Genomic DNA, 42059 nt, shown 5'->3' with positions numbered 1-42059 from the left:
GCCCGTCGGGGGCCGTCCCCTCCTCAAAACAGGCACGCAATACACCGAGCACCCCGCCACCACGCACCCACACCATTTCGCAACAGCCCGGAAATCGCTGTTCTACAGCGGATTGTGCGGGATTACACCGGTCGTCCGAAACTCGGCAATAGCGTGCACTGCCGGCGGTTGATCAGCCGCCCGGAATGCCAGCGGCCCGTTGATCTTTCGCGGTGAGGCGCTGGTCGGTTCGGTCGGCGGCATGTCTACAGGATTGCAGCTTGGACCCGGTCGACTACGTCGATGGATTCGGCAGCGTCGGAGACGTGATCGGCTTCACGGCAAACGATCCCGACACCGAGCACCGACAGACCTACTTCGCATACCTCGACTGGGGCCTACTGCAGTCGGTCGAACCAGCACCGGATTGGTACCCCCGCAGGCATTGACTCGGTCCATACAACCGTTCGGGACAGGTTGGCTGTTTCAGCCGGTGGCGAATGGGGATTCGACGAACTCGACCGGACCGAACTCGTCGGAGGCTTGCTCGCGCGCCCCGGCAATACTGTGGTGGCAGGTGTCGGTGATGACATTCCACTCCCCGTCGCAATAGAACAAGTACACCTCAGGGCTCGCGTCGTACCGCGCTATCGCCAGTCCTACGAAGTCATTGACGACGAGACCGTCCACCTCGTGCCTTGTGCGTCCAGATGGTGTCGCACCGCGGATGTCTGCTGTTGCCAGCACGCGTGCGCCATCGAGAAATCGCGGTACGTCCGTCACGAACCGAATTGTGCACCTACGCCGACCGCTCGCGCTTGTCGCCCTCGCATTGAAGACGTGCACTGAAATCAGTTTCGGATGTTCTGCACCGCAACAGGTTCCGGCCGCCAGTGCCTCGCGCGGGCCGGTTCAGTCAGCGCGGTATGCGGCACTTGCGGACGTTCCGTCGACGCCAACGGACCGAGGTCATCTCGGCGCCGTTGATCTTCGAGTCGCGGCGGTTGGCGGCTTCGAACCGTGCGGGGAGCGGCGCCAGAAGCGGACGTTTCGGCTGGCATGAGCGTGTACCGCCGGCGAATGACCGGATCGTCGAAGTCGGGCCTACGAATCCTTTGTACTGGGTGCTACGAATCCTTTGTGAGGTGCCCGCCCGGCGCCAGTGCTTCGGGGCGTGATCGTCTTCTGGGAGTTCACGTCGGCCCTTGCGGGCGTGCGCGCGTCTCCGGCACGCAGCGGTTTCGCAGGGGGTGACCACATCGGGACAAGGTTCGGATGAGGAGCTGAGGGAATGCGCATCGTGGTTGATCTGAATCGGTGTCAGGGGTATGCGCAGTGCGTTCCGCTGGCACCGGATGTGCTCGAAATGCTGGGTGAGGAGGCGCTGGCGTATGACCCCAACCCTGATGACACGCAGCGCCAGCGCGTCTCGAGAGCGGCGGCGGCGTGCCCGGTCCAGGCGATCGTCGTGGAGACCTATACACCCGACGGGCCGGAGCCTGTTACTCCCGACGGGCCGGAGCCGGTGGCATGAGCACCGCGTCGCTGGCCGCGGACCTGGTCAGGGCGTTTCGGGCCGAGGGTCGGATCGTGATCGTGGGGGCGTCGCTGGCCGGGCTTCGCGCCGCGGAGGCTTTGCGGGACAAGGGCTTCCACGGGTCTTTGACCCTGGTCGGTGACGAGACCCACGAACCGTACGACCGCCCGCCGTTGTCCAAGCAAGTCCTCGAGGGCTGGGTTCGCGCCGATCACACCAAGCTTCCCCGTATGCGGGCCATCGACGCGCAGTGGCGGCTGGGTGTGGCCGCGACCGGTTTGGACCGGGTGAACAAACAAGTCTTGCTGGCCACCGGAGACACGGTGCCCTATGACCGGCTGCTCATCGCCACCGGCGTTCGGGCACGGCCGTGGTTCAACCCGGCCGAGGGGGCCCTGCAGGGGGTGTTCACGGTGCGCACCTGCGATGACGCGGCCCGGCTGCAGGCAGCACTGCATTCGAGCCCGAAGCGGGTTCTCGTCGTCGGCTCGGGGTTTGTCGGCTCCGAGATGGCTTCGGTGTGCTGCAAGCTGGGGTTGCCGGTGACCGTCGCCGAGCGCGGAGGCGGGCCGCTGGTGGGGCCGCTGGGCGGGGTGATCGGCGACATCGCCGCCCGGATGCAGCGCGGCGCCGGCGTGGACCTGCGCACCGGCGTGTCCGTGGAAGCCCTCGACGGCGATGCCGGCGGGCATGTGCGCCGGGCCCGGCTGTCGGATGGGACCACGCTCGATGTCGATGTGGTGGTGGCGTCGTTGGGGTCGATCCGCAACGTCGAGTGGCTGGCAGGTGCCGGGTTGGCCGCTGGTTTCTGGGGAGTCGGCTGCGATGCGGGCTGTCGCGCGTTCGACATCAACGGGGTGGTGACCGACAACATCTTCGTGGCCGGGGACGTCGCGCGTCAGCCACACGTGCTGTACGGGTATCAGTTCATTTCGATGGAGCACTGGGACAACGCGGTGTGCGGGGCGCAGGTCGCCGCGAACAACATGATCAACCTGGAGACCGAGCGGCGACCGCACTTGCCGCTGCCCTCGTTCTGGTCGGGCCAATTCGGGGTGAACATCAAGGGTGTGGGGGTGTGCTCGTTCGGCGATGAGATCGTGTTCACCCAGGGGTCTCCCGAGGATTATCGCTTCGCCGCGGCCTACGGCCACCGCGGCCGCATCGTCGGGGCGGTGACGTTCAACCATGGCAAGTGGCTGCCGTACTACGCGGCGATGATCGAGCGCTCGGCACCGTTCCCACCACCGCCGCCGGGCTACGACCAAGCGCCTGACCCAGCACCGATGCCGGCCCGCTTCCCCGATCCACGAGTACTGACCGAGATTCCCGATGTGGTGCTGACCGGTCACGACCCCACCTCACGAGGCGCCGAGTTCCACTGACCAAGGGAGCCAGCATGACCGCAGCGAGCGCCTGGGCGGAGGCGATGAAATACGAACACCGCGCCGACCCGTACCCGTTCTTCGACCAACTGCGCCAGACCCCCGTGGCGCGAGTTGCCGACAACCTGTACGTGGTGACCGGGTATGAGGAACTACTGACGCTGGCGCACGACCCCCGGGTCAGCTCCGATATCAGCCGCAGCCCGCTGGGAGCCACCCTGACGTCAGGCGCCGACTCGGAGCCCGGTGCCGAGGACATGCAGGCCTACGGTCGCCGGCCGAGCATCATCGTCTCCGATCCCCCCGAGCACGATCGGGCGCGCCGGCAGGTGATGCGCCACTTCATCTCACCGCATTCACCCGATGTCATCCCCGGCATGGAGCCCGACATCGTGCGACTGTGCAACCAACTGCTCGACGGCATCGAGGCCAGCGGCAGGACCAGGCTGGATGTGGTCGACGATTACGCCTACCCGGTGCCGGTGATGGTGATCTGCAAGATCCTCGGGGTCCCGCTCGCAGACGAACCCATGTTCCATGCCTGGATCCGCGACATGTTGACCGGCATAGATCTGGGCCCGGATGCGACCACCGAGCAGGGCAGGGCCCGCGCCGAGAAGTCCCGCGCAAGCCGTGACGCGCTCATGGACTACCTGGCCGGCCTGATCGAGCAGCTCCAACGCGAGCCCGGGCAGGGATTGTTGTCCAAACTGATTCACGACCAGGGCCCCGATGGTCCGATGCCTGCCGAACAGGTGTTGTCCAATGCGGTGCTGCTGCTGGTCGCCGGTCATGACTCGACGGTCAACACCATCACCAACTGTGTGATGACGCTGCTGCGCAACCCCGGGTCCTACGACCAGGTCCGCAGCCGACCGGAGCTGCTCCCACGCGCGATCGAAGAGGTCCAGCGGCTGCAGGCGGCGGTGCAGTTCTTCCCCAGCCGCAGCGCCACCGCCGATATCGACATCGCAGGCACCGTCATCCCGAAAGGGGCCTCGGTGCACCTGGTCTACGCCGCCGCCAACCGCGACCCGAACCGCTTTGCCAACCCGAACCGCTTCGACCTCCACCGCCCCGACAACGAACACTTCGGCTGGGGCAGCGGCATCCACACCTGCCTGGGCGGCCCGCTCGCACGACTGGAAGTCAACCTGGCGCTGGAAACCTTCCTACGCCGCGTCGCCACACCCCGCCTGGTCGTCGACCCGCCACCCTATCGGCGAAGCCAAATCTTCCGCGGCCCCCAGCACCTGCTCATCGACTTCGACCACATCACCGACTGAGCAGCCCCACGACCGACCGTTTGCTCACGCCTCGAGTGAGCAAACGGTTGCGACGGTTATATCTACTCGGCAATCTCGGTTCGTTCGAACCACTCGTACACAGGCAGCCGCCCCTCGACGGTATCTGTGAACCTTGGGGTGCTTTTGTAATGTTCGTAGCCGGCACGACGCTCGATCTTCACCTCGAAACCGGGCGGCGTGATCGGGACGATTCGCGTGGGCATGTCATCTGGTCCGCCTTCGATGAAACACTTCGTCGACATCATGCGCTCCTTTCGTTGATTGACCAGCTCAGCGGCATTCTATCGATCAATTAACGGCAGAAGTGGGGCAACGGAATACTGCCTATGCACATCCTCCATTCGACATGAGCGCGCACTGCCGGCGCCGAGAATTCATCGGAGCCCGGCAGGAGCGAGAGTGGTTGCAGGCCAACCACTCTGGATTGCACACGGACCGGGTTCTGTTCTGTGCCAAGGAAACGACCTACAAGGCGTGGTTTCCGCTAACGAAGCGCTGGCTCGGATTCGAGGATGCGCACATCGCCTTCACTGTCGATGCGGTGGGCAGCGGCCGTGCCTGCGGATCATCCGGAAACTCTATGCGGCACTACCAAACCACTTGACACAAAACGACTTACGTTGATGTGCGTGCGTTGATATTGCGGTGAGAGGCGGTGTCGCCTATCTCGCCGATGGTGTGAGCACGATTCTCCCGAACACCTCGCCAGCTTCCATTTTCTGGTGCGCCAGCACAGCTTGTTCCAGTGAAAGCGTCTCGTGCACAACCGCTTCCAGCTCGCCGCTGGCCGCGGCGGCGAACAGTTCGGCGGTCGCGGCGCGTCGGTCGGGTGCGGGCACGGTGTCGGCGCTGAAGGTCGCGAACGACATCGACTTCCTGAAGGCCACGACCATCTCCGGGAGGGGGACGAGCGTCTCGGCCGAGGCGACGGCGCGCTCGGTGTAGCCGCCGTCCTCACCGGTGAACGCCCACACGCGCTGACCGATCCACGCCGTGTCGACACCCTCGCCGACCTCGGTCACGGTGCCCGCGACCTCTTGGCCAGGGATGCGACCGGGCGTGGCTCCGTAGGCGGCCAGCGCGCCACTTCGGATCAGGGCGTCGACACCGCCGACACCGATCGCCTCGGTCGTGATCGACACCTGCCCGGCGGCCGGATTCGGGTCGGGGAGCTCGACCACCGCGAGGACTTCGGGACCTCCGAACGCTGGGACCATCACTGCATGCATTGGTTTCTCCGTGCTCTGTTCGATCGGACAGACCAACGGACCGTAACGGACGCCCCTGTCCGTTTAGCTAAAGTGAGAGTGGTGACCGCTCGTTTGCCTCACACCCTGCGCTCCGACGCCCGCGACAACCGCGAACGCATCCTCGACGCGGCTCGCGCGGTATTCGTCACCGACGGCCTGGAGGTGCCGATGCGGACCATCGCCCGCCGCGCCGAGGTCGGCCCCGCCACCCTCTACCGCCATTTCCCGACCAAACAGATGCTGGTCGCCGAGGCGTTCACCGATCAGATGCTCGCCTGCCAGACCCTCGTGGACGAAGGGCTCGCCGACCCCGATCCCTGGCACGGCTTCTGCCTCACCCTCGAGAAACTCTGTGAGCTGCAAGCACGCGACCACGGCTTCACCGCAGCCTTCATGTCCACCTACCCACACGCCATGGACTTCACCGCGATCCGCACCGCCGCGCTCACAGGCGCCGCCGAACTGATCCGCCGCGCCAAGGACACCGGCCGCCTACGCCCCGACATCGTCCTGGACGACCTCGTCCTCATGATCATGGCCAACAACGGCATCCAGGCCAGCACACCGGCAGCACGAATCGCGGCCTCCCGCCGCTTCGCCGCCCTCATGATCCAAGCGTTCCGAACTTCGCCCACGTCTGCATCGCTGCCACCAGCGCCACGATTGATGCCCGCGATGCCCGGACCCAAATCCGACAGGTGAATCACAGGACGACCGAAGGGCAACGCCCGGTCGTCGGCAGTTGCGTACGTTCCGTCAGCCCCGGATCGGCACGGCCAGTTGATCTTTGCCTGCCCCGTAACCCATCACAAGCACTCGATGAGGTGTTGCGATGACCGCCCGAACCCGCAGGCAGTTCCGGACGTTCCGCGCGGACGCTAACGGCCCGAGATAGCCTCGGGCCGTTGATCTTCGGACTGTTGTCCGCTACTTGACCGAGCTGGCCAACTGATCGGCATAGGGGGCAGTGAATTTTCCGACAATGGGAAGCTCCGCGCGGACACCGCCGGTGTTGTTCGCCTGGACCATGGCCATGATCCAGACGACGACCGCGAAGACCGCGACTGCGAGTCCGGCGAGGCTGAAGATGATCCCCACGACTCCGAGGAGCGAGCCGACGATGCTCAGCACGATGTTGACCACCGAGACCGCCCCGAAGAAGACGATCGATTGCGAGGCATGGAATTTCACATCGGGATCATTCTTTCCCACAAATAGGAAGATGATTCCGGTGAGCCACCCCAGCGCGTACGACAGGATCGCACTGGTCTTTTTGTCCAAGCCGGCGGACTGCGGTTGGTTCGCGGGAGGTTGAGAAGATGTCATGGGGTAAGTAGACGCCGCGCGCGCCTCCTACCGATCCCAACTTTCTGCACGAACCCACAGGTCGCGGGCCGGCCGACGACTGGGATCCCGGACGTGGTTCTCTTGACGGGATGACTGCCGACGAGCTCGAAACGCCTGGGCAACAGCTCATTACACAATCGAGCACCGAAAGGCCGCAGAGTAGCCAAGTCGGTCTCCGAGCAAGGAGCGCTGCACGGTCATCGTCATGCAGCGGTGTGTTCGGTCGGCCTCGAATCGATACGGCCACCTGAAGGTCGCCTGCCCCGCGCCGGCCGGTTCGATCAGCGCGGGATGCGGCTAATATCGTGCGCCGGGGTGATTGGGTAGACCCCCGCCCCCGGTCTACAGCGCACGGCCATGTATCGCGCCGCTGCGGACGCAACATCTGCCCGGGATTCGGGTATGAGGCGCTGTCGGTGAGGGGTGTCGGGACCTGCTGGCAGAGTGGGCGGCGAGGTGGCAGCGGCTGATTCGAGGGAGGTCTGCGCGGCGTGGGAAGACGGGTTCTGGTGACCGGCTCACGGTCATGGGGGGACCGGCGCGTCATTCGGGATGCGTTGGCCGAGGTGTGGGATCCGGATGCCGTTCTCGTGTCGGGGGCTTGTCCGACCGGTGCCGACGCGCTGTGCGAGGCGTGCTGGACTCATTGGGGTGGGCAGGTTGAACGGCATCCGGCGGATTGGAAGCAGTTCGGTCGGAGCGCGGGCTTTCAGCGGAACGCAGAGTTGGTGCAGTTGGGCGCCGATGTGTGCCTGGCCTTCATTCGCGACGGTTCGGCCGGTGCCAGCCATACTGCCGATTTGGCGCAACGAGCTGGCATCCCGACGCGCATCTTCCGGTCCGGGATCGTGCCCGAGGGTGTTGGGCGCTGACGGTGGCGGCGGGTCCACTCGATGATGGTTACGGGGTTTCCAAACCCTGGGTCGCTGGATCGATGTCAACGGCTACCGCTCGACCGGCTACCCCAGGGAAACCAACCTGGAATGCCCCGCGAACCTCGACGACTGGGTTACCGAGTTTCAGGAACCGGTCGTCAAGAACCAGAGCACCACCTGACCAACCCAAAACTCCGGCCCCGGTCGGCCTAGGTGCCATGCGGGCGCCACAAAGATCCCGCCCACAGCCAACGCGTCCGGGCAATCCTGATCTACCTGGAACAGCGAACCACCACCGGTATCCCAAGGGAATGACCCAGCCGTCTATAACTGGAGGTCAGTTCCCGGTCTCGCCCGGTACGAGCGACGAGATCTCCAGCAGGTGGACATCGGTGTTGGTACAGGCGCTTATCTCCCAGGTCAGGAAGAACGACTCCGTGTTGTCCGGCGGGTAGATTCGCAGGCCGGCGGCAGTGACCTTGTGGCACTTGTCGCCGTAATTCCCGGCATCGGTGATGCGGAGTACGGCGGAGGCCTTCTCGTTGATCCCCAGGGTGACCGTCGGCTTCGGCTTGTCTCGATCGGCAGGGGCTCCGATCGGGTCGCCGGTGCGGCTGTTGGCGAACGAGACTCCGGGGAATCCGGTCAGGGTGCAGGGATGCATTCCGGCGTTCGTGAAGATGAGCGGGGTGTACGCGCTACCCGCTGCTCCGTCGGACCGGCCCTTGGACAGCTTCAGATCGGCAGCGCGGCACAGCGCGGGGCCGGTCGGCCTACCGCCGGTGTCTGCGGAAGTGGTGGTGCCCGGGGCAGGTGTGCCGCCGTCGGATGCGGTGGCTGTCGCAGTTGCGGTTTCGGACACGGTGACAGTCGACGGGGAGGCACCGGTGTTGTCGGGCCCACATCCCGCCAGTGCCAGTGTGCCGACCGCGAGCAGCGCTGCGGTGGTGGTCTTCAGGGCTGTCATCGGTCCCTCCACATCTGATCACAACCACCACAACGTGATTCGGATCGCCTATACCGTCAGCACCGCGAATGACGTTGCTGTACCTGGCTATCGGATGATGCGCCCGCGAACGTAACACCGTGTCAGCGAAATAGGGACGCAAGCCGGCTCAATTGCTGGGTCCTACTTGTCGGCTGGCGCGTACACCAGCTCGAGGATTCCGGACGGGAAGGCCGTGCTTTTCACCAAGCGCAAATTCACGGGCTGATCCAGCTCGGGGAACAGCGGCGCGCCCTTGCCCGTGGCGGCGGGCAGCACCCACAGCCGGTACTCGTCGACCACGCCGAGCTTGATCAGGGAGTGCATGAACTCGGTGCCGCCGACGGCGACGAGGTCCTTGCCGGGCTCGGCCTTGAGCTTGGCGATCTCCTCGGTCGTGTCACCGCTGGCGATCCGGGTCTCGGGCCAGTCATCGGCGGATTTCAGGGTGCGGGAGAACACGACCTTGGGGATCTCGTTCATGGCCTCGGCGGACGGGTGGTCGGAGGTGGGCCAGTATCCGGCCATGATCTCGTAGCTGTTGCGGCCCATGAGGAAGGCCCCAGCCTCCCACAGCTGGTTGACAAAGTACTGCTCCTGCTCGGGGTCGTCGACGCTCATCATGACGTCCCGGATTCCGTTGTCCGCGTCAGCGCTTTTACCGTCGAGCGAGACGTAAAAACCCAGAATCAACTTCCGCATGCCAGTGCCTCCATGTGTTTTCGGTATGTCCAGAGGTATCGACGATGGATCCACCCGATATTCATCGGTGCCGCCAAGATCGTGTACACGCCCGTGCAAACGCCCCGAACTCGGCAGAAGGGGATGCCCTGGGCCGCAGCCGGTCTCGCTGCCGGCCCTCCAACAGCGCGGGAAGCGGTATAGAGCGATTCCGCCGACTCAGGATGCCTCCCAGCCGGGCGGTTACAGGGCGAGCATGGCGGCAGCGACCTGGTCGGCCGCGGCGTTGCGCAGGGCGGTGCCCATGTCGTCGAGGACGAGCAGTCGCGCCCCAGGGATTTCGGCGGCGAGGACCCCGCCGTTGCCGACCGGGAAGAACGGATCGGCGCGACCGTGCACCACGAGCGTGGGCACGTCGAGCTCACCGAGCCGCTCCCGCCAGCGCGGGGCGCAGTCGATCCGGGAGAACACCATTCCGAGCTGGTTCGCCTGATGCACCGCGGGATCGCTCGACGCCGTTCGATCCCAGATTCGGGCCGCCGTCGCCTGCGCTTCCTCCGGATCGTTGCCCAGCGGCTCGGCCCCGGAGGCGGCGAACGCCGCGACAGCGTCCCGGTCGGTCCAGTCCGGCAGCGGGCGGGAGAACAGCGCGCCCATGACCGCGAGGTCGTGTTCCGGCAGGTCCTCGTCCACCGGGCCCGGCGCCACCGGCCGAGTGCCGGCGAGGGTCAGGGCGGAGAACACGTCCGGGTGGTCCAGCGCGGCGACCTGAGCGACCATCCCACCGACGCCGACTCCACCGAGATGGGCGGTCCCGGCGCCGAGCACCTCGACCAGCGCGGCCGCGTCGGCCACGAGATCCCGTAGGTCGTATGCCGGATTCTCCGGGTCGAGGGTCGTCGACGCGCCGGAGTCGCGCAGGTCGTAGCGGACCACGCGCCGCCCGCCCGACGCGAGCCGCTCGCACAGCGCGTCGGGCCAGGACAACATCGTTGTGCCGCCGGCCAGCAGGACCAGCGGATCGTCCTCGCGCCCGAAGCTCTCGATACCCAGATCCACACCATTCGCCCGCACCGACGTCATGCCATCCCGAAACGGTCTCGTCATGCCTGGACTCCTCTCTGTCGGTATATATCCAGAGATATCGACGACGCATTCACCCGAAAGTCATCGGTGCAGCCGAAATCGTGTACACCGCTGCGGATGCCCTGTAATCCGCAGTTGCGGACGTTCGGTCGACGTCAGATGGGCATGGCCGGTTGATCTTCCGCCGCCCATGCTGGCCGGTTCGGTCAGCGCGGTATGCGGCATTCAGTGCGTTCGGCGGTTGGGGCCATGGAGGCGGGGAGGGCGTGACATATGATCTGATCATTGCGCAGGAGGGAGCCCGATGGAGAGCCCGATCGAGGTGGTGCGCAGGTTCTGCGCGGCGTGGTCCGACGATGCCGGGGTCAGTGACCTCGCCGCATTCTTCACAGACGACGCGGTCTACCACAACATCCCGATGGCACCGGTCACTGGCAGGGAAGCGATCGCCGACTACATCGCCTCGTTCATCCGCCCTGGCCCGCCAGGCATCATGGGCATCGACTTCCGCATCGTCAACATCGCAGCCAGTGGTCCGGTCGTGATGACCGAGCGCGTGGACGTCTTCACGCTCCCCGACAGGTCTTTCGAGCTCCCGGTCATGGGGACCTTCGAGGTCAGGGACGGCAGGATCAGCGCCTGGCGAGATTATTTCGACCTGAACCAGTTCACCAGCCGGATGGGATGACTCCGGTCGGCTGCCCGAACTTCGTCGGCTTTTCGGCGATTACTACCGAGACCCCGAAGTGCCGCGTGTAGCAAAGGATTACTGCGGACAAACGTCCCGCGTTCGGCTAGCTGGAGACTGGTGTCAGGGTCGGGTCGCGGCCAGGATTTGATCCAACAACGACGCGAATCAGCAGGCCCGGGAGGGTAATCGGGGACGACTCCTGTGGCGCTCAGGGTGTCGTCGATCGCGGCCGGGAAGGGGTGCTCGGGCGCCAGCCGGTAGTCCACCGAAAAGGCACGGAAACCGGTGCGGGTCACCAGGTTCGCGGTCAGTGACATCACCGTCGGGTGAGCCGTAGATGAAGCCGCCACCATGGAAGTACAGGATGGTCCCGGGCGCGCGGGCTCGATCGGTTCGGCGAGCACGGCAGGCCGGGTGCCGAGTGCCATTGTTCGGGTACGTATCTCGGTCGGCACGTTCATCCGGGCCATCAGCGCTCGGAATCCCGCGCGGATTTCCTCGACCGATTCTCCCAGCGGCTGACCGAGTTGTTCGGCAGCACCATCACGGGTTCTTCTTTATCGGCTGTCGCGCAAGCCCTTTCGCAGCTTCGTGACAGGCTCGAGCGCGAACAGGTCGGTCTGCCCGCAGGTTGATCGGCTGCCGCTGGGCGGCCGGCCGGTGAGGTGCAGGTCAGTTCTGCGGGGCGGGTTGAGGCTGTGGATCGGCCCATTTGGAGGTGCCCGGTGCGGCCTGCCAGGTATTCAGCAGGTCGATGCCCGCGGCGATCAACGTCGGGCCGCCCGCCACCAGGCCACCGATGATTCCGCCTGCCGGTACCCCGGCAACACCGCCGGGGATGCAGCCGATCGCGATGCTGGCGACGCAACCGACGACGAAACCGATTATCCCGCCGACCAATGCGCCGACTTGACCGGCGACCGACAGCTTGCTGCTGAATTCGTTCAACGCTCGCTGGTCCTCTGTGGGCGAGGCAATTGGTTCGAGCGCGAGCTGCTGGTTGGAGATCTGTACTCCTTCAGGCCTTTTCGGTGTGATCTCCAGAACGGTGTCGTCGTTCTTCGTGACCGCTTTGACCGGAACCCGAACGTCCCCGATTCGGTAATCGAGCGGCATCGACAGTACCGTCGCACCGCTATCGTCCTTGATGTTGGCCACCTGGGTCTTCGGAGCGTCGGACGTCGCGCCGTCCTGCTCGCTCAGCGCGAACCTCGCGCCCCGCAACGTGGCGACGACGGTCTTGTCGACCACTTTGAGTGAGTACTTGATCCCAGGATCGGCCGGGGCGGCTGGCTCGGCATGCACGGTCCCCAGGTCGGCGGTCAGCGCGCCGGCAACCAGTACGGCGGCCACGGTGATGCTGCGGAATTTCATTCGATGTCCCAATCCATCGTCGGGTTGCCCACACAACCGTCGCCATGCGAGACATCTTGTCTCCCAATGGAATTCCGCCACAATCAGTAGCGGGAGCGGTGCGGTCAACGGCAATCCTGACCAGGCTAGAACGGGTTGTAGCCGGAAGGGGGCGCTGATGATCCCCGATAGAGCACGCGATGATCATTTAGTGATGCGGTGACGGATTGCCGACGATGATTTCTGGTTTGGTCCGAAGCCAAAGCGGCTCGGTGACAGTGTGATCGGAGAAGTCGACCCGAAGCCGGAGGCTCAGCCTCGAACACACCGGTCATTGGATAAGCGACCCTTTTCGATCGGCTCGCGCTTCAGGGATCGTTCGGCCGCTCCTCCAGTCTGTGAACGTGTTCTGCTGACCTTGCACCGTGGCTCACGGTGGCATGCGAGACTCTCTGCATGGCCAAGGCTTCTGCTCTTCCGCCAGGGTTTCATTCAGTGACACCACGCATGGTGGTCGATGACCAGCTTGCCGCGGTCGAGTTCCTGCGGACGGTGTTCGAAGCAGTCGGCGACGTCGAGCCGAATCGACCGACCGAGGTCCGGATCGGCGACTCGCTGGTTATGGTGTCGGCATCTGGCGAACGCGAGGTGTTTCCAGCCTTTCTGTACGTCTATGTCGATGACGTCGCCGCCACATATCAGCGGGCGCTGACCTCGGGTGCAGTCACCGTGGAGGCACCGCTCGACACGCCGTATGGTGACCGCCGAGCCATGGTGCGTGACCCGTTCGGCAACGTCTATCAGATCGCGAGTCGGCGCGGGACCACCGCTTGAGGTTGAGCCCAGCGGCAGCGGATAGTCAGCGGCCGAAGCGATTCCGGCGATAGGCAGCACCGAAATCTCCCTGAACGGTCAGAGGACCGTTTCGCCGTCGGATTCGGGGGCCTCGGTCCGGCGGCGGAGGACGTGTGGGATGCGGGCCGCCGGTGGGATGACAATGCCGGCGTCGGCGAGCCTGGTCGCTGCTTGTTCGGGGTCGGCGGGGTTGCCGACGGTGGGGCCGTGGCCGATGGGGACTACCGAGTGGACGATGGTGTCGGGGTAGATGTGGACGTAATTGAAGGCTTGGGCGCCGTCGCGGCCGCGTTGGCCGCCCTCGGCCGCGGCCATGTCCTGGCTGTAGCAGGTGGCCGAGGCCACTGAGACCGGGATGCCGGCGAAGGTGGCGGTGCTCGAAAGGTGCAGGTGCCCAGCCAGAATGGCGCGGACGTCGGTGCCGTCGAGGACGTCGGCGAGGCGGCGCTGGTCGCGTAGTTCGACCAGGACAGCCAGGTCCTGGACGCAGGGGATGGGCGGGTGGTGCATGGCGAGGACGGTGCCGAAGGGGGCGGGTTCGGCGAGAACCTCACGCAGCCAGGCCAATTGGTCGTCGGTGATCTCGCCCCAGTGGTGGCCGGGGACGGTGGTGTCGAGGGCGATGACGCGCAACCCGTCGAACATGTGGACCGCGTCGAACGGTGCGCCGGAAGCCGCGTCGTTCGAAGGCACCGCGTCGAGGAGTTCCTCGCGCAGGGCCGCGCGGTCGTCGTGGTTGCCGGCGACCCACACCACGGGCGCGCCGATCCGTTCGGCCCACGGCTCCACCAGATCCCGCAGCTTGCGGTACGCGCCCGGCTCGCCCTGGTCGGCGAGGTCGCCGGTGAAGACGATGGCGGTCGGCGCGATGCGGCTGGCCTCGGCCTGCCCGAGCAGCGCGGTCAGCCGCGCCTCGGCGTCGACCGCACCGTAGAGCTCGGTGTCGGCGGCGATCAGATGGGTGTCGCTGAAATGGAACAGGACATGATCTGCCCTCGGATACTCGGCGACTCGCGAGATGTGCACGGACATCCTCCCCGGCATTGTCAGTGGTGTGCGCCCTGGGCTTGCCGACCCTGTCGACTGCGCTTGCCGAATTCGTCGCCAGAATAGCGAAGCCCGTTTCTTTCAGGTTGCCCGCGCCCAGTGACGACATGCTTGCGGGAAGGTGAGATTTGGGTGTCGGGCTAATGCCCGAGGCTACCGGCCAGCACTCGCTGATTCGCCTGCTCCTGTACATGCAGCAGGGTGAAGAAGCGACGCAGCATCAGGGCAGCGGTGGTGGCCAGACCGGTGGTCAGACCCCACCACACGCCCGCCGCGCCCAGGTGCGCGGGGAACGCGAGCAGCAGCGCCGTGGGCAATCCCACACCCCAGTACCCGACGAGGGAGAGCCGGAACCCGCCCTTGGTGTCCTTGAGTCCGCGCAGCAGCCCGACCCCGATGTTCTGGGCGGCGTCGAAGAACTGCAGGACGATGGCGATCAGCAGCAGCGTGTGCGCCAGTGCCACCGTGGCCGAATCACTGTCGGCCAGGAGCGGACGCAGCACCCAGTCCGGCGCCAGCACATACGCGACACCCGTGACCCCGGCGACCACTGCCACGCACCGCAGCGCCAGCCACGCCACCGACCGCGCATGCGCGAACTCGTCCCGCGCCACCGCCTTGCTCACCAGGATCGACGCCCCGTGCGAGAGCCCGATCGCCACCTGGAACACGATGTACACGATCTGATAGACGACATTGTGCGCCGCCAGCGCCGCCGCCCCCAGACTCCCCATCGCCAGCGCCAGCACCGAGAACATGCCCGCCTCCGACCCGTAGGTCAGCGCGATCGGCGTCCCCAGCCGCAACTCCTCCCACACCGTCGCCGCATGCACCGGCCATATCCGAACCGGCAGTGTCGCACCGAGTTTCGGATCCCGCCGCACCATCGCCCAGAACACCCCGTAGGTGATCAGGAAAACCAGCGAGGTCGCCACGCCGACCCCGGTCAGCCCCAGCGCGGGCAGCCCGGCCCAGCCGTGCATGAACGTCAGCGCCAGCACCAGATTCAGCACCACCGACCCCAGTGTCACCAGCAGCAGAGCCTGCGGCCGCTGCATCCCGACGGTGTACTGCCGCAACACCTGGAACCACAGGCACGGCACCAACCCCGGCGCCAGCGCGACCATCATCGGCCGCGCCTCCGCGAGTACCTGTGCATCCTGCCCCAGCCATCGCAGCACCCACCCCAGCCCGATGAGCAGTGCGCCGCCTAGCAATCCGGCGACGGTCGCGATCAGGAAGCTCGACCGCACCACCTCCCGAACCTCCGCCTCGGCTCCCCGCCCCTGCTTCTCGGCCCGGCTCACCACCGTCGCCACCTGATTACCCGTCCCGGTAATCAACCCCACACACATGGTCCGAATCTGGTTGAACAACACCAGCGCCAACCCGCCCGCGGCCACCTCCCGCACGCCGAGCGTCCCCATCAACGCAATATTCGTGGTGGACACCGCAACCTGAGCCAGCTGGGTCAAAGCGATGGGCGTGGCAAGCGAAGTCAGCGCCCGCCCATCGGATTGCCGGAGCGCCCCGATCATTTCGTGGCAGCCCCGTCCGCATCGGTGGGCGCCGGATCGGGCACCAGAATGGTGTGGGTGGCCGGCCGCCCGGACGCCGAGCCCCGCATGGTCGCGAGCAGCTGATCGACCATCGCGCGCTGGTCGACCAGCCGCTGCCGGTGCTTCTCGAGGGCCAGGTGGACGTCGTTGTCATTGCCGCTCGCCAGCAGCTCGCCGATTTCGTGCGGCGGCATGTCGACCTGGCGCAGCAGGTGAATCAGGTTGGCCTGCGGCACCTTCGCGTCGGCGTAGTCCTCGAGATTCGCGCCGGTGAGTCCCTTCTCGACGGCGAAATTGTCCGGCAACGCACGATGGAGGTGACGACGCACGGTGAGTTCGCCGGGGTCCGGACGGCTGGGCGGTGTGTAGGTCTTCAGCAGCTCCACTACCTTGGTCTCGCGTTCCAGATCGATCAGGTCTCGGTCGCTCATCCAGGCGGCGTCGAAAACGGTGTCCAGGTACTTCTCCCCGTCATCATTGATGATGACGACCACGGTGGAGAAATCCGGGTACTCCTCGAGCCGGGTCATGGCCGCGTACACCGAACTACCGGAGGAACCGCCGATCAGCAGCCCCGCGGTGGCGGCCAGCGCTCGGGCGGTGGCGAACGCGTCGACGTCCGAGACCTTCACCCGATCGCGCTCCTCGATCAGGTGGAGATCCTGGTCCACATGGATTCCGGGGGTGGCGCCGAGCGGCGTTCCGGTGCCCGACTGCCAATAGTCGTGGGCCGGACCGCCGAAGGCGATCGACCCCTCGGGCTCCACGCCGACCAACCGTGGCGCGCACCCGTGGTCGCGCAGCCCGCGAGCCGTACCGAACAGCGAACCCCCGGTGCCCACCGCGCCGACCAGAATGTCGATCCGCTCGAGGTCCTCGAGCAGTTCCTCGGCCAGCGCGTGGTACCCGACGCCATTGGCGAGGTTGTCGTGCTGAGCGGGAAAGTAGGCGCCGGGCCCCTCCTCCTGCGCCATCTGCGCTGCGCGTTCTTCCCGCGCCGAGGTCGAGAGGCCGTCGTCGCCGTCGTCGGAGACGAATTCGAGCTCGGTTCCCATCGCCCGCATGGCATTCAACTTCGCCGGGCACGCGTGGTGGTCCACCACGGCCGTGAACCGATACCCGCGTTCCCGTGCCACCACGGCCAATCCCAAACCCGTATTCCCGGAGGTCGATTCGATGATATGGCCTCCCGGCAGCAGCTGTCCGCGCTGTTCCGCGTCCAGCACCATGGCCCGGGCCATCCGAATTTTGGCGGTGCCCGTCGGGTTCATGGTTTCGAGCTTCAGCAGCAGCCGGGTCCCGGTCTCGGGGCTGACGGCCAGCTCGAATAGCGGTGTCCGTCCGATGAGCTCGGACACTCGCCTGACAATAACCGGCATCGAGTACTTCTCCTCGGGAAAGTCGATGGAGCGGGTAGCGGGCGGTGAGCGCGAAACCGTTCAGATTGGGAAACCGTCGGTGTCGAAGGTCCAATCGAATTGTCGTCCATCCGGCGAGCTTCGCAACACTATCTTCGGCGGTATGGGCAAGTCGTGGAATGACGACTCATTGCTGTCCATCTGATAACCGGCCGTATTCGGGTAGATGAGCAGATCGTCCGTGGTCGCCGGGCGGGGGAGTGGGATACGACGCCAGCTCAGCATGTCTTCTTCGAGGCAGGAGGATCCGCCGACGCAGGTCGGGGTGGGGTTTCCCGCACTTCGCGGCCACAGAACGGGATCAGGCAGATATTCACTGTCGAACCATTGTTCGGAGAGGCTGAGACTGGTGCCGTTCGCGGTGACGATGAGGTACGGGACTTCATGTGCGGTCCTGACTTTCACGCCCTGGATTCCGAATACGGTGCTACCTGCACTGTCGAGCAGGGCTCGTCCGGGTTCGATAGCCAGTCGAATTCCGTGTCGGCGCAAAAGCTTTGCCAGATCCTGATGCTCCAGAATGGCCGCCAGCATCGCTGGGCCGGGGACCGGGCAGTGGTAGGGATAGTAGGAGTCCGGCGCGCGGTCGCGGTGGAACCACCACGGGTTGACGCCGCCGAGGAAGGCTTCCCACGCCCGCGCTGGGACATAATCGACGCCGAACCCGCCGCCGATGGAGATGGTGGTGATGGGATGGCCGAGGCCGCGGGCTTCGCAGCAACGCTCGATCAGCGCCAGGGCCAGCTCGGCGCGCGGTGCGACTTCATAGCCGCTGAGGTGAAAGCTGAAGCCTTCCAGTCGAATCGAGCTAGTGTCGACGAAGGTCAGCGCGAGGTCTACTTCATCGGACGTCATTCCGAGGCGGCTGTCCGAACCCGGTGGCAGGACCCGCAGGAGTACCCGGCTGCTGATGCCGATTGCGCACAGGCGTGCGAGCTCATCGAGATCGTCGACGGCGATCAGGGCCCCGGCCCGGGTGGCCAGCTCCAGGAGCTGGTTCGACTTCGCGGGGCCGGTCACCATCAGGTCGCATCCCTGGATGCCTCCGGTCATGGCCGCCTTCAGTTCGCCGACGCTGGCGACGTCGATGCCGGAACCGGCTTCGGCGCAGGCGCGGACGACACACGCTGCCTTGTTGGCCTTCTTCCCGTAGTAGATCGCACCCGCGACATCGGCGCGGGTGAAGACCCGCTGGAAGGCTCGAATATTCGCGACGATCCGGTCCGGATACATGACGTGGAATGGTCCACCGATCGTTTCGGCCATCTCCCGCAGCAGCTTCGTGTCGGCGAGTAGCTGCTCCTCCCAGTCGGGGCGGTGGGCCGGCATCGGCGCGGCCGTGATGTCGGCTGTGCCGGGGGGAACGATCACGGTCTCTACGGAGGCGGACATTCTTCCTTTCGGGTGCGGTAGGTGGCCATCGGCCATCCCCGCAGTGGACCCCCGACCCCGGTCCCCGGCTGATGGCAGCGATAGCCAACCTGCATGAGAGTTTGTGCGAAATGTTGGACTCAATCGGTTATCGGCTGGATCAATGTCCGAAATAACCTTTACGGGCGAATTTTTGCCGTGAATCCAGCGGATCAAGTCGGCGATTCAGTCCCAGAGCGACACTGATGTCCCAGAGCGACACTGATGTCCCAGAGCGACACTGATTCAGTCCCAGAGCGATACTTCGGTGCCCCGCCCCTCGGCGATGGCGCGGTTGGCCAGCGCGTGCGCGACGGCGATATCGGTGAGCACCAATCCGCTGTTGTAAACGAAAACTCGTTCGTCGTCGGTTGTCCGGCCCGCCGCCCGACGGTCGAGAATCTGGGGTAGCTCGGCGTCGACCCTGCGTAGTCGGCCGTCGGGACCCGCCATATCGGTTCCGGTCAAAGCCATTTGTTCTGCGCTGGTGGCGATTACGCGATCGGCCTCGACGAGGGTGGAGGGCGCCAGGCCGTAGCCGACGAGTACCACGGTCGCCCCGGGTGCCAGATCCTTGGCCTCGATGGCCACCTGAGTGCCGGGCCCGGCGGTGGCGAGAATGATGTCCGCTTCGCGCGCCGCCGCGTACGGGTCGCTCATGATGTCGAGTTCGGCGTGCGGATGATGGTGCAGCAGTTGCTGATACACCGCTTCCAATCCTTCCGGGTGAGTGCCGTAGAGCATGAGTCGGTTCAGCTGCGGATTCGCCGCTAGTAGATGGGGTAGCGCATTGCGGCCCTGGGTGCCGGTGCCGATCAGCAGGACACTGCGTGCTCCCGGCCGTGCGCATTCGCGAACCAGCAGTGCCGAGACCGCGGGTGTGCGCAGAGCGCCGACGCGGGCGCAGTCCATCAGCGCGATCGGGTTCCCGGTGGCGTCGTCGTAGAGCGAGATCGTCGTGAAATACCGCTTGTTCGACCTGTCGTGGTGCGGGTCGAATTTGTAGCTGGTCTTCATGGCCACCACCCGGCGCCGCCCGTCGCGTCCCAGCATGGCGTAGGCCACCGACCATCCGTCGGGATGGGCGACGCTGAGTTTGCGGGGGTTGTCCGAATCGCCGCCCGCCAGTGCGAGATACGCGTCTTCGACGGCCCGCACCACCTCGGCCGGGGAGATCGGGACGTCGGCCAGGTCGCTGCGGCTGAGTACGCGGAGCGGGGTGGGGCGGCAGTTCACGTGTTCTGTCCTCGGGTCGTGCGGAACGGTGCCACCAAGCGCTGACCGTAGCCGTCCTCCCCGGCCTCGGCGTCGCGGCGGCGTTGGGGCAGGCGAATATTGACCCGCTTGAGCCAGCGGTCGGTGCCGTCGTAGCGGGGGGTGAACGGCACCCGCCCGTGCACCACCACGTCATTGTCCACCAGGAGCAGTTCTCCCGGCGCCAAAGCCGCGGCGAGGCACACTCTTTCGAGTTCGCTGGTCAAATGCCGGTAGGCGCTGCGAAATTCGTCGTCGGCACGGTCGAGCGGGGTGTACGCCGGGTCGAAACGCAGTGTGGTCCCGCCCGCGTCGTCGCCGAGGGTGGCGATCGGCGGCGCCGGGGCGTCGCCGAAGGCGCTGCCGTAGGAGACGTCCGGCAGGATCGGCAGTCGCGCCGTGCTCAGGATCTTCCGCTGCGCCGCATCGAGTTCCGCGTTCCGGATCGAGGACACGGTGGTCGCGACCCGATCGGGATTGCGCAGGCAGCCGAGCATCAGCAGGTTGGCCCGGTCCGGGTGGAAGGCGTCCTCGGTGTGCGGGCTGAGCAGTGCGGTGCTGCTGGCGCCCGACTGCTCGTGTTCGTGGCCGGGCGTGGGCACGATGTTGTTCACCAGCCGCCCCGCCTGCTGGCCCTCCCAGCCGAAGGGTTCACCGGCGCACCGCGCGAGCAGCAGCATGGCGATATCGAGCTGGAAGGAGCCGGACCGCGGTGTCCGGGTTCCGGCCAGTTCGGTCGCCTCCTGCCAGTTGTACGGCGTCGGGCCGAATTCCTCGTCGTCGACGGGAAGCCGGCTGATGACCGCCACGCCCGCCGCGGTGGCGGGTGGCCGCATGGCCTCGTGCACGGCGTCGGGCAGCCGTCCGTACTTGGCGTCGATGTGGCGCAGCAGGACCGGGTGGGAGAGGGTGGTCGCGATCTCCGGGCAGCGCCCGACTGTGACGGCGATCTCGGCGGCGACGTGGCGCACTGCCCGGGCTGCGGATTCGGACAGGTCGCGTCGTTCGAGCTGAGCTGGGTGGAGCTGACTACGTTCGGGGAGAACGCTTTTCACCAACGGAAGGGCCTTCCTGGCTGGGCGGTGGCATGGTGATCTTGGCTCGGCGAAAGACGCTATTACCCCCGCGGAATTTTGGCAAGCCTTACCTAAGGGTGTGTCGTGGAAATAGCGGATGGGTATGGGATTCCCGCGCGGAGGCCGGTCGAACACGATCGTTACCGGCGACCCGGGCGAACCGTGTTCACGGTGTTCGCCTCCACGCCGATCCATCTGGATGATGAATGGGGTGCGTATCCGAATGGCCGGCCTCCGGGCCCCGCTGACCCGCGCCGGCCTGCTGGGCACGGCTGCCGCGCTGGTATTGCTGACCGGTTGCGGGACAAGCAATCTCACGCCCGTCCCGGACGACATGCCACCGGGCGCGGGCGCACCGCTGCCGCCGATCGACCTGGATGCGCCGGGGCGCACCGCGATTCAGCTGCGGGACTGGGCGGAGGGACAGCACGGGCCGACCGGCATTCCGGTGCTGGCCCTGGAGGCCTACGGATACGCGGCGGCGGTGATGGCGCGGTCCAAGCCGGAGTGCGGGATCGGCTGGACCACGCTGGCGGGCATCGCGAGTGTGGAGAGCCGGCACGGCACGCACGGCGGATCGCACATCGCCGATGACGGGACGGTGTCGCCGCCCATACGCGGACTGCCACTGGATGGTTCGCCCGGGCGCGCGCGGATTCTGGACGTGAGCTCCACCGAGGCGAATCCGGTGTACGTCCGGGCGATGGGCCCGTTCCAGTTCATCCCGGAGACCTGGCAGCGCTGGGGTGTGGACGCCAATGGCGACGGCAAGATCGATCCGGACAATATCGACGATGCGGCCCTCACCGCCGCGCGCTATCTCTGCGCCATGGGCGGCGACCTCACCGGCGCACCCGGCTGGCAGCAGGCGCTGCTCACCTACAACCAATCCACCAGTTATATGAACACCGTCCGCTACCGTGCGGCCGCCTACAGCGTGGGCCGCAGGGTCTGAACCCGCTTCCGGCCCGACACCAAGATCGAAAGAGCGTGTCGCATTGCCGGGCCGGTATATCTTGCGGGCGCGCCGATGGGGGGATGCGGCGGCGCGATCCCGGCACAGTAGGCTCGTCAGCGCACGGGTTCGCCGTGCGACCTGCCGAGTCAGCAGCCGAAGGAGTGTCGTTTCGTGGCCATCATCGAACAGGTCGGAGCTCGCGAGATCCTGGATTCGCGTGGCAACCCCACTGTCGAGGTCGAGATCGCTCTCGACGACGGCACCCTCACCCGCGCGGCCGTGCCCTCCGGCGCGTCCACCGGTGAGCACGAGGCCGTCGAGCTGCGTGACGGTGGCGACCGCTACCAGGGCAAGGGCGTGCAGAAGGCCGTCGAGGGCGTCCTCGACGAGATCGCCCCGGCCGTGATCGGTCTCGACGCCGTCGAGCAGCGCACCGTCGACCAGACCCTGCTGGATCTGGACGGCACCCCGGACAAGTCGCGTCTGGGCGCCAACGCCCTGCTGGGTGTTTCGCTCGCGGTGGCCCGCGCGGCCGCCGAGTCCTCGGGCCTGGAGCTGTTCCGCTACGTCGGCGGCCCGAACGCCCACGTCCTGCCGGTGCCGATGATGAACATCCTCAACGGTGGCGCGCACGCCGACTCCGGCGTCGACGTCCAGGAGTTCATGATCGCCCCGATCGGCGCGGCCACCTTCAAGGAGTCGCTGCGCTGGGGCGCGGAGGTCTACCACACCCTGAAGTCGGTGCTCAAGTCCCAGGGCCTGTCCACCGGTCTGGGCGACGAGGGCGGTTTCGCGCCGTCGGTCGCGAATACCCGTGCCGCCCTGGACCTGATCGCCTCGGCGATCGAGAAGGCCGGTTTCAAGCTGGGCAGCGAGATCGCGCTCGCGCTCGACGTGGCCGCCACCGAGTTCTACACCACCGGTGAGGGTTACAAGTTCGAGGGCAAGCTGCACACCGCCGCCGAGATGGCCCAGTTCTACGCCGGCCTGCTCGGCAACTACCCGATCGTCTCGATCGAGGACCCGCTGTCCGAGGACGACTGGGACGGCTGGGTCTCCCTGACCGACCAGATCGGCGACAAGGTGCAGCTCGTCGGCGACGACCTGTTCGTCACCAACCCGGACCGCCTGGAGGAGGGCATCGCCAAGGGCGCGGCCAACGCACTCCTGGTGAAGGTCAACCAGATCGGCACCCTGACCGAGACCCTGGACGCGGTCGAGCTGGCCCACCGCAACGGCTACAAGACCATGATGAGCCACCGGTCCGGCGAGACCGAGGACACCACCATCGCCGACCTGGCGGTGGCGGTCGGCTCCGGCCAGATCAAGACCGGCGCCCCGGCCCGCTCGGAGCGCGTCGCCAAGTACAACCAGCTGCTGCGTATCGAGGACGCCCTGGGCGACTCGGCGCGCTACGCCGGTGACGCCGCCTTCCCGCGATTCGCGTTCGAAGGCTGAATAATCGGTAGCTCGAGCCCCGACCCGGACCCCGAGAGTTGGGACTACTACTGAATTTCGAGGTGTGAGATGACGGAGCGACGGGCGCGCGGAACTAGTCCGGCAGGACGAAGTGACCGGCGCCCGTCGCGCTCCGCTCGCGCCAAGACCGGCTCGGCCGGGAAGCGGAGCGAATCCGCCGCCGCCCCGAAATCCGGTGCCGCCGCGAAATCTTCGAGCTCGAGCAGCAGCCGCACGACCTCCGGGAAGTCGGCTCCCAAGCGTCGCACCGCCCCCAGGGCGGCCGCGAAATCCGAACGGCACGAACGCAAGATCCTCGGCCTGTCCACCGGTCGCGCGGTGCTGCTGGCCGCCGTGCTGGCGGGGCTCGCGCTGACCCTGGCGGTGCCGCTGCGCACCTACTTCACGCAGCGCTCGGACGCCTCCGAGCTGGCCGCTCAGCATCGCCAGCTGGAGGAGGAGGTCGTGAGCCTGCGTGATCGCCGTGCGCAGCAACAGGATCCGAACTACATCAAGGCCGAGGCCCGGGACCGCCTGCGGCTGGTGATGCCGGGGGACACGCCCTACATCGTGCAGATCCCCGAGATCGAGCAGCCGGCCATCCCGACCCAGCCCGCCAAACCCCGGGAGCCCGACCCCTGGTACACGCAGCTGTGGCACAGCGTTTCCTCGCCGCAGCCCGTTGCCGCCCCGGCTCCCACCCCGCCAACCGCACCGGCGCCCCCGCCGCCCGCCCCCACCGAGGAAGGACAACCCAGGTGACCGCAGCCGAGAACGTCCCCGGCGAGCGCGATCTCGCGATCGTCGCCGAGCAACTGGGCCGGGCTCCGCGCGGCGTGCTCGCCATCGCCTACCGCACTCCGGACGGCCTGCCCGCGGTGGTCAAGACCGCGCCCAAGCTCCCGGACGGCACCCCCTTCCCGACCCTGTACTACCTGACGGACCCGCGCCTGACCGCCGAGGCGAGCCGTCTGGAGACCACCGGGCTGATGCGCGACATGTCCGAACGCCTCACCCGTGACCCGGAACTCGCCGCCGCCTACCGCGCCGCGTACGACAGCTACCTGTCCGAGCGCAATGCCATCGAGGACCTCGGCACCGACTTCGCCGGCGGCGGCATGCCCGACCGGGTCAAGTGCCTGCACGTTCTCATCGCACACTCCCTGGCCAAGGGCCCGGGCCTCAACCCCCTCGGCGACGAGGCCGTCGCCCTGGCCGCCGACCACGGCCTGCGCGGCGCCGCCATTCCGGCGGACTGGCCGAAATCCGAGGAGTACCGCACCGATTCGGAGACCGCCGGCGAATGAGCCGGCCGCGCCCGGATGAACAACTGGCTTGCGCCGGTCCGGCGGGCGGGCACCGATCCGGAGCAGGGTGCGAGCTCAGCCGCTCTCGTGAGGTTCGATCGACCGCAGCGGGCAGCGGGATGGGTAGGCTGCCGAGGGCGTGGAGTCGGCCGCGCCGCCGCGAGGGCCGGGTGGCCTGCTCGGCGAGATGTGTTCAGAACCAGTCGAATTCAGAGGTCAGGGATGAGCAACGCAGAGTTCGCGCGGAGTGCGGCCCCCGGTGCGGAAGCGCACGAGCGGATCGCGGGCGTCGACTGTGGAACCAACTCGATCCGGCTCTTGATCGCCGATGTCGCGCGCGACGCCGACGGTAAGCCGCATCTGACCGATGTGCATCGGGAGATGCGGATCGTGCGACTGGGCCAGGGCGTGGACGCCACGGGTGCGCTGAATCCCGAAGCGATCGAACGCACTCGGGTGGCGCTGGGCGACTATGTCGACCTCATGCTGAAGCACGGTGTGACGCGGGTGCGGATGGTGGCCACCTCCGCCACGCGCGATGCCGCCAACCGCGAGGACTTCTTCACCATGACCGGCGTCGAGCTGGGCCGGGTGGTGCCGGGGGCGCAGGCCGAGGTCATCAGCGGCGACGAGGAGGCGCGGCTGTCCTTCGCCGGTGCCGTCGGCGAACTGTCCAGCGCCGCAGGGCCTTTCGTGGTGGTGGATCTCGGCGGCGGGTCGACCGAGGTGGTGCTGGGCGACGCGTCCGGCGTGCACGCGGCGTACTCGGCCGATATCGGTTGCGTGCGCATCACCGAGCGCTGCCTGCACGGCAATCCGCCCACCCGCGAGGAGGTCGCCTCGGCGCGCTTCTTCGCCTCGGAGCGGCTGGCGCAGGCGTTCGGCGTGGTGCCGGTGGAGCGGGCGCACACCTGGGTGGGTGTGGCCGGGACCATGACCACGATCGCCGCGGTGTCGCTGGATCTGCCCGAATACGATTCGGACCGTGTGCATCTCACCCGCCTGCCGCTGGCCGACCTGCGCAAGGTGTGCGATCGGCTGATCGGCATGAACCACGACGAACGTGCCGCGCTCGGGCCCATGCATCCGGGCCGGGTGGATGTGATCGGCGGTGGCGCGGTAATAGCCGAAGTGCTTGCCGATGAGCTGGCGCGGCGGGCCGGGATTCGCGAGCTGATCGTCAGCGAACACGACATCCTGGATGGCATCGCACTGTCCATTGCCTGATCAGGCCACTCATCAAGCGGCTGCGGGGCATTTGTCCCTCGGCCGCGCGCATTCTGAACATTCCCTTGGCAATTGTGACGCAGGTTAACATCTGAGGTTGCTGTCGGATTGCCTTTTATGGGAGGGTCGCCGGTATGTCAGGAGTAGCTCACGACGCGAAACCGGCCACTGAACGGACCCTGTTCGGCCACCCCATCGGTATCGCGAATCTGTTCGGCGTCGAATTGTGGGAACGGTTCTCGTTCTACGGAATGCTCACGATTCTCGGCTACTACCTGTACTACACGGCCACCGATGGCGGCCTCGGCATGGCCAAGTCCACCGCCACCGGCATCGTCGGCGCCTACGGCGGTCTGGTCTATCTGTCGACCGTGCTCGGCGCGTGGATCGCGGACCGGCTGCTCGGCTCGGAGCGCACCGTCTTCTATGGCGGCGTCGTGGTCATGGCCGGCCACATCGCGCTGGCCATCCTGCCCGGCCTGACCGGTGTCGGTGTCGGTCTGGTGCTGGTCGCGCTGGGATCGGGTGGCCTGAAGGCGAATGCCTCGTCGCTGCTGGGCACCCTCTACGAGAAGGACGATCCGCGCGCGGACGGTGGCTTCACGCTGTTCTATCTGGGTATCAACCTGGGCGCCTTCGCCGGTCCGCTGATCACCGGCCTGCTGCAGGATCACGTCGGCTTCCACTACGGCTTCGGGGCGGCCGCCATCGGTATGGCGATCGGCCTCACCCAGTACGTCATCTTCCGCAAGAACCTGGGCGAGCACGGCCGCGATGTGCCGAACCCGTTGCCGCGCACCGCGATTCCCAAGGTTGTGACGGCCTTCGCCGCGATCCTCGTGCTGGTCGCCTTCGCCTGGGCCACCAAGCTGGTGACTCTGTCCAACCTGCCCGACGCCACCACCTTCGTGATCGTCGTGGCCTCGATCGCCTACTTCGCCATCATGCTCACCAGCGAAAAGGTGACCCCGATCGAGCGCACCCGGGTGCGCGCCTACATGCCGCTGTTCATCGCGAACGCGGTGTTCTGGTCGCTGTTCCAGCAGATCTTCACCGTGTTGGCGGTGTACTCCGACGACCGCATGAACTGGTCCATCTTCGGCTGGACCGCGCCGTCGAGCTGGATCGGTTCCATGGAGCCGGTGTGGATCATCGCGCTGTCGCCGCTGTTCGCGATCATGTGGACCCGCCTGGGCATGCGCTCTCCGAGCACCCCGCGCAAGTTCTCGCTGGGCGTGGTCGGGATGGGCGCGGCCTTCCTGCTGTTCACCCTGTTCGCGGGCAGCCACGGCAAGTCGGTGTCGTTCGTGATCGTGTTCTTCATCCTGGGCGCGTTCGCGGTCTCGGAGCTCATGCTCTCGCCGATCGGTCTCTCGGTCACGACGAAGCTGGCCCCCAACGCTTTTCGCGCTCAGATGATGGCCCTGTACTTCTTCTCGGTCGGCATCGGCACCTCGATGTCGGGCGTGCTGTCCAAGTTCTACGACCCGTCCCACGAACTGGTGTACTTCGGCATCACCGGCCTGGTGGCCATGGTCGTCGGCGCGATCGTCTGGGCCGTCGCGCCCTGGATCAGCCGCCACATGGAGGGCGTGCACTAACTCCCGTCGTCACATGCCCGGCATGGCCAGGAATTCGTAGATGTCGATGGTGCCGCCCCATTCGGTGTGCGGATGGCCCTTCAGCACCTCCTGGAGTGCTTCGCTGGAGTCGGCCTGCAGGATGGAGAAGCCGCCGATCCCGCCGTCGGCATTGAAGGATCCGGGTCCCAGCGGCGACCCGAGATCGACGATCGCCGACCCCGCCCGACCGGCCCAGTCCATCCAGGCCTTCATGCCCGCCGCCTGGGCTTCGGGGGTGGTCTGGGCCATCCGCTCGCGAGCGGACTGATCCGACTTGTAGATCACCAGGAATTTGGTCATTGGTGACTCCTGACTGTATCCCGGTCGAATCCGGCTGACCGGGCCTTTTCCGACTGGTTTGCCAATCGTATGCCGACGCTCCGGCCGATGGTGGGAATGGGTGGCCGAACGCATCCGTCGACGCGTGCCGGGGACCGGTCGCGAGTACTTAAGTACGACAGATTCCCGGTCACGCGGATCTTCATAACGTGGTGTTCATCAAGTTCGAACCAGCGATCCGAGCCAAAGGGATTCCGATGTTCCTCACCACACCCACCGACGGCACCACGCTCGCCTACGAGGACTACGGCACCGGACCGGCCATCGTGTTCGTCGCCGGAGCCATGCTCGCTTCCGATATGTGGGAGTACCAGATCCCCTTCTTCGCCGACCTCGGCTACCGCTGCATCTCGCTGGACCGCCGCGGCCACGGTCGCTCCGACCGGCCGCGCGGTGGCTACGACCTCGACACCACCGTCGACGATCTGGCGGCCCTGCTCGACCACCTGGACCTGACCGAGGCCACCCTGGTCGGGCATTCCACCGGCGGCGTGGAGATCGCCCGCTACCTGGCCCGGCACGGCGAATCCCGGGTGGCGCGAGTGGCTTTCGTCAGCTCGATGCTGCCGTTCCTGAAGCTCACCGACGACAACCCGGGCGGGGCTCCGGTGGCGGTGCTCGAGGACATGCTGCACCGCATCCGCACCGACCGGCCCAAGTGGCTGGCCCGGCAGTCGCAGCTGTTCTTCGCCGAGCAGTTCGGCACCGACGTGTCGCCCGAGCAGTCGGACCTCACCTACCGGCAGTGCCTGTCGACCGCGCCGTGGGCGACGCTGAAGATTCAGGAGGCGGTCTTCCACGCCGACAGCCGGGAAGCGGTGCGCGGCATCACCGTTCCGGCGCTGATCGTGCACGGCGACGCCGACTTCTCGGCGCCGATCGACATGACCGGCCGCCGCACCGCCGAGCTGCTGCCCGGTGCGACCTACCGCGAGTACCAGGCCGCCGGGCACGGGCTCTATGTCACCCACGCCGAGCAGCTCGACAACGACCTGCTCGAGTTCATCAAGGCCTGACCCGGCAGTCACGATGATCAATGAAGTTGTGCGGCAATATCCTTCAGCTCGCCCCGCGAGGTGACGCCGAGCTTCGGGTACGCCTTGTAGAGGTGGTAGCCGACGGTGCGGTGGCTCAGGAACAGCTGCGCGGCGATGTCGCGGTTGGACAGTCCCTGCGCGGCGAGGCGGACGATCTGCAATTCCTGCGGGGTCAGGCCGGTCGCGGTACTGCGCGACGGACCCGGATCGGAATCCGGTGCGCCGGCCGCGGTGAGCTCGTGGCGGGCGCGCCTGGCCCAGGGGTCCAGTTCCAGCCGTTCGAAGACCTCGAGGGCCTCGTGCAATCGGGTGCGCGCCTCGGCCTTGCGGCGGGCGCGGCGCAGCCATTCGCCGTAGAGCAGAGCGGTACGGGCGAATTCGATGGGACGGGCCTCGCGGTCGTGCAGCTCGAGCGCCTTCGCGTACAGGTCTTCGGCATTCTCGTCGTCCAGTAGCGCGCGGCAGCGCAGCACCAGGGCATCGGCCCAGCCCTGTCCCACCGACTCCGCCCAGCCGGCGAAGTTCGCGAAAGGCGCCGCGGCGCGCTCCGGGGCCCCGATCCGCACCGCGGCCTCGACCAGATCCGGCACCGCCCGGGTGGCGCAAATATGGTGATCGAAAGGCGATTTCGTCAATCGCTCGAAGCGCGACAGCGCCGATTCCGCTCGCCCGGCCCCGAGGTCGAGCAGTCCCAGCGACCAGTGCGCCCACGGTGCGCCCGGCGCGATCGCTCCCGGGGTATCCCCAGTGAGGCCGAGCCCGGCCTGCGCCCGGCACTCGTCCTCATCGCCGCGCAGTGCGTCCAGATGCGCCAGCACACTGCTGAGTTGGCGCACCCACTGCTGCTGACCGGTGTCGCGGGCGAGGTCGCGGGCCTCGACCGTCGCGGTGCGCGCATCGCGCAGGCGGCCGGTGAAGATATCGGCCTCGCCGGCGAAGAAGAGGACGGTCGGCAGTCGCCCGGCGGCGCCGGCGGCGCGATGCTTGCCCTCCAGGGACATGGCCAGATCGAAGGCGGGCCCGTCCTGGCCGCGCGCGAGCGCAAAGCCGCAGAGGATCGACAGCACCTGGTCGGAAACCTCTCCCCGGGAACGGATTTCGCCGAGAATATCCGTCAGCGCCAAGGGTTGGCCCGGGCCACGCTCGAACAGCCGGCCGATGAACCGCACCACCGGGGTCACCGGCAGCGCATCCGGCAACCGCAGCTCCGCAAGGTGTTCGAGGACCTCCCGCAAATCGGCCTCGCCCAGATACCACCCGGTGTGCATGGCCTGCACCAGCATGTCCGCCGCCTGCGCGGGTTCGGCGGCCGCGATGCTCGTCGCCGCGTCGATCAGCAGCCGGTGCGCATCCGGAAACTTGCCCTGCCAGAAGAGGGCCAGCGCTCGCACCTGGGAAAGACTGGCGCGCAACGATTCCGAGCTCACCTCGCGTGCCGTGCGCCGGGCCAGCTCGGCCGCCCGCTCCAGATCACCCGACTCCAGCGCCGCCTGGGCGGCCAGCGCCTGACGTCGCGTCCGATCCTCCGGCCGATCGCTGAGCCGGGCCGCCCGATCGTAGGCGGCGGCCGCCGCCTTGTGCCCGCCGCGTTCGCGCGCGCGAACAGCGCTGCGCTCCAAGGCATCCGCCACCTCGGCATCGGGACCGAGGGCCGCCGCCGCGCGATGCCAGGCCCGCCGATCCGCCTGCTCGGGCGCGTCCAGCGCCTCGGCCAGGGCCCGGTGCACCGCCAATCGCTGTCCCATCGGGGCACGTTGGTACACCGCCGCGCGAATCAGCGGATGGCGGAACGTGATCGACAGGTCGGCACCGGTCCCGCGCTGCAACAGTCCGGCAGCCTCGGCGGGAGCGAGATCATCGATGCCCGCTCCCAGGCTCGCCGCCGCACGCAGCACGACGGCCGGTTCGTTGGATTCGTCGGTGGCCAGCACGGTCAGCAGGGTCTGGGTCGGCTCCGGCAGCCGACTGATCCGGCCGTGGAAGGCCAGCCGCAGCCGATCGGTCAGGGGCAGCGCGCCCGCGGCGAGATCCGGCGTCGATTCGGCGGCCATCGCCAGCGGCAGTTCCCGCAGGGCCAGCGGATTGCCGCGCGCCTCGGCCAGCAGCCGGTAGCGGACGGCCGGGGTGAGCGCATGCTCATCCAGCAGGGCCGCCGCCTCGTGGGACAGACCGGTCAATCGCTGCTCGGGCAGCCCGGCGGCCTCGAATGATCCCTCGCCCTCGCGGACGCCGAACAGCATGGCGACGCCCTCGGCCTGCAGCCGCCGGGCCGCGAACAGCAGTGCGTCCTGCGAGGCCCGGTCCAGCCACTGCGCGTCGTCGACCACGACCAGCAGTCCGGCGCCGTCGGCATAATCCGTGAGCAGCGACAACACCGCCAGGCCGGTGAGCATGGGCTCACGCCCGCCGGGACCGAGGCCGAGCGCGCCCGCCAGCGCCGCCCGCTGCGGTTCCGGCAGGCCGGGCAGCCGGTCCAGGGCGGGGCGCAGCAGCAATTGCAGTCCGGCGAACGGCAATTCGGCCTCGACCTCGACGCCGGTGCCTCGCAGCACCCGCACGGCGTCCGCCCGCGCGGCGGCGTATCCGAGCAACGCCGTCTTGCCGATCCCGGGTTCTCCACGCAGCACCAGCGCCGCGCTGCGCCCGTCGCGTGCACCCTCGATCAGGGCGTCGAGCGCCTGCTGTTCGCGCTCACGTCCACGCAGCTGCGGAATGTGTTCGGCCACGGTCGTTCTCACACCCTCCCGCCCCGCACCGCACCATCGCGGCGGAGCATCCCCCTCCATCATGGCGGGTTCCGGATCCGGGACCGATCCGAGCTCGCATCCCCCCCAAAACGTGACCTGCCTCACTCGATAATTTTGCCGAGTTCGATAAGTGCTGGTAACAGCACACTTTCAGCATGCTATGGGGCCGCGGTTCACCCGATAATCGGATGAATTCTGTCGTACCCCGCCGGAATACTGACCGGAGACCGATGAGTTGAGCGATCTGTACCCGTCTGCATCGATATGACGCCCCGGACGGCACCTTCGCCGATTCCGTGTCACCCCCTCGAATACGAACACCCCCGGAGGTTTTCCGATGCCCGATCTATCCGCTAGCTCGACCAAGCAGCGGACGCCAACGGTCATCCGGTTGCTGGTGCTCGCGACCTTCACGGTGATCTTGAACGAGACCATCATGATCAATGCGATTCCGCGGCTCATGACGGATCTTCACGTGACCGAGCGGTCCGCGCAGTGGGTGTCCACGGCGTTCATGCTCACCATGGCGGCGGTCATTCCGGTGACCGGCTGGTTCCTGCAGCGTGTCAGTACCCGGCGCGCGTACTCCCTCGCGATGGGTGTCTTCCTCCTCGGCACCGCGGTGGCCGCGATCGCGCCGTCGTTCGCGGTGCTGCTGATCGGCCGGGTCGTCCAGGCCGGCGGCACCGCGGTCATGATGCCGCTGCTCATGACCACCCTGATGACGGTCGTCCCGGAGCACGACCGCGGCCGCGTGATGGGCAATGTCACCCTGGCCATCTCGGTCGCCCCGGCCATGGGCCCGGTCATCTCCGGCCTGGTGCTCCAGATCGGTTCGTGGCGCTGGCTGTTCGCGCTGGTGCTGCCCATCGCCGGGGTGGTGACCTGGTTCGGGCTGCGCAAACTGGAGAACGTCGGTGAGCCGCAAGCGGGTTCGATCGACTGGTTCAGCGTGGCGTTCGCGGCCCTCGGCTTCGGCGGGCTGGTGTACGGCCTGAGCAAGTTCGGCGCGGGCAGCGCGCTGACTCCGGCGCTGATCGTCGTCGGCGGCGTGGCCCTGGTCGCCATCTTCGTGTTCCGTCAGGTGTACCTGCATCGCAACGGCAGCCCGCTGATGGATCTGCGAATCCTGTTGTCCGGCACCTACGCCAAGGCACTGGTCCTGATGGCCGTGGCCTTCCTGGCCATGATGGGCTCGATGATCCTGCTGCCGCTGTACCTGCAGAACCTGCGCGGCCTGAGCCCGCTGCAGACTGGTCTGCTGGTCATGCCGGGCGGTCTGGCCATGGGTCTGCTCGGTCCGACCGTGGGCCGGCTGTTCGACCGGTTCGGCGGCCGCGTCCTGGTGATTCCGGGCGCGATCGGCATCACCGCCGCCCTCGCCGGCTTCACGCAGCTCTCGCTGACCACGCCGTATCCGGCGCTGGTGGCGCTGCACATCCTGCTGATGGTGTCGCTGGCCGCCGCCTTCACGCCGGTGTTCACGCTGGGCCTGGGCGCGCTGCCGATGCACCTGTACTCGCACGGCAGTTCCATGCTGGGCACGCTGCAGCAGGTGGCCGCCGCCTTCGGCACCGCGCTGGTGGTGACGGTCATGACGTCGCGGGCCACCCATCTGACCGATGGCGGCGCCAACCCGCTCGACGCCCATCTGTCCGGCATGCGGCTGGCGTTCGTGGTCTCCGCGGCGCTGGCGCTGATCGTCATCGTGATGGCGGTGCTGCTGCCCAACCGCTCCGAATCGCCGGAGCCGGTCGAGGATTCGCCCGAGGCCCTGGACGCATCCGGCGTCGCCCTGGTCAAGGACTGACTCTCCGAGCGTGAAAGCGCCCGTGGCCGAACGCCACGGGCGCTTTCCCGTATCGAGGGTCCGGCACCCTGCATCGATAAGCGTTCTTTATCGCAGAGTGTGTGAGCTGCCCCTTGGTCGGGCTCGGGATTTCCAGTGAACTGAATGGCATGAGCAGCACAGACGAGACCCGGACGGTGATCGAGAACTACATTCGCGCCCTGCAGGGCGGCGAGGCGGTCGAGCGGCGCAGCGAGTTCTTCGCGCCCGATGCCACCTGGACGCTGGCCGGGGACCTGCCGACCTCGGGCACCTGGGTCGGACCGGATCAGATCTTCCACGGCTTCCTGCCCGCCATGCTGGCGCGCTTCGACACCACCAAACCCATGAGCCAGGAGGTGCGTGGCGTGATCGTCGATGGGGACCGCGCCGTGGCAGAGTGGACCACCCGCGCGACCACCGTGGCGGGCGCGGAGTATGTCAACGATGTCGTCATCGCCTTCCGCGTCGCCGACGGCCGAATCGCGGAAGCCCGGGAGTATTTCGATACCGCGTACGCGAATCGCGTGCTGTTCGCCGGTAATTGACTTGCTGTTTGCTGGTAGTCGAGAACGTACCTGCTGACAGCGGAATACCAGTGCGGCCGACGAGGCTGTCGTGAAGACGGCCGGCGTGGCCGAGATGGAGGAGAAGATTCATGCGAGTACTGATCATCGGGGCCGGCGGCTACCTGGGTTCCGCGGTCGCCGAACGCTTTACCGGACTGGGCCACGAGGTGGTGGCACTGGTACGGCCGGGTAAGGACGGCGAGGCCGGATTCGAGACGCGCACCGGCGATCTCGCCGATCCGGCATCCCTCACCGCCGCCGTCACCCCCGATATCGACGCCGTGGTCAACCTCGCCACCCCCAGTGGAGACGCGGATGTGGACGCCGCCGCCATCGCCGCCCTCACCGACCCGCTGCGCGGCACCGGCAAGCCCTTCGTCTACACCAGCGGCGTCTGGGTCCTCGGCGCGACCGATGACGCCGACGAATCCGCGCCCACCAACGCCATTCCCATCGTCGGCTACCGCCCGGTCATCGAACGCCAGGTTCTCGCCCTCGCCGATGCGGGCGTTCGCGCCGCGGTCATCCGCCCCGGCATCGTGCACGGCCGCAATGGTGGAATCCCCGCTCTCCTGGTCGATCTCGCCCGCAAGCACAAGGCCCCGGTCGTCGTCGCCGACTCCACTGTCGTATGGCCCACCGTTCACGTGGACGACCTGGCCGACCTCTTCGTGAAGGTCGTCGAATCGGCTCGGGCGGGCACCATCTGGCACGCCATCACCGAGCCCGCCGTCTCGGTGCTCGACCTCGCCACCGCTGCGGCCCAGGCCGCCGGTGTCGCCGGCGACCCGGTGATCTGGCCCCTCGCCGAAGCCGAAGCCGCCCTCGGCGCTCCCTTCGCCGAAGCCTTGGCCCTCAGCCAATCCGTCACCGGCCACGCCGCCCGCACCGACCTCTCCTGGAACCCCCAGGGCCCCAGCGCAACAGCCGACCTGAGCGCCGGTTCCTACCGCTGATCGACGTCGGCCGGGTGGCCGCCCGCATCGAGCGGCCACCCGGCCTCGCTGAAGTTCCGGCAATCGCCGACCGCCGCGCCTCCGAACTGCTTGCGGCGCAACGATCAAGCCCCGGCGGGAACCTTGTCGAGGAAGCCGTAGACGCGTTCGATGCGCCCGTCCTCGGCGAGGGCGGCGACATCGAAGCCGACGACGAGGGGCTCCGCGCCCGGAGTGCCGAGGTGCCAGGTGAAGCGGGCGATGTGGTGGTTCGCGTCGACCGGAGCACCGAGGCTGAATTCCAGTCCTGCGAACTGGGCCTGGACGGCGGCGATGGTGGCATCCAGCCCGGCGTGCCCGCGGACCGAGCACAGCGGGTCGGTGTATTCGGCGTCGTCGGTGAACAGTTCGGCGACCAGGGCCGCGCGGGCCGAGGCGTCGGTGGTGTTCCAGGCGGTGAGGTAGCGCTGGACGAGTTCGTTGATGTCGCTCATGTCGGTTCTCCTTGCTGGTGTGAACTTGATGAGCACAACGTTATGAAGAATGCCGGACCTGGGAATCTGTCGTACTTAAGTACTCATGACCGGTCTCCTGCACTGTGGTTCCCCGGTCGTCCGGAGACGGTCCACCACAAATCCGATGTCATTCGGGCATGTGATCGTCCGGGACCGCTGGCCGGCGGGGCCGTTGGCGCTGCTCTGTATAGTCGGGCGAACATTTTGTGACGATGGTGGGAACCCGGTGGGAATCCGGGACGGTCGCGCCACTGTGTCCGGGCCGCTGCGGCGGTACGGGAGTCAGACCTCACATCGCCACAGCCCTACGTGCGGGGACGCGGGTTCCCCGAGAAGGTCTTCGCGCGCATGTCTGTCGATCCTGGTTCGAATTCCGCTGTCCCCGCGCGCCGTCGGTTGCGGCATGTCCTGCACGACTGGTCGCGGCGGGACTGGATCGAGGCGGGGGTGCTGCTCGGGGTGGTCGCGGCCATCCATGTGGTGGCGTTCGGGCTGTTGTTCGGGGCGGTGGCGCCGCACAGCTATCAGCTCGGGTCGCAGGTGTTCGGGGTCGGATTGGGTTTCACCGCATACGCGTTCGGCCTGCGGCACGCGTTCGACGCGGACCACATCGCGGCGATCGACAATACGACCCGGAAGCTGATGGCCGATGGGCAGCGGCCCAAGTCGGTGGGGTTCTGGTTCGCCATGGGGCACGCGACGATCGTGTTCGTGCTGGCGGCGCTGGTGGTGGCCGGGGCGCGGGTGGTCGGCGAGCTGGTCGATGAGGATTCGCCGACCCGCAAGACCCTGGGCATGGTGTCGACGGTGGCGTCCGGATCGTTCCTCTATCTGATCGGGCTGCTCAATGTGGTTGCGCTGATCGGGATCTGGCGAGTGTTCCAGCGCAGCCGGAGCGGGGAGTTCGATGCCGAGGAGCTGGAGGCCGCGCTGCAGGCGCGCGGTGCGCTGGCCCGGCTGCTGGGCCCGGTCATGCGGGCGGTGCGCCGGCCGGCGCAGGTGTATCCGGTGGGCGTGCTGTTCGGGCTGGGCTTCGACACCGCCACCGAGGTCGCGCTGCTGGCCCTCGCCGGTTCCGGCGCCGCGGCCGGACTGCCCTGGTACGCGATCGTGGTGCTGCCGCTGCTGTTCGCCGCGGGCATGAGCCTGATGGACACCCTCGACGGACTGTTCATGAACGTGGCCTACGACTGGGCCTTCTCCGAACCGGTCCGCAAGATCTACTACAACCTGACCATCACCGCCCTGTCGATCGCGGTGGCGCTGGTCGTCGGCTCCATCGAACTGATCACCGTCCTCCACGACGACGCGGACTTCGTCAACCCGATCACCGACTGGATCGCCGGAATCAACCTGAACAATGTCGGATTCGGCATTGTCGGCCTGTTCGTGCTGGCCTGGATCATTGCCGTCGCCTACTGGCGCTGGGCCAAGGTCGAGCAGCGCTGGACCTCGGCCCCGTCGGAATGAATCCTGCCTGTCGGCCGCGGTGATCACACCGCGGTGGTGAACCCGGGCGGGACCTGTGCCGTCGTATCGACGTGTGCCCGATCCCATCACTGCATTCATGGGATGACATGAGGTCGAGAAGTCCTCTGGCACTGGCGTTCGCGTGGTGATGCGACGATGGACCGTGCCATGACCGACCCACTCGTGACCCCGGTGTCGCGTGCCGTGCGGGCGGCGATTTTCGCCGTGATCGCCGTCGCGGTGTCGGCCGCTGGGCACGGTCACGTGGTCGGGCACGGGCTGTCGTTCTCGGCGCTGGTAGTGGCGTGCGCCGGGACCGCCGCAGTGGCATGGGCTTTCGCCGATCGGCAGTGGGGTGTGCTGCCCATTGTCGGTGGTCTGGCCGGCATGCAGTTGGTGCTGCATCTGTGGTTCGGGCTCGCGCCGATGTCGGGCGGCCACATGAACCATGTTGCTGGGATGAGCGGCGCCGCGAGCGCCGGGTCCAGCACTCCCGCGATGATCGCGGCGCATTGCCTGGCCGCGATGTTCTGCGGCATCTGGCTGTGGCGCGGCGAACGGGCTTTGTTCGCATTGCTGCGCGCGCTGTATGCGCGCTTTTTCGTGCCGCTGCTGCTCGTCTATCTGCATCCGAGTGTGCCCGCCGGTCTGCCGGCCGGGCGGGTGGCGGAACACCGGGTCCCGAAGCCGTCGGAAACCCTGCTACGACATGTGCTGGCACGTCGCGGCCCGCCCGCGTGTGCATTCCAGGTCTGAACAGTTCACTGCCGGTGGCGAATTCGCCCACCGGTGACTGATCGACCGCCCCCTTCGCGGTGTGCCGCTGATCGTGCGGCGACCGATTCCGATCGACGTCTCATTGCTGTGGCGTCTGCAATCGAAGGCTTGGCAATGCACCTAATCCCTTCCGCGCCAACGTCTGCGCGAGGCCTCGTCCGGGCGAACCCGGCTCCGAACAGTCCCGCGGTCTCGGCGGATGATCAGCTGACCGCGCTCGCGCTGGCCGCCGGTCGTGGCGACCGGGGCGCCCTCGAAGAATTCATTCGCGGGACCCAGCGCGACATCTGGCGATTCACGGCGCATCTGACCGATGTGCAATCCGCCGACGACCTCACACAGGAGACCTACCTCCGCGCGTTGCGCAGCCTGCCCGGCTTCGCCGGCAGGTCCTCGGCGCGAACCTGGTTGCTGTCCATCGCCCGGCGCACCGTCGTGGACCGGATCCGAAGCGCCGCAGTGCGCCCGAAGAAGGCCTCCGGCGACTGGCAGACCGCGATCGATGAACGCTGCGAGCGTGACGGTTCCGACTTCCCCGAAATGCTCGCCATCGCCGACCTTTTGCGCGGCCTGCCCGACGACCGCCGGGAGGCGTTCGTGCTCACCCAGATGCTCGGGCTGTCCTATGCGGAGGCGGCCCAGGCCGTCGGCTGTCCGGTCGGGACCGTCCGGTCGCGGGTGGCCCGTGCCCGGGAATCCCTCGTCCTGGCGTGGAAGGAGCCCGACCGGCCCATCGTCACGAGACCGAGCTGAGCGGCGCGTTCGGCGGCAGTTGCCGCAGGATGTCCGACGTGAGGTCGGGTACCGGGGGTCCGGGGTGCGCTGTCAGCGTCCGCTGCAGCGATTCCGCGCGCTGGTACCAGGAACGGCAGTCGGCGCAGGCGTCCAGGTGCCGATCGGTCGATTCGGCCGCGATGGGCTCCTGTTCGCCGTCGATTCGCGCGGACAGCGCTTCGCGGATCGTTTCGCACCTCATGGCTCAATGGTCGCGCAGGCCCGGCGGGAAGTTCCCGGCGGGCCGGACGGCGGCGCGGGTCCCAGGCGAATCCGCGGGAACCGGGGCCGCCGTTCGTTCGACTTGTCGGGTGTGAGTGCGCGCGCGAAAACCCCGGCGGTCACGGCCATCCGCAGCTCGGTGCTGACGGTGCTGCTGACCACGGCGATGGCCCTGTCCATGCTGCCGCTGTTCCTGGTGGGAGCGCTGGGTCCCCGGATGGTCGGCGAATTCGGCCTTGCCACAGGGCAACTGGGGTTGCTGGTGGCGGCCGGGTTCGGGGTGGCGGCGATACTGTCGCCGGTAGTCGGTCCCATGGTGGCGGCGCTGGGGGCCCGGCGCTGCCTGATCGGAATGCTCGCGCTGTCTGCCCTGGCCCTCGCCCTGTTCGCGGCGGCACCGGGCTACGAGGGGCTGGTGGCGGCGATCGCGGTGTCCGGGCTGGGACAGGCCCTGGCCAACCCGGCGACGAATCAATTGATCGCAAACCGTGTTCCGGCCGCCGTGCGCGGTGCCGTGGCGGGATGGAAGCAGTCGGGCGTGCAGTTCGGCGCGTTTGTCGCGGGACTGCCCCTGGCGGCGATCGCGGGCGCGGTGAACTGGCGCGCGGCCGTGGCCACGGCGGCGGCGATCGCGACGATCGCGGTGGCGGCGGCGCTCACGGTGGCGAAAGATCCGCAGCCGCCGCGCCTTCCGCCACTGGTGGTGGCGCGCCCGCACGGCGACGCGGGCTGGATGTGCGGCTACTCGGTGTTGCTCGGGACCGGAATCTCGGCGATCAACACCTATATCGCGCTGTACGCCGCCAAGCAGTTGGGGGTGTCCGCGGGCGCGGCGAGCGCCCTGGTCGCCGTGCGAGGTCCTTGTCGGCGAGCATCTTTCGACCGGTGAGTCGCCTGGGCGACTGTTGAACGGCTGCTACGACCTGTCGCGCGGTCTGGCGACCCGCCACGAATTGATCTGGGGCGAGTTCCTTCTCATGCTGGCGTTGGCGATCCTGTCCGGCGAGGTCGATCCAGCCGAACTGTGATCGCCCCGCTGGACACGCCGCCCAGCACGGCCCGGCCGTTCAGCCGTGCATCGCTGCCGTGAGCTTGCTGGCGGCGTCCCGATAGACCGAGAGCAGATCCTGGTCCTGCGTGGGGTAATTGGTGAGATCGATCTGCTTGGCGGACGAGCCGGGCAGCACCTGGCCGGTGCTCATCTGCTCATTGCCCAGCACATACTGCGGATTCTTGGCGGAGAGGTCCGCGACCTGCCCCGGGGTGATGGGTGCGGGACCGTAGGTGCCGAGCACCTGTGCGCCGGACAGCTGGGCGGCGAAGCCCATGAACGCCTGCTGCACCACCTTCGGCGGCTGCCCGCCCGGCCAGGCGGTCTTGACGCCGGTGGCGAGCTTGCCATACTCGGTCTCGAAATCGACGATCCACTTGTCGGCGGTGGTGCGAGTGCCGAACAGGTCCCCCAGCCGGCGCACCTCGGATTCCATGGTTTCCTTGGCATTGTCGAGGTTGACCTCGACCAGCTTGGCCTTCGAACCGGCCGCGTCCTTGATCTTGCCCGCGAAGCCTTCGAACTGCGCGTACAGCACGAAGTCGGCCTTGGCGACCGTGGCCAGATCCGAGGGCTTGGGATCGTAATCGGGGGCGTGCTTGATGGCGGCGGGCACGATGACCGTCACGTCGGAGGCCCCGGCGGCCTTGGCGAACGCCGCCTCCCACGAACTCGCGGCCACCACATGCGGGCCGTTGTGGTCATGGTCGCTGCTCGAAGAACAGCCGGTGGCAACGGCCGCACCGGTGATCAGTGCAACGGCACCGATCGCGATGCGCGCGAGCCGGTTTCGTCGGATGAGGGCCATCCTCGTTTTCTCCAATCGGGGATCACATGAACGACGAGGGCGACCGCCCCCGCCAAGAGCACCAGGGCCGGACCGGGCGGCAGGTCCAGCGCCACCGCGAGCGTGAAGCCCGCGATATTCACCACCACGCCCACCACGACCGCGGTGATCGCCATGGTGGTCAGCGAATTCGCCAGCCGGCGCGCCGCCAGGGCGGGCAGCAGGGTCAGCGCGTCCACCAGCAGCGCGCCGGTGAGCCGGATGCCTGCGGCCACCGCGATCGCGACCAGCACCAGCAGGATCAGGGTCAGCCGATCCACCCGCACGCCCGAGCAGGCGGCCAGTTCCCGGTCGTGCAGCAGCAGTCCGATCTGGCGGCGGCGCAGTACGAACAGCAGCGGCACCACCGCGGCGAGCACACCCAGCAGCACCACATCGGCGGTGCGGGTGGCGAGGATGGATCCCCAGAGCAGTTCGAACGCGCCATTGGCGTTGACGCCCGAGATCGACAGCACCAGCAGCGCGCCCGCGATGGACAGGCTCATCAAAAGACCCATGGCCCCGGACAATCCGGTGCGGCTGCGGGCCAGCGGCGTCAGCGCCGCCCCCGATCCGCCACAGGCCACCAGGGCGCAGAGCATGGGGTCCAGTCCGGTCAGCATGCCGACCGCGATGCCGAGCAGCGCCACGTGCATCATCGCGAACCGGACCGGCATGATGTCCAGCCCGATGATGACCACGCCCACGATCGGCAGTCCGACCGCGCCCAGCACCAGCGCGAACAAACCGCGCTGCACCGGAGCCAGCTGCCACACGTCCATGACATTCGCCGCACTGTTCACGCGATCTCCTCATGCCGAGCGGGGATTTCGCGCAGCCGGCCGTCGGCCATCTCGAGCACGCGATCGCAGCGGTCGGCCAGCGTCCGATCATGGGTGACCACCAGCACCGTCACGGGCAGCGCCACCAGCAATTCGGCCGCTTCGGCCTGGCCGGCGAAATCGAGTGCGGCCGTGGGCTCGTCGGCCAGCAGCAGTCGTGCGCCCGCGGCGACGCAGCCGACCGCCCGGGCCAGATACATGCGTTGCAACTGACCGCCCGACAGTGTGTCCAGCGGCCGATCCGCGAAGTCCGCCACGCCGAGCCGCTCACCGGCCTCCAGCGCCGCGCCGAGATCGCCACTGCTGACCAGCAATTCGCGCGCCAGCAGCGGAAACCGGCCGGAGGCCTGCCGCTGCGAAATCCACGCGGCGACCGTGCGCCGGCGATCCCAGTCTCGCGCCGTCCGCGCCCGGTCCCCGTCCACGGCAATGGCACCCGACGACACTGGGTGCAGCCCCA

At 67.4% G+C, this 42059-nt stretch carries 44 protein-coding genes, 2 pseudogenes and 1 riboswitch; of the genes and pseudogenes, 24 read left to right on the top strand and 22 right to left on the bottom strand.

Annotation, left to right across the window (positions count from 1 at the left end; all coding sequences use genetic code 11):
- Positions 1-260 precede the first annotated feature (260 nt).
- On the top strand, positions 261-428 hold the full coding sequence (locus tag ACFXN1_RS44335; RefSeq protein ID WP_379438496.1) for a hypothetical protein: 168 nt from the start codon (positions 261-263) through the stop codon (positions 426-428).
- Positions 429-465: 37 nt separating this feature from the next.
- Here ACFXN1_RS44335 and ACFXN1_RS44330 read toward each other — a convergent pair whose 3' ends face one another.
- Complete coding sequence (locus tag ACFXN1_RS44330; RefSeq protein WP_379438498.1) at positions 466-762, bottom strand: hypothetical protein; 297 nt, start codon at positions 760-762, stop codon at positions 466-468.
- A 508-nt stretch (positions 763-1270) separates the two neighbouring features.
- Between ACFXN1_RS44330 and ACFXN1_RS44325 the strand changes: the two genes are divergently transcribed.
- Genes ACFXN1_RS44325 through ACFXN1_RS44315 form a run of 3 tightly spaced genes read left to right on the top strand, consistent with a single transcriptional unit; the run spans position 1271 to position 4187 of the window.
- On the top strand, positions 1271-1513 hold the full coding sequence (locus ACFXN1_RS44325) for a ferredoxin (protein ID WP_379438499.1): 243 nt from the start codon (positions 1271-1273) through the stop codon (positions 1511-1513).
- Positions 1510-2901, top strand: coding sequence for an NAD(P)/FAD-dependent oxidoreductase (locus ACFXN1_RS44320; RefSeq protein ID WP_379397618.1), 1392 nt, complete (start codon positions 1510-1512; stop codon positions 2899-2901). Before ACFXN1_RS44325 ends, ACFXN1_RS44320 begins: the two co-directional genes overlap by 4 nt.
- Positions 2902-2915: 14 nt before the next feature.
- On the top strand, positions 2916-4187 hold the full coding sequence (locus ACFXN1_RS44315; RefSeq protein WP_379438501.1) for a cytochrome P450: 1272 nt from the start codon (positions 2916-2918) through the stop codon (positions 4185-4187).
- A gap of 62 nt (positions 4188-4249) precedes the next feature.
- Here the strand turns inward: ACFXN1_RS44315 and ACFXN1_RS44310 are convergent, their stop codons facing one another.
- Positions 4250-4453, bottom strand: a complete 204-nt coding sequence (locus ACFXN1_RS44310) for a DUF5988 family protein (RefSeq protein WP_379386484.1) — start codon at positions 4451-4453, stop codon at positions 4250-4252.
- Positions 4454-4599: 146 nt separating this feature from the next.
- On the opposite strand from ACFXN1_RS44310, the pseudogene ACFXN1_RS44305 reads away from it, so the two are divergent.
- A pseudogene (locus tag ACFXN1_RS44305) lies at positions 4600-4812 on the top strand (4'-phosphopantetheinyl transferase superfamily protein); the annotation flags it as partial.
- Between the two features lie 58 nt (positions 4813-4870).
- On the opposite strand, the gene ACFXN1_RS44300 reads toward ACFXN1_RS44305, so the two are convergent.
- Positions 4871-5437 (bottom strand): alcohol dehydrogenase catalytic domain-containing protein, encoded by a 567-nt coding sequence (locus tag ACFXN1_RS44300; RefSeq protein ID WP_379438502.1) that lies wholly within the window; start codon positions 5435-5437, stop codon positions 4871-4873.
- 81 nt (positions 5438-5518) lie between these two features.
- Between ACFXN1_RS44300 and ACFXN1_RS44295 the strand changes: the two genes are divergently transcribed.
- Positions 5519-6160, top strand: a complete 642-nt coding sequence (locus ACFXN1_RS44295; RefSeq protein WP_379438504.1) for a TetR/AcrR family transcriptional regulator — start codon at positions 5519-5521, stop codon at positions 6158-6160.
- A 225-nt stretch (positions 6161-6385) separates the two neighbouring features.
- On the opposite strand, the gene ACFXN1_RS44290 is transcribed toward ACFXN1_RS44295, so the two are convergent.
- The gene (locus tag ACFXN1_RS44290; protein WP_379438505.1) at positions 6386-6784 is read right to left on the bottom strand and encodes a DUF4870 domain-containing protein; all 399 of its coding nucleotides are present in this window, start codon (positions 6782-6784) and stop codon (positions 6386-6388) included.
- A 512-nt stretch (positions 6785-7296) separates the two neighbouring features.
- Between ACFXN1_RS44290 and ACFXN1_RS44285 the strand changes: the two genes are divergently transcribed.
- Positions 7297-7677 (top strand): SLOG family protein, encoded by a 381-nt coding sequence (locus ACFXN1_RS44285; RefSeq protein ID WP_379463934.1) that lies wholly within the window; start codon positions 7297-7299, stop codon positions 7675-7677.
- A 340-nt stretch (positions 7678-8017) separates the two neighbouring features.
- On the opposite strand, the gene ACFXN1_RS44280 is transcribed toward ACFXN1_RS44285, so the two are convergent.
- The 3 genes from ACFXN1_RS44280 to ACFXN1_RS44270 form a co-directional block, all read right to left on the bottom strand.
- The gene (locus ACFXN1_RS44280) at positions 8018-8647 is read right to left on the bottom strand and encodes a DUF4232 domain-containing protein (protein ID WP_379438508.1); all 630 of its coding nucleotides are present in this window, start codon (positions 8645-8647) and stop codon (positions 8018-8020) included.
- A gap of 162 nt (positions 8648-8809) precedes the next feature.
- Positions 8810-9367 carry a dihydrofolate reductase family protein gene (locus ACFXN1_RS44275; RefSeq protein ID WP_379397628.1) on the bottom strand — a complete coding sequence of 186 codons (558 nt, stop codon included), beginning with the start codon at positions 9365-9367 and terminating at the stop codon, positions 8810-8812.
- Positions 9368-9589: 222 nt separating this feature from the next.
- Positions 9590-10429 carry an alpha/beta fold hydrolase gene (locus tag ACFXN1_RS44270; RefSeq protein WP_379438610.1) on the bottom strand — a complete coding sequence of 280 codons (840 nt, stop codon included), beginning with the start codon at positions 10427-10429 and terminating at the stop codon, positions 9590-9592.
- 307 nt (positions 10430-10736) lie between these two features.
- Here ACFXN1_RS44270 and ACFXN1_RS44265 point away from each other — a divergent pair, with 307 nt between their 5' ends.
- Positions 10737-11120 carry a limonene-1,2-epoxide hydrolase family protein gene (locus ACFXN1_RS44265; protein WP_379438510.1) on the top strand — a complete coding sequence of 128 codons (384 nt, stop codon included), beginning with the start codon at positions 10737-10739 and terminating at the stop codon, positions 11118-11120.
- Here the strand turns inward: ACFXN1_RS44265 and ACFXN1_RS44260 are convergent.
- Both ACFXN1_RS44260 and ACFXN1_RS44255 read right to left on the bottom strand, forming a co-directional pair.
- On the bottom strand, positions 11081-11440 hold the full coding sequence (locus tag ACFXN1_RS44260) for an alpha/beta hydrolase fold domain-containing protein (protein ID WP_379463936.1): 360 nt from the start codon (positions 11438-11440) through the stop codon (positions 11081-11083). The genes ACFXN1_RS44265 and ACFXN1_RS44260 overlap by 40 nt on opposite strands.
- A 355-nt stretch (positions 11441-11795) precedes the next feature.
- On the bottom strand, positions 11796-12497 hold the full coding sequence (locus ACFXN1_RS44255) for a hypothetical protein (RefSeq protein ID WP_379438513.1): 702 nt from the start codon (positions 12495-12497) through the stop codon (positions 11796-11798).
- Positions 12498-12932: 435 nt separating this feature from the next.
- Here ACFXN1_RS44255 and ACFXN1_RS44250 point away from each other — a divergent pair, with 435 nt between their 5' ends.
- Positions 12933-13310 (top strand): VOC family protein, encoded by a 378-nt coding sequence (locus ACFXN1_RS44250; RefSeq protein WP_379438515.1) that lies wholly within the window; start codon positions 12933-12935, stop codon positions 13308-13310.
- A 78-nt stretch (positions 13311-13388) separates the two neighbouring features.
- On the opposite strand, the gene ACFXN1_RS44245 is transcribed toward ACFXN1_RS44250, so the two are convergent.
- The 6 genes and pseudogenes from ACFXN1_RS44245 to ACFXN1_RS44220 all read right to left on the bottom strand — a co-directional run bounded on the left by ACFXN1_RS44245 (position 13389) and on the right by ACFXN1_RS44220 (position 21074).
- Complete coding sequence (locus ACFXN1_RS44245; RefSeq protein WP_379438517.1) at positions 13389-14357, bottom strand: phosphodiesterase; 969 nt, start codon at positions 14355-14357, stop codon at positions 13389-13391.
- 161 nt (positions 14358-14518) lie between these two features.
- Complete coding sequence (locus ACFXN1_RS44240; protein ID WP_379438518.1) at positions 14519-15916, bottom strand: MATE family efflux transporter; 1398 nt, start codon at positions 15914-15916, stop codon at positions 14519-14521.
- Positions 15917-16266: 350 nt separating this feature from the next.
- A pseudogene (locus ACFXN1_RS44235) lies at positions 16267-17316 on the bottom strand (cysteine synthase family protein); the annotation flags it as partial.
- A gap of 60 nt (positions 17317-17376) precedes the next feature.
- The gene (locus ACFXN1_RS44230; RefSeq protein ID WP_379438520.1) at positions 17377-18783 is read right to left on the bottom strand and encodes an alanine racemase; all 1407 of its coding nucleotides are present in this window, start codon (positions 18781-18783) and stop codon (positions 17377-17379) included.
- Between the two features lie 228 nt (positions 18784-19011).
- On the bottom strand, positions 19012-20001 hold the full coding sequence (locus ACFXN1_RS44225) for an ornithine cyclodeaminase family protein (RefSeq protein ID WP_379438521.1): 990 nt from the start codon (positions 19999-20001) through the stop codon (positions 19012-19014).
- On the bottom strand, positions 19998-21074 hold the full coding sequence (locus ACFXN1_RS44220; protein WP_379438523.1) for a TauD/TfdA family dioxygenase: 1077 nt from the start codon (positions 21072-21074) through the stop codon (positions 19998-20000). The genes ACFXN1_RS44225 and ACFXN1_RS44220 overlap by 4 nt, the downstream gene beginning before the upstream one ends.
- A 223-nt stretch (positions 21075-21297) precedes the next feature.
- Here ACFXN1_RS44220 and ACFXN1_RS44215 point away from each other — a divergent pair, with 223 nt between their 5' ends.
- The 6 genes from ACFXN1_RS44215 to ACFXN1_RS44190 all read left to right on the top strand — a co-directional run bounded on the left by ACFXN1_RS44215 (position 21298) and on the right by ACFXN1_RS44190 (position 27646).
- Positions 21298-22050, top strand: coding sequence for a lytic transglycosylase domain-containing protein (locus ACFXN1_RS44215; RefSeq protein ID WP_379438524.1), 753 nt, complete (start codon positions 21298-21300; stop codon positions 22048-22050).
- A 174-nt stretch (positions 22051-22224) separates the two neighbouring features.
- A complete protein-coding gene (gene eno, locus ACFXN1_RS44210) occupies positions 22225-23511 on the top strand; it encodes a phosphopyruvate hydratase (RefSeq protein ID WP_354833209.1) in 1287 nt (428 codons plus the stop codon).
- 69 nt (positions 23512-23580) lie between these two features.
- Positions 23581-24273 (top strand): septum formation initiator family protein, encoded by a 693-nt coding sequence (locus ACFXN1_RS44205; protein WP_379438526.1) that lies wholly within the window; start codon positions 23581-23583, stop codon positions 24271-24273.
- Entirely contained in the window at positions 24270-24818 is a 549-nt protein-coding gene (locus ACFXN1_RS44200) for a DUF501 domain-containing protein (RefSeq protein WP_379438527.1), read from the top strand. The genes ACFXN1_RS44205 and ACFXN1_RS44200 overlap by 4 nt, the downstream gene beginning before the upstream one ends.
- Before the next feature lie 222 nt (positions 24819-25040).
- Positions 25041-26045: a Ppx/GppA phosphatase family protein gene (locus tag ACFXN1_RS44195; protein WP_354833215.1), complete on the top strand. Its 1005-nt coding sequence runs from the start codon at positions 25041-25043 to the stop codon at positions 26043-26045.
- A 134-nt stretch (positions 26046-26179) separates the two neighbouring features.
- Positions 26180-27646: a peptide MFS transporter gene (locus ACFXN1_RS44190; protein ID WP_379438529.1), complete on the top strand. Its 1467-nt coding sequence runs from the start codon at positions 26180-26182 to the stop codon at positions 27644-27646.
- Between the two features lie 9 nt (positions 27647-27655).
- Here the strand turns inward: ACFXN1_RS44190 and ACFXN1_RS44185 are convergent, their stop codons facing one another.
- Positions 27656-27967 carry a hypothetical protein gene (locus tag ACFXN1_RS44185; RefSeq protein ID WP_379397653.1) on the bottom strand — a complete coding sequence of 104 codons (312 nt, stop codon included), beginning with the start codon at positions 27965-27967 and terminating at the stop codon, positions 27656-27658.
- Between the two features lie 188 nt (positions 27968-28155).
- Between ACFXN1_RS44185 and ACFXN1_RS44180 the strand changes: the two genes are divergently transcribed.
- Complete coding sequence (locus tag ACFXN1_RS44180) at positions 28156-29022, top strand: alpha/beta fold hydrolase (RefSeq protein ID WP_379438530.1); 867 nt, start codon at positions 28156-28158, stop codon at positions 29020-29022.
- 17 nt (positions 29023-29039) lie between these two features.
- On the opposite strand, the gene ACFXN1_RS44175 is transcribed toward ACFXN1_RS44180, so the two are convergent.
- Entirely contained in the window at positions 29040-31781 is a 2742-nt protein-coding gene (locus ACFXN1_RS44175) for a helix-turn-helix transcriptional regulator (protein ID WP_379438532.1), read from the bottom strand.
- A gap of 346 nt (positions 31782-32127) precedes the next feature.
- On the opposite strand from ACFXN1_RS44175, the gene ACFXN1_RS44170 reads away from it, so the two are divergent.
- The 3 genes from ACFXN1_RS44170 (at position 32128) to ACFXN1_RS44160 (ending at position 35143) form a co-directional block, all read left to right on the top strand.
- A complete protein-coding gene (locus ACFXN1_RS44170; protein WP_379438533.1) occupies positions 32128-33600 on the top strand; it encodes an MDR family MFS transporter in 1473 nt (490 codons plus the stop codon).
- A 149-nt stretch (positions 33601-33749) separates the two neighbouring features.
- Positions 33750-34166 carry a nuclear transport factor 2 family protein gene (locus ACFXN1_RS44165; RefSeq protein WP_379438535.1) on the top strand — a complete coding sequence of 139 codons (417 nt, stop codon included), beginning with the start codon at positions 33750-33752 and terminating at the stop codon, positions 34164-34166.
- 110 nt (positions 34167-34276) lie between these two features.
- The gene (locus tag ACFXN1_RS44160; RefSeq protein ID WP_379438536.1) at positions 34277-35143 is read left to right on the top strand and encodes an NAD-dependent epimerase/dehydratase family protein; all 867 of its coding nucleotides are present in this window, start codon (positions 34277-34279) and stop codon (positions 35141-35143) included.
- A gap of 104 nt (positions 35144-35247) precedes the next feature.
- Here the strand turns inward: ACFXN1_RS44160 and ACFXN1_RS44155 are convergent, their stop codons facing one another.
- Positions 35248-35616, bottom strand: a complete 369-nt coding sequence (locus tag ACFXN1_RS44155; protein ID WP_364625112.1) for a nuclear transport factor 2 family protein — start codon at positions 35614-35616, stop codon at positions 35248-35250.
- Between the two features lie 238 nt (positions 35617-35854).
- Positions 35855-35926, top strand: a riboswitch (cobalamin riboswitch).
- 59 nt (positions 35927-35985) lie between these two features.
- Between ACFXN1_RS44155 and ACFXN1_RS44150 the strand changes: the two genes are divergently transcribed.
- The 3 genes from ACFXN1_RS44150 to ACFXN1_RS44140 all read left to right on the top strand — a co-directional run bounded on the left by ACFXN1_RS44150 (position 35986) and on the right by ACFXN1_RS44140 (position 38637).
- Positions 35986-37107, top strand: a complete 1122-nt coding sequence (locus ACFXN1_RS44150; protein ID WP_379438538.1) for a HoxN/HupN/NixA family nickel/cobalt transporter — start codon at positions 35986-35988, stop codon at positions 37105-37107.
- Between the two features lie 168 nt (positions 37108-37275).
- Entirely contained in the window at positions 37276-37863 is a 588-nt protein-coding gene (locus tag ACFXN1_RS44145; protein WP_379438539.1) for a hypothetical protein, read from the top strand.
- Positions 37864-37998: 135 nt separating this feature from the next.
- The gene (locus ACFXN1_RS44140; protein WP_379438611.1) at positions 37999-38637 is read left to right on the top strand and encodes a sigma-70 family RNA polymerase sigma factor; all 639 of its coding nucleotides are present in this window, start codon (positions 37999-38001) and stop codon (positions 38635-38637) included.
- Here the strand turns inward: ACFXN1_RS44140 and ACFXN1_RS44135 are convergent.
- Positions 38621-38860, bottom strand: coding sequence for a zf-HC2 domain-containing protein (locus ACFXN1_RS44135; protein ID WP_379438540.1), 240 nt, complete (start codon positions 38858-38860; stop codon positions 38621-38623). The two genes, ACFXN1_RS44140 and ACFXN1_RS44135, sit on opposite strands and share 17 nt — an antisense overlap.
- A 111-nt stretch (positions 38861-38971) precedes the next feature.
- Here ACFXN1_RS44135 and ACFXN1_RS44130 point away from each other — a divergent pair, with 111 nt between their 5' ends.
- Positions 38972-39769 (top strand): MFS transporter, encoded by a 798-nt coding sequence (locus ACFXN1_RS44130; protein WP_379438542.1) that lies wholly within the window; start codon positions 38972-38974, stop codon positions 39767-39769.
- 16 nt (positions 39770-39785) lie between these two features.
- Entirely contained in the window at positions 39786-39908 is a 123-nt protein-coding gene (locus ACFXN1_RS44125) for a hypothetical protein (protein WP_379438543.1), read from the top strand.
- A gap of 39 nt (positions 39909-39947) precedes the next feature.
- Here ACFXN1_RS44125 and ACFXN1_RS44120 read toward each other — a convergent pair whose 3' ends face one another.
- The 3 genes from ACFXN1_RS44120 to ACFXN1_RS44110 all read right to left on the bottom strand — a co-directional run.
- Positions 39948-40739 carry an ABC transporter substrate-binding protein gene (locus ACFXN1_RS44120; RefSeq protein ID WP_379438545.1) on the bottom strand — a complete coding sequence of 264 codons (792 nt, stop codon included), beginning with the start codon at positions 40737-40739 and terminating at the stop codon, positions 39948-39950.
- Complete coding sequence (locus tag ACFXN1_RS44115; RefSeq protein WP_379438547.1) at positions 40682-41560, bottom strand: metal ABC transporter permease; 879 nt, start codon at positions 41558-41560, stop codon at positions 40682-40684. The genes ACFXN1_RS44120 and ACFXN1_RS44115 overlap by 58 nt, the downstream gene beginning before the upstream one ends.
- A partial coding sequence (locus tag ACFXN1_RS44110) for an ATP-binding cassette domain-containing protein (RefSeq protein WP_379463932.1) occupies positions 41557-42059 on the bottom strand: 503 nt, incomplete at its 5' end. The genes ACFXN1_RS44115 and ACFXN1_RS44110, both read right to left, overlap by 4 nt.

It is taken from the genome of Nocardia sp. NPDC059154 (assembly GCF_042755705.1).
GTDB lineage: Bacteria > Actinomycetota > Actinomycetes > Mycobacteriales > Mycobacteriaceae > Nocardia.
Note: the sequence above shows the minus strand (reverse complement) of the source record. Positions and strands in the feature narration are given on the sequence as shown.

Coding starts and splice junctions, on each gene's coding strand:
- ACFXN1_RS44195 (WP_354833215.1), top strand. CDS start 25,041: ATGAGCAACGCAGAGTTCGCGCGGAGTGCGGCCCCCGGTGCGGAAGCG.
- ACFXN1_RS44290 (WP_379438505.1), bottom strand. CDS start 6,784: ATGACATCTTCTCAACCTCCCGCGAACCAACCGCAGTCCGCCGGCTTG.
- ACFXN1_RS44140 (WP_379438611.1), top strand. CDS start 37,999: ATGCACCTAATCCCTTCCGCGCCAACGTCTGCGCGAGGCCTCGTCCGG.
- ACFXN1_RS44150 (WP_379438538.1), top strand. CDS start 35,986: ATGTCTGTCGATCCTGGTTCGAATTCCGCTGTCCCCGCGCGCCGTCGG.
- ACFXN1_RS44255 (WP_379438513.1), bottom strand. CDS start 12,497: ATGAAATTCCGCAGCATCACCGTGGCCGCCGTACTGGTTGCCGGCGCG.
- ACFXN1_RS44265 (WP_379438510.1), top strand. CDS start 10,737: ATGGAGAGCCCGATCGAGGTGGTGCGCAGGTTCTGCGCGGCGTGGTCC.
- ACFXN1_RS44205 (WP_379438526.1), top strand. CDS start 23,581: ATGACGGAGCGACGGGCGCGCGGAACTAGTCCGGCAGGACGAAGTGAC.
- ACFXN1_RS44300 (WP_379438502.1), bottom strand. CDS start 5,437: ATGCATGCAGTGATGGTCCCAGCGTTCGGAGGTCCCGAAGTCCTCGCG.
- ACFXN1_RS44190 (WP_379438529.1), top strand. CDS start 26,180: ATGTCAGGAGTAGCTCACGACGCGAAACCGGCCACTGAACGGACCCTG.
- ACFXN1_RS44160 (WP_379438536.1), top strand. CDS start 34,277: ATGCGAGTACTGATCATCGGGGCCGGCGGCTACCTGGGTTCCGCGGTC.
- ACFXN1_RS44315 (WP_379438501.1), top strand. CDS start 2,916: ATGACCGCAGCGAGCGCCTGGGCGGAGGCGATGAAATACGAACACCGC.
- ACFXN1_RS44320 (WP_379397618.1), top strand. CDS start 1,510: ATGAGCACCGCGTCGCTGGCCGCGGACCTGGTCAGGGCGTTTCGGGCC.
- ACFXN1_RS44310 (WP_379386484.1), bottom strand. CDS start 4,453: ATGATGTCGACGAAGTGTTTCATCGAAGGCGGACCAGATGACATGCCC.
- ACFXN1_RS44250 (WP_379438515.1), top strand. CDS start 12,933: ATGGCCAAGGCTTCTGCTCTTCCGCCAGGGTTTCATTCAGTGACACCA.
- ACFXN1_RS44145 (WP_379438539.1), top strand. CDS start 37,276: ATGACCGACCCACTCGTGACCCCGGTGTCGCGTGCCGTGCGGGCGGCG.
- ACFXN1_RS44230 (WP_379438520.1), bottom strand. CDS start 18,783: ATGGCCGATGGCCACCTACCGCACCCGAAAGGAAGAATGTCCGCCTCC.
- ACFXN1_RS44325 (WP_379438499.1), top strand. CDS start 1,271: ATGCGCATCGTGGTTGATCTGAATCGGTGTCAGGGGTATGCGCAGTGC.
- ACFXN1_RS44215 (WP_379438524.1), top strand. CDS start 21,298: ATGAATGGGGTGCGTATCCGAATGGCCGGCCTCCGGGCCCCGCTGACC.
- ACFXN1_RS44270 (WP_379438610.1), bottom strand. CDS start 10,429: ATGACGTCGGTGCGGGCGAATGGTGTGGATCTGGGTATCGAGAGCTTC.
- ACFXN1_RS44170 (WP_379438533.1), top strand. CDS start 32,128: ATGCCCGATCTATCCGCTAGCTCGACCAAGCAGCGGACGCCAACGGTC.
- ACFXN1_RS44260 (WP_379463936.1), bottom strand. CDS start 11,440: ATGTCACTGACCGCGAACCTGGTGACCCGCACCGGTTTCCGTGCCTTT.
- ACFXN1_RS44275 (WP_379397628.1), bottom strand. CDS start 9,367: ATGCGGAAGTTGATTCTGGGTTTTTACGTCTCGCTCGACGGTAAAAGC.
- ACFXN1_RS44240 (WP_379438518.1), bottom strand. CDS start 15,916: ATGATCGGGGCGCTCCGGCAATCCGATGGGCGGGCGCTGACTTCGCTT.
- ACFXN1_RS44165 (WP_379438535.1), top strand. CDS start 33,750: ATGAGCAGCACAGACGAGACCCGGACGGTGATCGAGAACTACATTCGC.
- ACFXN1_RS44135 (WP_379438540.1), bottom strand. CDS start 38,860: ATGAGGTGCGAAACGATCCGCGAAGCGCTGTCCGCGCGAATCGACGGC.
- ACFXN1_RS44155 (WP_364625112.1), bottom strand. CDS start 35,616: ATGAGCGACATCAACGAACTCGTCCAGCGCTACCTCACCGCCTGGAAC.
- ACFXN1_RS44185 (WP_379397653.1), bottom strand. CDS start 27,967: ATGACCAAATTCCTGGTGATCTACAAGTCGGATCAGTCCGCTCGCGAG.
- ACFXN1_RS44280 (WP_379438508.1), bottom strand. CDS start 8,647: ATGACAGCCCTGAAGACCACCACCGCAGCGCTGCTCGCGGTCGGCACA.
- ACFXN1_RS44120 (WP_379438545.1), bottom strand. CDS start 40,739: ATGGCCCTCATCCGACGAAACCGGCTCGCGCGCATCGCGATCGGTGCC.